This window comes from Iodobacter sp. CM08 (assembly GCF_033446605.1).
In the GTDB taxonomy this organism is placed as follows: domain Bacteria; phylum Pseudomonadota; class Gammaproteobacteria; order Burkholderiales; family Chitinibacteraceae; genus Iodobacter.
This window is the reverse complement of the sequence record NZ_JAWQUO010000021.1, coordinates 1-57671: the sequence shown is the minus strand read 5'-3', so window position 1 is coordinate 57671 and position 57671 is coordinate 1. Positions and strand designations below refer to the sequence as shown.

At 47.5% G+C, this 57671-nt stretch carries 56 protein-coding genes and 1 pseudogene (1 of these 57 running past the window's edge); 27 read left to right on the top strand and 30 right to left on the bottom strand.

Annotated features, from left to right (window positions below):
• On the top strand, positions 1-70 hold the end of the coding sequence (locus tag R6242_RS13465; protein ID WP_318427597.1) for a LysR family transcriptional regulator. The gene continues 818 nt to the left of window position 1, outside the view; only the last 70 of its 888 coding nucleotides appear in the window; its start codon lies off the left edge, out of view; it ends in the stop codon at positions 68-70.
• Between the two features lie 102 nt (positions 71-172).
• Here R6242_RS13465 and murI read toward each other — a convergent pair whose 3' ends face one another.
• From murI to glgB, 15 genes are all read right to left on the bottom strand, one after another.
• On the bottom strand, positions 173-985 hold the full coding sequence (gene murI / locus R6242_RS13460; protein ID WP_318427639.1) for a glutamate racemase: 813 nt from the start codon (positions 983-985) through the stop codon (positions 173-175).
• Positions 986-1232: 247 nt separating this feature from the next.
• Positions 1233-2615: a peptide MFS transporter gene (locus R6242_RS13455; protein WP_293935901.1), complete on the bottom strand. Its 1383-nt coding sequence runs from the start codon at positions 2613-2615 to the stop codon at positions 1233-1235.
• A gap of 619 nt (positions 2616-3234) precedes the next feature.
• The gene (locus tag R6242_RS13450) at positions 3235-3705 is read right to left on the bottom strand and encodes a copper chaperone PCu(A)C (RefSeq protein ID WP_293935902.1); all 471 of its coding nucleotides are present in this window, start codon (positions 3703-3705) and stop codon (positions 3235-3237) included.
• Between the two features lie 198 nt (positions 3706-3903).
• On the bottom strand, positions 3904-5031 hold the full coding sequence (locus R6242_RS13445) for a hypothetical protein (protein ID WP_318427594.1): 1128 nt from the start codon (positions 5029-5031) through the stop codon (positions 3904-3906).
• A complete protein-coding gene (locus R6242_RS13440; protein WP_318427592.1) occupies positions 4979-6121 on the bottom strand; it encodes a methanobactin export MATE transporter MbnM in 1143 nt (380 codons plus the stop codon). The genes R6242_RS13445 and R6242_RS13440 overlap by 53 nt, the downstream gene beginning before the upstream one ends.
• Positions 6118-7056, bottom strand: a complete 939-nt coding sequence (locus R6242_RS13435; protein WP_318427590.1) for an MbnP family copper-binding protein — start codon at positions 7054-7056, stop codon at positions 6118-6120. The genes R6242_RS13440 and R6242_RS13435 overlap by 4 nt, the downstream gene beginning before the upstream one ends.
• Positions 7057-7305: 249 nt before the next feature.
• Complete coding sequence (locus R6242_RS13430) at positions 7306-7692, bottom strand: hypothetical protein (RefSeq protein WP_318427588.1); 387 nt, start codon at positions 7690-7692, stop codon at positions 7306-7308.
• A gap of 211 nt (positions 7693-7903) precedes the next feature.
• Positions 7904-8368 (bottom strand): DUF2846 domain-containing protein, encoded by a 465-nt coding sequence (locus R6242_RS13425; RefSeq protein ID WP_318427586.1) that lies wholly within the window; start codon positions 8366-8368, stop codon positions 7904-7906.
• Between the two features lie 667 nt (positions 8369-9035).
• Positions 9036-9584, bottom strand: a complete 549-nt coding sequence (locus R6242_RS13420) for an NUDIX hydrolase (RefSeq protein WP_318427583.1) — start codon at positions 9582-9584, stop codon at positions 9036-9038.
• A 97-nt stretch (positions 9585-9681) separates the two neighbouring features.
• Complete coding sequence (locus R6242_RS13415) at positions 9682-12129, bottom strand: glycogen/starch/alpha-glucan phosphorylase (RefSeq protein WP_318427581.1); 2448 nt, start codon at positions 12127-12129, stop codon at positions 9682-9684.
• Between the two features lie 223 nt (positions 12130-12352).
• On the bottom strand, positions 12353-13792 hold the full coding sequence (gene glgA / locus R6242_RS13410) for a glycogen synthase GlgA (protein ID WP_318427579.1): 1440 nt from the start codon (positions 13790-13792) through the stop codon (positions 12353-12355).
• 277 nt (positions 13793-14069) lie between these two features.
• A complete protein-coding gene (gene glgC, locus R6242_RS13405; protein WP_293935912.1) occupies positions 14070-15341 on the bottom strand; it encodes a glucose-1-phosphate adenylyltransferase in 1272 nt (423 codons plus the stop codon).
• Between the two features lie 192 nt (positions 15342-15533).
• Positions 15534-17159, bottom strand: a complete 1626-nt coding sequence (locus R6242_RS13400) for an alpha-D-glucose phosphate-specific phosphoglucomutase (RefSeq protein WP_318427576.1) — start codon at positions 17157-17159, stop codon at positions 15534-15536.
• A gap of 142 nt (positions 17160-17301) precedes the next feature.
• Positions 17302-19329: a glycogen debranching protein GlgX gene (gene glgX, locus R6242_RS13395; RefSeq protein WP_318427574.1), complete on the bottom strand. Its 2028-nt coding sequence runs from the start codon at positions 19327-19329 to the stop codon at positions 17302-17304.
• A gap of 511 nt (positions 19330-19840) precedes the next feature.
• Positions 19841-22012 carry a 1,4-alpha-glucan branching protein GlgB gene (glgB, locus tag R6242_RS13390; protein WP_318427572.1) on the bottom strand — a complete coding sequence of 724 codons (2172 nt, stop codon included), beginning with the start codon at positions 22010-22012 and terminating at the stop codon, positions 19841-19843.
• 169 nt (positions 22013-22181) lie between these two features.
• On the opposite strand from glgB, the gene cysE reads away from it, so the two are divergent.
• The 9 genes from cysE (at position 22182) to iscX (ending at position 29269) form a co-directional block, all read left to right on the top strand.
• Positions 22182-22931: a serine O-acetyltransferase gene (gene cysE, locus R6242_RS13385; RefSeq protein ID WP_293935916.1), complete on the top strand. Its 750-nt coding sequence runs from the start codon at positions 22182-22184 to the stop codon at positions 22929-22931.
• Between the two features lie 95 nt (positions 22932-23026).
• Positions 23027-23512 carry a Fe-S cluster assembly transcriptional regulator IscR gene (iscR, locus tag R6242_RS13380; RefSeq protein WP_318427570.1) on the top strand — a complete coding sequence of 162 codons (486 nt, stop codon included), beginning with the start codon at positions 23027-23029 and terminating at the stop codon, positions 23510-23512.
• Positions 23509-24723 (top strand): IscS subfamily cysteine desulfurase, encoded by a 1215-nt coding sequence (locus tag R6242_RS13375; RefSeq protein WP_318427568.1) that lies wholly within the window; start codon positions 23509-23511, stop codon positions 24721-24723. Before iscR ends, R6242_RS13375 begins: the two co-directional genes overlap by 4 nt.
• Before the next feature lie 164 nt (positions 24724-24887).
• On the top strand, positions 24888-25268 hold the full coding sequence (gene iscU / locus R6242_RS13370; protein WP_130107191.1) for a Fe-S cluster assembly scaffold IscU: 381 nt from the start codon (positions 24888-24890) through the stop codon (positions 25266-25268).
• A 148-nt stretch (positions 25269-25416) separates the two neighbouring features.
• The gene (iscA, locus tag R6242_RS13365; protein WP_318427563.1) at positions 25417-25740 is read left to right on the top strand and encodes an iron-sulfur cluster assembly protein IscA; all 324 of its coding nucleotides are present in this window, start codon (positions 25417-25419) and stop codon (positions 25738-25740) included.
• A gap of 198 nt (positions 25741-25938) precedes the next feature.
• A complete protein-coding gene (gene hscB, locus R6242_RS13360) occupies positions 25939-26472 on the top strand; it encodes a Fe-S protein assembly co-chaperone HscB (protein WP_318427561.1) in 534 nt (177 codons plus the stop codon).
• 76 nt (positions 26473-26548) lie between these two features.
• Complete coding sequence (gene hscA, locus R6242_RS13355) at positions 26549-28411, top strand: Fe-S protein assembly chaperone HscA (RefSeq protein WP_318427559.1); 1863 nt, start codon at positions 26549-26551, stop codon at positions 28409-28411.
• A gap of 2 nt (positions 28412-28413) precedes the next feature.
• Positions 28414-28752 (top strand): ISC system 2Fe-2S type ferredoxin, encoded by a 339-nt coding sequence (gene fdx / locus R6242_RS13350; RefSeq protein ID WP_293935923.1) that lies wholly within the window; start codon positions 28414-28416, stop codon positions 28750-28752.
• A gap of 322 nt (positions 28753-29074) precedes the next feature.
• Positions 29075-29269 (top strand): Fe-S cluster assembly protein IscX, encoded by a 195-nt coding sequence (iscX, locus tag R6242_RS13345; protein WP_293935924.1) that lies wholly within the window; start codon positions 29075-29077, stop codon positions 29267-29269.
• On the opposite strand, the gene R6242_RS13340 is transcribed toward iscX, so the two are convergent.
• Positions 29266-30801 (bottom strand): methyl-accepting chemotaxis protein, encoded by a 1536-nt coding sequence (locus tag R6242_RS13340; RefSeq protein WP_318427556.1) that lies wholly within the window; start codon positions 30799-30801, stop codon positions 29266-29268. The two genes, iscX and R6242_RS13340, sit on opposite strands and share 4 nt — an antisense overlap.
• A gap of 191 nt (positions 30802-30992) precedes the next feature.
• On the bottom strand, positions 30993-31448 hold the full coding sequence (locus R6242_RS13335) for a cache domain-containing protein (RefSeq protein WP_318427555.1): 456 nt from the start codon (positions 31446-31448) through the stop codon (positions 30993-30995).
• Between the two features lie 523 nt (positions 31449-31971).
• Between R6242_RS13335 and R6242_RS13330 the strand changes: the two genes are divergently transcribed.
• The 4 genes from R6242_RS13330 (at position 31972) to R6242_RS13315 (ending at position 35344) form a co-directional block, all read left to right on the top strand.
• Complete coding sequence (locus R6242_RS13330) at positions 31972-32943, top strand: HD-GYP domain-containing protein (RefSeq protein ID WP_318427554.1); 972 nt, start codon at positions 31972-31974, stop codon at positions 32941-32943.
• A gap of 71 nt (positions 32944-33014) precedes the next feature.
• On the top strand, positions 33015-34283 hold the full coding sequence (locus tag R6242_RS13325; RefSeq protein WP_318427553.1) for an aspartate carbamoyltransferase: 1269 nt from the start codon (positions 33015-33017) through the stop codon (positions 34281-34283).
• Positions 34284-34363: 80 nt separating this feature from the next.
• A complete protein-coding gene (locus R6242_RS13320; protein WP_318427552.1) occupies positions 34364-34678 on the top strand; it encodes a DUF2322 family protein in 315 nt (104 codons plus the stop codon).
• A gap of 54 nt (positions 34679-34732) precedes the next feature.
• The gene (locus R6242_RS13315) at positions 34733-35344 is read left to right on the top strand and encodes a lytic transglycosylase domain-containing protein (protein ID WP_318427551.1); all 612 of its coding nucleotides are present in this window, start codon (positions 34733-34735) and stop codon (positions 35342-35344) included.
• Here the strand turns inward: R6242_RS13315 and R6242_RS13310 are convergent, their stop codons facing one another.
• Together R6242_RS13310 and xth are read right to left on the bottom strand one after the other, a co-directional pair.
• Positions 35345-36016 carry a Crp/Fnr family transcriptional regulator gene (locus tag R6242_RS13310; protein ID WP_318427550.1) on the bottom strand — a complete coding sequence of 224 codons (672 nt, stop codon included), beginning with the start codon at positions 36014-36016 and terminating at the stop codon, positions 35345-35347.
• Positions 36017-36130: 114 nt separating this feature from the next.
• On the bottom strand, positions 36131-36901 hold the full coding sequence (gene xth / locus R6242_RS13305; RefSeq protein ID WP_318427549.1) for an exodeoxyribonuclease III: 771 nt from the start codon (positions 36899-36901) through the stop codon (positions 36131-36133).
• 421 nt (positions 36902-37322) lie between these two features.
• Between xth and R6242_RS13300 the strand changes: the two genes are divergently transcribed.
• Positions 37323-37586 carry a hypothetical protein gene (locus tag R6242_RS13300; RefSeq protein WP_318427548.1) on the top strand — a complete coding sequence of 88 codons (264 nt, stop codon included), beginning with the start codon at positions 37323-37325 and terminating at the stop codon, positions 37584-37586.
• Positions 37587-37718: 132 nt separating this feature from the next.
• Here the strand turns inward: R6242_RS13300 and R6242_RS13295 are convergent, their stop codons facing one another.
• The 4 genes from R6242_RS13295 to R6242_RS13280 all read right to left on the bottom strand — a co-directional run bounded on the left by R6242_RS13295 (position 37719) and on the right by R6242_RS13280 (position 39792).
• On the bottom strand, positions 37719-38258 hold the full coding sequence (locus R6242_RS13295) for a DUF4337 domain-containing protein (RefSeq protein ID WP_318427547.1): 540 nt from the start codon (positions 38256-38258) through the stop codon (positions 37719-37721).
• Between the two features lie 236 nt (positions 38259-38494).
• Positions 38495-38914 (bottom strand): hypothetical protein, encoded by a 420-nt coding sequence (locus R6242_RS13290; RefSeq protein ID WP_318427546.1) that lies wholly within the window; start codon positions 38912-38914, stop codon positions 38495-38497.
• Positions 38915-39041: 127 nt separating this feature from the next.
• Positions 39042-39497 carry a DUF4124 domain-containing protein gene (locus tag R6242_RS13285; protein WP_318427545.1) on the bottom strand — a complete coding sequence of 152 codons (456 nt, stop codon included), beginning with the start codon at positions 39495-39497 and terminating at the stop codon, positions 39042-39044.
• A gap of 148 nt (positions 39498-39645) precedes the next feature.
• Positions 39646-39792, bottom strand: coding sequence for a hypothetical protein (locus tag R6242_RS13280; protein WP_318427544.1), 147 nt, complete (start codon positions 39790-39792; stop codon positions 39646-39648).
• A gap of 119 nt (positions 39793-39911) precedes the next feature.
• On the opposite strand from R6242_RS13280, the gene R6242_RS13275 reads away from it, so the two are divergent.
• The 6 genes from R6242_RS13275 to R6242_RS13250 all read left to right on the top strand — a co-directional run bounded on the left by R6242_RS13275 (position 39912) and on the right by R6242_RS13250 (position 45661).
• Complete coding sequence (locus R6242_RS13275) at positions 39912-40907, top strand: sugar ABC transporter substrate-binding protein (RefSeq protein WP_318427543.1); 996 nt, start codon at positions 39912-39914, stop codon at positions 40905-40907.
• A gap of 90 nt (positions 40908-40997) precedes the next feature.
• On the top strand, positions 40998-41957 hold the full coding sequence (locus tag R6242_RS13270) for an ABC transporter permease (RefSeq protein WP_318427542.1): 960 nt from the start codon (positions 40998-41000) through the stop codon (positions 41955-41957).
• A complete protein-coding gene (locus tag R6242_RS13265; protein WP_318427541.1) occupies positions 41957-42763 on the top strand; it encodes an ATP-binding cassette domain-containing protein in 807 nt (268 codons plus the stop codon). The genes R6242_RS13270 and R6242_RS13265 overlap by 1 nt, the downstream gene beginning before the upstream one ends.
• 18 nt (positions 42764-42781) lie before the next feature.
• Entirely contained in the window at positions 42782-43237 is a 456-nt protein-coding gene (locus R6242_RS13260; protein ID WP_318427540.1) for an RbsD/FucU family protein, read from the top strand.
• Positions 43218-44453: an ROK family transcriptional regulator gene (locus R6242_RS13255; protein ID WP_318427539.1), complete on the top strand. Its 1236-nt coding sequence runs from the start codon at positions 43218-43220 to the stop codon at positions 44451-44453. The genes R6242_RS13260 and R6242_RS13255 overlap by 20 nt, the downstream gene beginning before the upstream one ends.
• Positions 44454-44740: 287 nt before the next feature.
• A complete protein-coding gene (locus tag R6242_RS13250) occupies positions 44741-45661 on the top strand; it encodes a carbohydrate kinase (protein WP_318427538.1) in 921 nt (306 codons plus the stop codon).
• Here R6242_RS13250 and R6242_RS13245 read toward each other — a convergent pair.
• The 3 genes from R6242_RS13245 to R6242_RS13235 are packed head-to-tail and all read right to left on the bottom strand — an operon-like array spanning position 45658 to position 47145.
• Complete coding sequence (locus R6242_RS13245; RefSeq protein WP_318427537.1) at positions 45658-46260, bottom strand: hypothetical protein; 603 nt, start codon at positions 46258-46260, stop codon at positions 45658-45660. The genes R6242_RS13250 and R6242_RS13245 overlap by 4 nt on opposite strands.
• A gap of 26 nt (positions 46261-46286) precedes the next feature.
• Complete coding sequence (locus R6242_RS13240) at positions 46287-46745, bottom strand: LEA type 2 family protein (protein ID WP_293935943.1); 459 nt, start codon at positions 46743-46745, stop codon at positions 46287-46289.
• The gene (locus R6242_RS13235) at positions 46738-47145 is read right to left on the bottom strand and encodes a thioesterase family protein (protein ID WP_318427536.1); all 408 of its coding nucleotides are present in this window, start codon (positions 47143-47145) and stop codon (positions 46738-46740) included. Before R6242_RS13235 ends, R6242_RS13240 begins: the two co-directional genes overlap by 8 nt.
• A gap of 229 nt (positions 47146-47374) precedes the next feature.
• Here R6242_RS13235 and R6242_RS13230 point away from each other — a divergent pair, with 229 nt between their 5' ends.
• Positions 47375-49702 (top strand): AsmA family protein, encoded by a 2328-nt coding sequence (locus R6242_RS13230; protein ID WP_318427535.1) that lies wholly within the window; start codon positions 47375-47377, stop codon positions 49700-49702.
• Complete coding sequence (gene mutY / locus R6242_RS13225) at positions 49702-50733, top strand: A/G-specific adenine glycosylase (protein WP_318427534.1); 1032 nt, start codon at positions 49702-49704, stop codon at positions 50731-50733. Before R6242_RS13230 ends, mutY begins: the two co-directional genes overlap by 1 nt.
• Before the next feature lie 277 nt (positions 50734-51010).
• On the opposite strand, the gene rarD is transcribed toward mutY, so the two are convergent.
• Positions 51011-51919: an EamA family transporter RarD gene (gene rarD, locus R6242_RS13220; protein ID WP_318427533.1), complete on the bottom strand. Its 909-nt coding sequence runs from the start codon at positions 51917-51919 to the stop codon at positions 51011-51013.
• Positions 51920-52119: 200 nt separating this feature from the next.
• Between rarD and R6242_RS13215 the strand changes: the two genes are divergently transcribed.
• The 3 genes from R6242_RS13215 to R6242_RS13205 all read left to right on the top strand — a co-directional run bounded on the left by R6242_RS13215 (position 52120) and on the right by R6242_RS13205 (position 53979).
• On the top strand, positions 52120-53061 hold the full coding sequence (locus tag R6242_RS13215) for a 5'-nucleotidase (protein WP_318427532.1): 942 nt from the start codon (positions 52120-52122) through the stop codon (positions 53059-53061).
• Between the two features lie 56 nt (positions 53062-53117).
• On the top strand, positions 53118-53456 hold the full coding sequence (locus R6242_RS13210) for a hypothetical protein (protein WP_318427531.1): 339 nt from the start codon (positions 53118-53120) through the stop codon (positions 53454-53456).
• Between the two features lie 136 nt (positions 53457-53592).
• On the top strand, positions 53593-53979 hold the full coding sequence (locus R6242_RS13205) for a VOC family protein (protein WP_318427530.1): 387 nt from the start codon (positions 53593-53595) through the stop codon (positions 53977-53979).
• 807 nt (positions 53980-54786) lie between these two features.
• Here the strand turns inward: R6242_RS13205 and R6242_RS13200 are convergent.
• The 3 genes and pseudogenes from R6242_RS13200 to R6242_RS13190 form a co-directional block, all read right to left on the bottom strand.
• Positions 54787-55512, bottom strand: a pseudogene (locus R6242_RS13200) (transposase).
• A gap of 116 nt (positions 55513-55628) precedes the next feature.
• Positions 55629-56363: a GNAT family protein gene (locus R6242_RS13195; protein WP_318427529.1), complete on the bottom strand. Its 735-nt coding sequence runs from the start codon at positions 56361-56363 to the stop codon at positions 55629-55631.
• A 13-nt stretch (positions 56364-56376) separates the two neighbouring features.
• A complete protein-coding gene (locus R6242_RS13190; RefSeq protein ID WP_318427528.1) occupies positions 56377-56820 on the bottom strand; it encodes a rhodanese-like domain-containing protein in 444 nt (147 codons plus the stop codon).
• Positions 56821-57111: 291 nt separating this feature from the next.
• On the opposite strand from R6242_RS13190, the gene R6242_RS13185 reads away from it, so the two are divergent.
• A complete protein-coding gene (locus R6242_RS13185; RefSeq protein WP_318427527.1) occupies positions 57112-57555 on the top strand; it encodes a winged helix-turn-helix domain-containing protein in 444 nt (147 codons plus the stop codon).
• Positions 57556-57671: the final 116 nt, after the last annotated feature.

Genomic DNA, 57671 nt, shown 5'->3' with positions numbered 1-57671 from the left:
CAAGCGCAGCGACAGCAGCAAGCAGCTCGTAATTGATACCGTCAGGGCGATGGCAGCGGACTGGGCTTAAAAAAGTAAGAATGATTCCCAACAAAAAACACGAAGAAACAAGTTTAAGCGCCCGTGTTTTTTCGTGCTTTTTGTGGATTAACCATTTTTAGCCTAAGCGTGATTACAGATTCACCCGCTCAATCTTATTTAAACTGCGCCCCAAAAAGCGCTCGCCCACGCTTTGGAATTTAACCGGCACGTCGGTCACGTAAAAACGGTATTCCGGCGCCTGGTGGCTTGGGTTGGCCATGCCAGAAGACTGCAATAAATCAGCCGCTTGATCAGCAATGGATAAGGCCGAATCAACTAGTTTCATTCTCCCTCCTACCACGTCTAAAAGCAGCGGCTTAATCAGCGGATAGTGGGTACAGCCCAGAACCAGTGTGTCGATTTTTTCTACAAAGACCGGTTTTAAATATTCCTGCGCCGTAAGTTTAGTCACCGGATGATCTAGCCAGCCCTCTTCTACCAGCGGCACAAACAACGGACAAGCCTGTGAATACACTCGATAGCTCGGTTTAATTTGATGAATGGCACGGGCATAGGCGTTAGAGTTGATGGTGGCTGGCGTGCCAATCACGCCAATTCCTCCCGTCCAACTCACCTCTACAGCACTTTTAGCGCCCGCCTCAATCACGTCCAATACCGGCACATTGGCATTGGCTCGCACCAAATCCGCCGCCACCGCCGCCATGGTATTACAGGCAATGATCAGCATTTTCACCTGCTGATTTTGCAAAAACTGAGCAATTTCTTGAGTAAAGTGGGCAATGGTATCCACCGATTTCACCCCGTAAGGCACACGGGCGGTATCACCAAAATAAATAATATTTTCAAACGGCAGTCTGTCCATCAAGGCGCGCACTACGGTTAAACCGCCAACGCCAGAATCAAACACGCCAATAGGATGGGAAGGAAGAGATGGATTTTGCATGGAATGGTATTTTACGCTGGAGTACCGATCTGGGCGAGCTGGATATTTCGGTAATTCGGGCATATAGCGCATATTTTTAGTGATAAAACCAAAAAACCCTTAAACATAACTTTTTTTGCTTAGCGCATATGGGGCTTCAGCCTCCCTACGATGCTTTGCTCCCAATGAGAGTGCAGAATTGCGCCAATAAAAAATGGCCCGTTTCATTGAAACGGGCCATCACTTAAACATCAGAGCTTAAAAGAATTTAAGCCGTTACGCCTTGATGCATCATTTTTTGCAGTTTCTTGGTCGACAAGAGCAAGAGCGCCGCAGCGGCCATCGCCATCCCTACAAATAGCATAAAGAATTCATAGATGCCGTTAATTTGGTAGCCCATAAAGCTTGGGATAGCTTGGCCCGCTTCTGGATAGAAACCCGCCAAGATACCGGCAAACCAGTTGGCCGCCGCGCTGGCGGTAAACCAAACCGCCATCAAAAGCGATGCAAAGCGGGCTGGAGCGAGCTTATTCACCAAGGACAAACCAATCGGAGAAAGACATAACTCACCCATGGTGTGCAGCCAGTACATCGTCACCAACCACATGATCGATACTTTTACGCCTGGCTCGATATGCTTTACTGCCATCGCAATCACGATATAACCAAAACCTAGGAACAGCAGGCCCCAAGCCATCTTGGTTGGTGAGCTTGGCTCTGCGCCGCGCTTAGAAAGAAAAGTCCATACTGACGCCAATACTGGTGCAAAAATCAGCACAAACACTGGGTTTAAAGACTGGAACCATGAAGTTGGCACGGTAAAGCCCAGCACTTCACGATCAAGCGATTCGGCAGCAAAGAAAGTCAGCGAGACGCCCGCTTGCTCAAATGCAGACCAAAAGAAAATTACGAAAAATGACAATACGCCAATCACGATAATGCGTTCGATATCCACTTGAGTCAGCGGTGTATCGCGGATAGCACGCTCTTCTGCACTGATTTTACCTGGTGCCAAGCCGATCAATTTTCCTGCCGGATCAACCAGATACTTGTCACGAAAGCTAATAAAGATCACTAAGGAAATCAGCATCCCCACGCCAGCAGTCAAGAATCCCCAACGAAAATCTGCAGGGTTACCCGTATCGCCCAAAGCGCCACAAATCAGTGGTGCCATAAACGAGCCTAAGTTAATCCCCATATAAAAAATGGTATAGGCCGTGTCTTTGCGGCTGTCGTTTGGCTCATAAAGCTGGCCAACCATGGTTGAGATATTGGGTTTAAAAAAGCCATTGCCCGCAATAATAAAACCTAAACCACTATAAAACAGCGGGATCGCAATTTTAGCTTCTTGAAACCAAGTACCTGCAAAAAATAGTAAAAATTGACCTAGGGCCATCAATAATCCACCCACCACAATAGAGCGGCGATTACCCCAGAAACGATCGGCTACATAGCCGCCAACCAGCGGAGCCAGATACACCAAGCCCGTATATTGCCCATACAGCGCCGAGGTAAAATGCTTGTCAAAAGACAACGCAGAAATCATAAACAGCGCTAATAAAGCACGGTTACCGTAGTAAGAAAAGCGCTCCCACATTTCAGTGGCGAATAAAAGGTAGAGGCCTTTAGGGTGGCTAGGCTGATTTGCCATCTGGGCATCCTTTGTAAGTATCAAGTGTTGTGTTGCTACTATTAATACCTTACAAACGTAGCGGTGCGTTACTTAAAAATCCCACTTTTACAGAGGTAATTTTCACAACAACGGAACTAACAACGCAAAAATTGAACTAAGGCGACGTAAATAGTATTGTTTTTAAATGTGCAAAATGCCCGCTACACCGCGTAAATACTTACTTTCAGCAGGAATCTATTTTCTATATTAAGCAATTTAGGCCAATGCAGAGTTAAAGTAGCCAGAGCATCGCTCTTTATGCCGTAAGCGTGCTTGATTTAGCGCATATATTGGCATTTTATGCCGATGACAAGCGCATAAAATATTGTGAATTTAGAATAACGGGGAATGGGAGGTGAAAAAATTGCCAACATCATCAGCTTGCTCAAAGCCAAAACAAGCAATCAATTACTTACGAAATAAGAAATGTATCTAGCTTTACGAAAGCCATCTTGCAACACGCAAAGCGCCTCTCACAAAAAGCATAAATGTAGTAAGCACACGACTGGCCGTACCCTAATTAAATATCAGGCGTAACCAGCCGTGCCCCCTAGCCGCAGAGTGAGTTTGAAGCAAAGTAAGGCTTTAAGCGCTGCAATTAATGGAAATGCCCTTCTGCCGCTTTAGCGCCCACTTCACGCTCTTGCACCATTACCGACACCTCAACCGCGCCTGATTTTTTAAACTGTAATTTCAGCGGAAATTTATCCCCCGCCTTTAAGGGTTGTTTTAGGCCAAACATCATGAGGTGATAGCCCATACCCGGCTTCATCTTAATGGTTTCACCCGCCTTCACTTCCAGCTCATTAATCTGGCGCATTTTCATGACGTCCCCTTCCATGCTCATGGTATGCAGCTCAACCCGCTCGGCACGCTCTGTGCTGGCAGTAAGCAGCACATCGGCTTCGCCTTTATTTTCAAGCCCGATATAGGCCGCGCCAACGTCCTTACCAGGCAGTGTTGGCACCGAAAAAGGATGAACCACTCGAATATCACCCGCCTTGTATTCATGGGCAAACGCCGAAACAGACAAAATGGAAGAAGCGAGTAATACGGCGATTTTTTTCATTTTTAGAATTCCTGATTTAATAAAAGTAGAACATGGTTTAAAAAAGTTGCTGCGAAGCAATAAATCAGTCACGTAGGGCGGGTGCAAGCCAATCCTATCAACTTGAGGGCACTGTTGATCGTTAAACCTTAAGCCGATAACCTTTTTCTTCTACAGAAATTGTGTAGATACTTACACCCAACATGAAATACTTAACCATCAATACACCCGCACATTCATCTGCCATTGCAACATCGCCAAATGATTAGATTCACCACTACGCTGGGTTTGGTAAAGCTCTAACGCCAGCAAATGCGCAGGATGCGCTTGCCATGCTAGGCGTAGCCCAGTTTGGTACGGCTGCTCATCACTATTGGCGATGCCGTTTTTACTGGCGATTTGCGCAGCGTTAAAACCCACTAACTGATGGCTGCTCCCCATCCATTCATGGCGCAGCGCCAGCTTGATGGTTTCGGTGATCTTGATCCCACCCTCAAACGCTAAGCTGTTTAGCTCCCCCTGATAAGCAACGCGGCCCAGCGTGCTTTCAAGCTGACCGTCCTGCTGCTGCCAGCTCCACGCTGATTGCAGCCAGTATTGATTCCCCTGCCAGCCAGCCTTTGCGCGCAGCAACGTGGATTTGCCAGCCAAGCAATCTGTGAGCCTACCGCAGCCCACCGCCTGCCCAGCATGACTATGCCCGCTATGCGCGTCTGTGACTAAGGAACGATTTACCTCAGATAAATACGCAGCATGGCCTGCCACAAACCAAGGGCCATCCTGCCATACTAAGCCTGCAGTCCACATCGCACTTTCTGCCCCTGGATAGCCGTGGCCATTAAAAACACCCGCGTGCGCCGTCAGATTGCCCATGGTATAGCGCAGGGCTAAGCCATCTTCGTGCCAGTGATCATCAGCTAATACCGTATAAAGCCATAAATCAGGCAGCGCCCATGGGCTTAATCCGGCATCGGCAAACACGGGGGACTGCCGCCCTAAGGCCAGTTGAGCCGTTGCTACCTGATAACGAATCACCGCATGATCCAGCACCATGCCCTGCTCGTGTTCGTCGTAAGCAGCCACCAATAGCGTATCTACTTCTGGCGTCCAGCGTTGCCGCCATTCCAAGCCTGAGCCGTCATACCACGCGCCGCGCCGATCATCCCTGTTGCTACCCAATACGGGCAGGGTGCTGGGCCATGCCGAATCGCCGCTCAGATAACGGATATCAGCCAGCAGATTAATTTGCGTATCGCCAGCATTTTGATCATGTGGCCCGTCGTGGGCGATGGCGTTATTTGCTGCGGCGAGGATCAGCAAAGCGCTGATCATTAATAAATTTTTCATCGGTGAGTGTCTTTAAAAAGGCGACGATATTGGCTTTGTCTTGCTCGTTTAGCTGAATACGAACAATCAAATCGCTTTTAAACGGATTAAGACGGCCATCCCCGCTATGCGGGCCAGTCTTGATTTCACGCCCACCTGCGGCATAAAAATCCAAGGCTTCTTCCAGCGTAGCGATACTGCCATCGTGCATATAGGGTGCGGTGAGCGCCACATTGCGTAAGCTTGGCGCACGAAACATGCCCATATCACCAGCCACACCGCTCAGCTCAAACAAGCCTCGGTTAGGCTCGGGAAAGCCCCCTTTGCCATCGATATTGTAAAGACCGGTGTTATGAAACAGCGTCTCTGCCGTGTTAGAGCCTGCGTGACGTACCTGATCATTAAAATTAAAGCTGCCGTGGCAGTGAAAGCACTCCGCCTGCTCACCAAAAAACAGATCTTTACCACGCAGCTCGGCAGAAGATAGCGTGGCCCTGCCCTGCAAATACTGATCATATTTAGAAGAAGCAGAAATCAGCCCACGCTGAAAAGTGGCAATGGCTTTAATGATCTGGCTAAAGCCGATCGGCTCACCAGGAAAAACCTCTGCAAAACGCTGCACAGACTCACGATCAGCCTGAAAGCGCGCCAGCACCGTGGCTTTGTTCTGATCGTTGATGCCCATTTCCACCGGATGCTCGGCAAACAAGGGCACTTCCATTTGGCGCTCTAGCGTAACCAACGCAGGATTAGCCCAAGTGTAAGTGCTGTGCCAAGCCACATTAGCCAGATTCTGCGCATTACGCGGCGTGTGTTCACCGGTAGAGCCCGTCGCCACAGCGTGGCCATCCGTAAATGCTTTACCCTGCTCATGACAGGAAGCACAGCTTTGCTGGCCGTTGCCAGACAGCCTTACGTCATAAAACAAGGAGCGACCCAGCTGAAACTTGGCCTCGCTCATTGGGTTGTCGCTAGGCACTTTTGGAGTAGGGAAATAAAACGGCAGCTCCCATGACCAACTCGCACTTTGGCGAGCTGGGTCATCGGTAGAAGTGCCCGGCTGCACGCAGCCGCCGAGCACTAACGCTGCCAGCAGGCAGCGTAAAATCATTTCAGTTCAACCTTAAATACTTTAGAGAAGCTGCCATCGCCCTTAGCTAGGCCCGCATCCTGCTTGCCTGCGGCGGACTCATTCAGATTAAGATCAAGATTATTAAAGATTTGCGCGCATTCAGGATCGGTCGGCCCGCTCATGCACCCCATTGCCCCACCGGCATCTTGGCTCATATCTACCCCTTGCAAGAGGCTGGCTAAATCTAGCACCACCCGCTGCTTGGCCACATCAAAGCTGGCAAAGCGCAGAGGCAAAATATTGGGATTGCTGCAGCTAAATAGATTGGCATTCACCGCATCCGCCTTGCAGCCGGTTGCGCCTAAGTGAAAAAACCAATTCACTATTTTGCCATTCACCGCAGGCACATCCGGATTAAGCTCTAGCTGCACAAAGCGACGCCCCGCCTGCCAGCTCCAACCCAGCGCCATATTATTTAATGGCGAAGGCACGGCCATCGTGTCGCTGTGATTCAGAATCACCTCTTTGCCCGCCGCATCTTTGGCGGTATCAGGCACACCCACTTTAAAACTAAGCCCTACATACTGGCCGCCTGGCGCAGTACCCGTCACCTGCTGGTTTAGCTCTGAGCTACCAACGCAATGACCGGTTTTGTTTTCAAAATCCAGCATCGCCACATTCAGGTATTGCGAGGCATTTTGCGTTAGCGCCAACGGTACTTCCTGCCCTAGGGCATTAATCAGTTTGATATCGTGCACATAAAGACGAGCATCGCGCAGCTTGGCCGGTGTGGCGCGGCTCCCCAACGCTGGCAGTGTGGTATTACATTCCGCCATTTGCCCTCCTGCTTTCAGTGCAAACTGCACGGCAATCGCCTGATCAGGCAAAGGGCTAAGCGGCGTGGCCGTGGCGTTATCACCACTAGAATTGCAGGCAGACAAAATAAGACAAGCAAGAATTGCATATAAACGCATGGTTTTCTCCAAACAGCATAAAAAAGCACGCCAGATAAGCTGGGTGCAAAAAGGCTGAACAGATCCATGAATGACGCGCGAGTATTTAGACAAAAAGACTGAAAAACCTCAGATCTGTAAGCGCAGAGATTGGTGAGAACACAAAGCACACAGACAAGCCTTAGGTTTTCTCCGTGTGCTCTGTGTTCTCATTTGGCTCTGTGTCTACAGAACTTAGCTTTTTAGCAAAACGCGCATATCAAGAATCTGTTAGGAAAAAACAGGAGGGGCGTGGCCAGGGGGAGGGAGGGATAAATTGCGGTGCAGGCGCAATGGTGGCGCTGCTGGCATGCCAAAACTATGCGGCAACATAGCCACCGCCGCTACCATCTCCGGTATATCTAAGGCCGGAGCCTGAGTCTGATCAGCATGAGCGCAAAGCACGCAGGCAGGAGCTGCCTTTGCTAATAACGATTCAGGCTTACTACCTGGAAGTTGGCTGAGCTGATATTCAACAATCGGCGTCATCGTGCCGCAAAAAACGCTGCTTCTTAAAGCAGACTGCGGCAAAGTGGCGTGCAGCAAGGGCATCAGGACGTGCAGCATGATCGCCAAGAAGGCAATACGTAGGCTGAGCTGATAGCGGCGTGCTGTCATAAACCAGAAAGTGCGGAGAAAGATCAGATTATATTGGCATAGGCCACTGGCATCCAAGCAAAATCAGCAACACACACAAAATAACTAGCTAAGCGTAAAAGCACAGGCTTGATCTAACTCCCCAGCCGTCAGCAAAATGGTGGATAGCCAGAGCAGTTCTGCACTTCTACGCATAAGGGTTAAAAATCCCTTATTTGGCGGGTATTGCTGATTATTTTGCTGTGCTGCACTTACCCGATTTTGCCAGACTGAGCTTAGCAACATCATTTTTGCCTTGCTCTTCAGGTACTTGCTCTACACCAGCACCACCTACAAACACACCCATCTTAATATATTGACGAATGAAGTGATTTTTACCTTCTTCAAGCATCACTTCTAAAGTGTTTGGAGAGAATTCAGATTCAGTATCAATCTTATGGGTTTTTCCGCCTTCAACTTCTGTAAAGAAAAACACATCTGGAGCGCTTTCGCCGACACACTTGCCATCCACCCAAATATCTTTCTTGAGGGCTTTACCAACAAAGCTATTACGATAAACATAAACACCAGCCTTGCCTTGGCTTGGTGCATTAAATTCTTTTGCTTTTGCAGAATCAGCTTTAGAAGCCATATCGACAGATGCACAACCGGAAATGAACAGCGTTGCAGCTAGGGTAATAACGGAAAAAATCTTCATTAATGGTAAACCTATTGAGAATGCTAAATTAAGCAAAAGTTTATATACCCACACGATGCTTTTTTGCCAACAGTTAAGATGGTGGTGAGCACTTAGTGATGATAAGAGCCTCGAAAAACCAATATAAAAACAGAGCCATTATGTAGTTGACCTATAACGATATTTTTTAATCCACATCGCAACACAATGACGAAAAATGGTTTCTCTAACCATATCAACAGTATGGGATAAGTGTTAATTAATCTATTTAGTACATCGTTAATTGCCACAATTAACTTAAAAACCATCAGCTAGTAGCAATACAATTAACAAAAATGCCATAAGCATATATGGAAAATAAAGCAATAACAAGTGAAATTTAATTCATTATCAGGTACGAGTTCCATTCGGTTGAATCGAAGATAAGCCGAGAATAACAAGTTTTGATGCTTAAATTTTAAGTAGGGAACAGAATATCATCCTCGAATTTTTATCGATGATCCGACAGCGTAGCGGAGCTCCGAGAATGACACTACTGATTTTCCTAATATCCAATCAAAGGTATTTGAAAATTAATTCGAAGTTATTAATATTTCGAGAAATTTTTATTTATTTTAATAACATTACGTCATAAATATTTAACATAAATCATGTAATTAGCAAAGAATCAATCCCATTTAGAGAACTTCTATCTACTCAGTATTTTCTCCGCCCAAAAGATCCCTGCTACGGTTTTGCCATCGGTGATCGAGCCGTCCAGCACACCAGCAATCAGATCATCTAGGCTCACCGCCACGCATTCCACAAACTCACCTTCATCCAGCTGAGCCTTGCCTGCAGTTAGGTTTTGCGCCAAGTAAAAATGGATTTCTTCATTGGTGTAGCTAATAATCGGGTGATGAACGCCTAGTTTTTGCCACTCTAGTGCGGTGTAGCCGGTTTCCTCCAGCAGCTCACGCTTGCCACAAGCCAGAGCATCTTCACCAGCATCCAGCTTGCCTGCGGGAAACTCCAAATACACGCGGTGCATAGGGTAGCGATACTGCCGCTCCATCAGCAGCCTGCCATCGGGCAAGATGGGGATAATCATCACCGCACCGGGGTGCAGCACATATTCCCGCGTGGCTTCACTCCCGTCAGGCAAGCGCACAATATCGCGATTAATATGTAATAAAGCTCCATCAAATACCCGCTCGCTGCTGATTTTTTCTTCAATTAAGTGCTGATCTTTTTGCATTATTTTCCACTATAAAAATATACTTTCAGTATTAAACACGAGGCAGATGACATTAAACCACTGTGCTTATTTCAGCATGAGCATCATCAACCTTGATCTATAATTTAACACTGCTGCTATGCCATATTTTACGCGCATATTCGCTAATACTGCGATCTGAAGAAAAACGCCCCATCCCAGCCACATTCAGCAAGGCTTTTTTATGCCATTCCAATGGTTTTAAATACAGGGCATCGACTTTCCCTTGCACTTTGACATAATCAGCAAAATCTGCCAGCAATTGATAATGGTCACCCCAATTGACCAATAAATCAAATAACACCCGATACCGCTCCGGCTCATCTGGGCTAAATAATCCTGATGCGATGCTATTTAATACCTCATGCAAAATCGGGTCAGCCTCATAAATCGCCCGTGGGTTATAGGATTCTTGCCGCAGCCGCTGCACCTCCTCGCTATTATTGCCGAAGATAAAGATGTTTTCTGCTCCTACCGCTTGGCCAATTTCAATATTGGCACCATCTAAAGTGCCAATCGTTAATGCCCCATTTAATGCAAACTTCATATTTCCCGTACCCGATGCCTCCGTCCCCGCCGTGGATATTTGCTCAGATAGATCTGCGGCGGGGATAATGATCTCTGCCAAGCTCACGCTATAATTGGGAATAAACACCACTTTAAGCTTATCACCGACCCTAGGGTCATGATTTATCTTTGCTCCGACATCATTAATTAAATGAATTAATAATTTAGCTGTTTTATATGCCGATGCTGCCTTACCTGAAAAAATCACCACCCTGGGTACAATGACCGCATCTGGATTTTTTAAAATAAATTGATAGCGCGCAATCACATGTAATACATTCAACAATTGCCGTTTATATTCATGAATACGTTTTACTTGCACATCAAATAGCGCATCAGGGGAGATCTCCCCACCCAAATGCGTCGCAATATAACGAACCAAACGTTCTTTATTTTGCCGCTTAGCCGCCATAAAACAATTTATAAAACCTTTATCCTCAACTAAAGGTTTTAGCTCGGCTAATTCATCTAAATTTACCCGCCAAGTTTTGCCAATTTTATCGTCTATTAAATCCGCTAACGGCCGATTTGCCTGTGCCAACCAACGCCTAGGCGTAATGCCATTGGTTACATTGGTAAAGCGCTCTGGATAAATACGGGCAAAATCGGCAAAGATGGTTGATTTCATTAATTGTGAGTGCAGGGCTGAAACGCCATTCACTTTATGGCTAGCCACTACAGCAATATAGGCCATTCTAATTTTACGCTCACCCGATTCATCCACCAAAGAAACACGGCTAATCAAGGCATCATCACCCGCAAAACGTTGTTTCACCTCAGCTAAAAACCGCTCATTAATATCAAAAATTATTTTTAAATGCCGGGGCAATAAATGAGAAAACATCTCTACCGGCCATGTTTCTAACGCTTCGCTCATCAGGGTGTGATTGGTATAAGAAAAAATCTTTTGCGTGTATCCCCAAGCAGTATCCCAATCCAGATGAAAATCATCCATTAATAAGCGCATTAATTCTGGAACAGCCAATACTGGATGTGTGTCATTTAAGTGAATGGCTGTTTTATCACTTAATTGATTAAAATATTCGTGGGTGAATAGATAGCGATGCAAAATATCTTGTAAAGAGGCCGAAACAAAAAAATATTCTTGCCGCAGCCGCAGTTCTTTACCGTGCAGCGTTGAATCATCAGGATATAAAACCCGTGATACGTTTTCACTATGGTTTTTTTCTTCTACCGCAGCTAAATAATCACCCTGATTAAATTTAGATAGATTAATCCCGCGTGAGGCTTTAGCCGACCAAAGTCTTAAAGTATTTGTGGCCGTGGTTTGATAGCCTGGAATAATATAATCATAAGCCATCGCCAATACATTTTGCGTATCTAGCCAATGCACGGTAGCGCCTTCAGTTTCTATTCTTCCGCCAAATTGCACCACATATTGAATTTCATCACGGGGGAACTCCCATACATTTAAAGCAGATAGCCACGTATCGGGTGCTTCTATTTGCTGGCCATCAATAATGCGTTGTTTAAACATTCCAAAATCATAGCGAATCCCATAAGCAAAGCCAGGCACGCCCATGGTAGCCATTGAATCTAAAAAACAAGCAGCTAAGCGCCCCAAGCCCCCATTGCCTAAGGCGGCATCAGGTTCGTAATCTAGAATCTCATTTAGATCCACCCCCATTTCATCTAGCGCGGCTTTAACCGGCTCAAATAATTCTAATGCTAATAAGGCATTAGATAGGGCACGGCCAATTAAAAACTCCATCGATAAATAATAAACCCGCTTTAAATCCTGAGAATACTGCGCCCTTGTGGTGCGCATCCAGCGTTCTACCAATCTATCCCGCACCGCCAAAAAAGTGGCATTCAACCAGTCTTTAGGCTGTGCCACGATAGGATCTTTACCAATAAAAAATACCAGCTTATTAGCAATAGCATGCTTTAAAGCCTCGGTATCATTACCAGGGGAATCATATTCAAAAGATACCGTCATCGGGTGCTCCTTTTATTACTATTTAAAGCGCTGTGTAGGCAAATCCCAGCAGATAACCCAAGAATATTAATTAGTGCACAGCTAAACCGTAATGCGCCAGCGTGGCTATTAAATAAGCGCCATAGGGTTCACCTAAAAACTCATTAAGCCTTAGGCGGCGCATGGCTGGAAAAAATATTTCACCTTGCTCGAATTTCAACCAATACTTTTACGATAATTGCCGTCATTTGGTAAGCAACATTTTTTGATATAGATCCGCATACTGCCTCGCTGCAGCGGCCCAGCCATAATCAACCTGCATGGCGGTGCGTCTTACTGTTTTCCAATCTTTAGTACGCTGCCACAGAATAAAAGCACGGCGTAGGCCTTGAGATAGCCCTGCAACGCTAAAGTCATCAAACACAAAGCCCGTAGCGCTTTCGTCGGCCAAGTTTTCTAAGCTGCAATCAACAACCGTATCGGCTAGCCCCCCCACTCTGCGTACTAGCGGCAGTGCACCGTATTTTAAGGCATACAGCTGGGTGAGGCCGCATGGCTCAAAACGGCTGGGCACCAGTAAGACATCAGCAGCGGCCATTAAGCGGTGCGAGCACGCTTCGTCATAACCAATTTGCACCGCAATTTGCTCAGGATTTGCGGCGGCGGCAGCTTTAAAAGCGTCTTCAAGCTGGGTGTCGCCCCCACCCAGCAGCACAAACTGCCCTCCCCGAGACGTGATTTCATCTAAAGCTGCCAGCACCAGATGCAGGCCTTTTTGTTCGGTGAGGCGGCTGACCACGGCAAACAAAGGCTGATCAGTAACTTGCGCAAGCCCCATGCGCAGCTGCACATCCTGCTTACATTTAGCCTTGCCTTGGGTTTTATCTACGCTGTAATGGGCGGCGATCAAAGGATCAGTATGCGGGTGCCACACTTGCTCATCCACACCATTCAAAATGCCACTTAAATCAGCAGAACGGGTGCGTAGCAAGCCGTCTAGGCCGCAGCCCTGCTCATCATGGGTGATTTCTTGCGCGTAGCGTGGTGAAACGGTGCTGATCTGATCGCAAAAATACAGCCCCGCCTTCATAAAAGAAATCTTGCCGTGAAACTCTAGCCCCTCCACTGAGAAATATTCTGGCGGCAGCGCTAGGCTGGCAAAAGCCGCAAGGGGAAACAAGCCTTGATAGGCAAGGTTATGCACAGTAAATACACTTTTAGCTGGCCGGCCCGCCGCCACTAAATACGCCGGAACCAAGCCCGCATGCCAATCGTGCGCATGCACCAGCTCGGCCTGCCAAAAAGGATCTGCGCCACTGGCTAGCTGTGCGGCCACCCAGCCCAATAATGCAAATCGCAGATGATTATCGCTGTAAGGCTGCTGCCCAACATCCAAATAAGGGCTACCTGGCCGATCAAAGCAGTGTGGGGAATCGATCACATAGGCGGCAATACCGGTGGAAGTGTGGCCGAACAAGAGTTTAATTGGCCCTGCCATGCTATTGAGCGTGGCCACTTCGCCCTGAATATCTAAGCCATTCAAAATAGCAGGGAACCCCGGCAAGAGCACACGCACGTCGCACCCCTGCTGCGCCAAAGCCAGCGGCAAAGCCCCAGTGACATCCGCCAAGCCACCCGTTTTTAGCAAAGGAAATAGCTCGGCACAAACGTGTAAAACGCGCATAGATTGCTACCATTGGGTTTGAAAAATTGATCGGCAAAAACACGCCGCAAGATCAAAAAATACGTCATCCACAAAAAACACATCAAGCACGAACTGATAGGATTGGGTATCCCCACCATTTTATTTACATATCGATCAAAATCAATCGCTTATAAAAAACATAACAATGAGTGCAAGCTGAATCAAACCAATCTGTATTTTTGGCTTTTTTCGTGTATTTAGTGTATGAAAACCTTAGCGCGTCACATCCCCTCTGTGCTTCAAGATTTGGGTTAAATCATAACTTCGCCAACATTTCTCTGGTCACCAGCACCACGCCGCCTTCTGAGCAGTAAAAGCGGCGCTCGTCTTCGCTGCGGTCTTCACCTATCACCGTGCCCTCTGGGATTTGGCAGCCGCGATCAATCACGCAGCGGCGCAGGCGGCTAGACCTACCTACCGTTACCGATGGCAAAATCACCGCAGAATCAATGGCGCAAAATGAGTGCAAGCGCACTTTAGAAAACAACACCGAGTTATTTACAAACGAGCCAGAAACAATGCAGCCGCCCGATACCAAGGAATTAAGCGTCATACCGTGGCTGCCATTGATATCTTGCACAAATTTAGCAGGAGAAAGCTGCTCTTGATGCGTCCAAATCGGCCAATCTTTATCGTAAATATCTAAATCAGGCAGCACCGAGGCCAAATCTAAATTGGCCTCCCAATACGCATCCACCGTCCCCACATCGCGCCAATAGGGCGGCGCATTCGTATCACTAGAGACGCAAGAGGCTGAAAACGGATGCGCCAATGCACGGCCCTCCGCCACAATGCGCGGAATAATGTCTTTGCCAAAATCATGGCTGGAGGCATCGTCGGCTAAATCTTCGGCCAACATACGGTTAATATAATCAGCGTTAAAAACGTACACGCCCATTGATGCTAGGGCCTTATCATTTTTATTGGGCATAGCGGGCGGATCGAGTGGTTTTTCAATAAAGGCGGTTATTTTTCTATTTTCATCCACCGCCATTACCCCAAAAGCCGAGGCGGCCGTTTTATCGACTTCAATACAGGCAATAGTACACGCCGCATTATTTTCGACGTGATCGAGTAGCATGCGGGAGTAATCCATTTTATAAATATGATCCCCCGCCAATATCACTACATATTGCGCTTTGTAGCTACGGATAATATCTAGGTTTTGAAATACCGCATCGGCGGTACCGCGATACCAATGTTCCTCGTCCACTCTTTGCTGGGCGGGGAGTAAATCGACAAATTCATTCATTTCATTACGCAAAAACGACCAGCCGCGCTGCAAATGCCTGAGCAAGCTATGCGACTTATATTGCGTAATCACACCGATGCGACGAATCCCTGAATTAAGGCAATTTGATAAGGCAAAATCAATAATTCGATATTTACCTCCAAAATGCACCGCAGGCTTAGCACGGTGATTGGTTAAATCCTTTAAACGCGAGCCACGCCCACCCGCTAAAACCAAAGCCACCGCCTGATTAGGTAGTTGCCGTGCCAACACCAGTTTATCAATCGCTTCCATCATATCGCTCCCTGCATCAGATCATATTAAGCAAAGCTGGCGTGTATTTCCGGAAAATAATGAAAGAGCGAGCTATTTAATGCAAAAAAATAGCGGCTGCCATTCTATGCATCCGCCATTTAAAATAAAAAATATGCAGCTCTATTTAAGCTTTTTATTTTCTACCCATAAAAATATATTTAAACCAACTCACCCTTAAGTCACCACGGTTGGCGCAACCATCCCAGTAAATTCTTCAATCTGAGCCAATTCTCGGGATATTTTAATTAAATCAGCTAAAGCGGCCTGTGTTTCCACGCCATGTTGGGCGATATCTGGCTGATATTTTTCTAGATAAACCCGCAGCGTAGCGCCTGCCGTGCCGGTGCCGGATAGGCGATAAATGATTCTATCGCCACTGGCAAAAATAATCCGTACACCCTGCTTAGCGCTATGCGAGCCGTCAACCGGATCATCGTAGGTAAAATCATCGGCCAGTTGAATGTCTTGCCCACCCAGCGCTTGCCCAGCCAACTCTGGCAAACGTGAGCGTAATACGGCCATTAACTGCTCGGCGGCATCACTGGCAATCTCTTCAAAATCGTGGCGGGAATATATATGCCGGCCAAAGCGCGCCCAATGCGCGCTAATGATTTCTTCTACCGATTTACCGGTTACAGCCAGCAAGTTCAGCCAAAATAGCACCGCCCAAACGCCATCTTTTTCGCGCACATGATCGGAGCCAGTGCCGTAGCTTTCTTCACCGCAAAGCGTTACCTTGCCCGCATCCAGCAGATTGCCAAAAAACTTCCAGCCGGTTGGGGTTTCATAGCAGGCAATGCCTAGGGCTTTGGCTACCACATCCACCGCTGCAGATGTAGGCATCGATCTGGCCACACCGGCTAGGCCTTTGCAATAGCCTGGCACCAGCGTAGCGTTAGCCGCCAATACCGCCAAGCTATCCGATGGCGTAACCACAAAGTTGCGGCCCAGCACCATATTGCGATCGGCATCGCCATCGCTGGCCGCGCCAAAAGCAGGCGCATCGCTGGCGGCCATGGCGGCAATTAAATCGGTGGCATGGGCAGGATTTGGGTCGGGATGATGGCCACCAAAGTCTTCTAGCGGCACGCCATTCACCACAGTGCCGCGCGGCGCGCCAAGTAGGCCTTCGATAATCTCTACGGCATAAGGGCCGGCCACGGCAGACATGGCATCAAACTGCATGCGATTACCCGCAGCAAACCATGCGCGAATCGCGTCAAAATCAAATAAGTTTTGCATCAGCAGCGCGTAATCGGCCACCGGATCAATCAGCTCAACCGCCATACTTTCCAGCGTAAAATGGCCAAGCTGGTCTAAATCTAGATCGCCTATGGCGCTGATCAAATACTGATTAAGGCTGGTGGTGCGCTGGTAAATGGCTTCAGTGATTTTTTCTGCGGCGGGGCCGCCGTTATCGGTATTGTATTTAATGCCAAAATCGCCATCTGGCCCGCCAGGGTTATGCGAGGCCGATAAGATTACCCCGCCAGTGGCGGCGTATTTGCGAATCACACAGCTGACAGCGGGGGTAGATAAAATCCCGCCACGGCCAACAATCACTTTGGCCACGCCATTGGCCGCAGCCATTTTTAAAATCAGCTGCACTGCCACCCGATTATAAAAACGCCCGTCACCGCCTAAAACCAGCGTTCCCCCTTTAAGCTCCGGTACCACATCAAAAATAGCCTGCACAAAGTTTTCTAAATAATGCTGCTGCTGAAATACGGTGACTTTCTTGCGTAAGCCCGAAGTACCCGGGCGCTGACCAGCAATAGGCTGGCTTGGGATGATGGTCATTAAGGCTACCTGATGGATGTTTTTTTATGAGTAAAGAGATGGCTACGGTGTTTTATAAAATGGCTGCGCCCGCGTCATATGGCATCTTGCGCATCCGTGTGGGCACAGGTGCCCACCCTACATGAATTACACATTTTTCAAATCAACTGCTTTCTAAAATCGTCACACTTCTTGCTGCCACGCGGCAATCGTGAGGATTGATTTCTGATTCGGCATCCCCCGTGCTGGCAAGTCTCAGGCTCCACATCCCTGCGGGCAAGCGAAAATGCACTTGGTGAGCAGATGCATTAAGCATGATGAGCAAACGCCCCCCCAACTGGACCATCATCGCCCGCCCGCCTGCATCCTGCCAGTCGTGTGAATGCAGCGGTGCGCCAGAGGGATTGAGCCACTCCACATCGGCCCTGCCCCATTCATCATGAATGCCCGTCCACCAGCGGCCAGAAATCAGCACCGCACAGGATTTACGAATCGCAATCAGCTCGCCCACGTAATCCGCAAGGCCAGGCTCGGCGGCCTCCCAATTCAGCCAATTAATTTCATTATCTTGGCAATAGGCATTGTTATTGCCCTGCTGAGTATGCCCCAGCTCATCTCCGGCCAAAAACATCGGCGTACCTTGCGCCAGCAAAACGGTTGCTAGCATAGCTTTCATACAGCGTAATCGCAAGATATTAACCCCAGCATCACGGCTAGGCCCTTCTTCGCCGCAATTCCAGCTGAGGTTATGGTTATGCCCATCCCGATTGTGTTCTTTATTCGCCTGATTATGCTTATGATTATACGAAACCATGTCACGCAGATTAAAACCATCGTGTGCACAAATAAAATTCACCACCGAAACCGGCCGCCGCCCCTGCCGATGGAATGAATCGCTGGATGCCGCAAAGCGCTGGGCAAATAGTGCTCGGTGTACGCCATCATGCAGCCAGAATTTACGCATCACATCGCGAAACTGATCCGACCACTCTACCCAGCCATTGGGAAAATGCCCCAGTTGATAGCCACCATTACCAATATCCCAAGGCTCGGCAATCAGTTTTACACCGGATAATAGTGGGTCTTGCTGAATGGCAATAAAGAACGGCGCTTGGGCGCTAAAATGATGATCGACCCTCCCTAGAATGGGGGCTAAATCAAATCTAAAACCATCCACATGACATTGGCTTACCCAATAGCGCAGGCTATCCATCACCATTTGCAATACGCGAGGGTGGCTTAAATTAAGTACATTGCCGCAGCCTGTCCAATTTTCATATTGATCTAATTGGCCGGTTCTTAATACATAGTAATTAGCGTTATCTATGCCACGCCAAGATAAAGTGGGGCCCATATCGCTGGATTCGGCGGTGTGGTTAAATACCACATCGAGTAAGACTTCAATGCCAACACTGTGGAGTGACTTAACCATATCTCTGAATTCAGATAATGGCGTCGTGCCTTCCCGCCCCGACCAATAATGTGTTTCCGGTGCAAAAAATCCTAGGCTGTTATAGCCCCAGTAATTACTTAATCCTTGCCTTAATAAATGTGATTCATCAATAAAAAAATGCACCGGCAATAATTCAATCGCCGTAATACCTATTTTTTTTAGGTGAGCCAATACCGCAGGATGAGCCAGCCCTGCATAGCTACCCCGAATATCCTCTGGCACATCAGGGTGCAGCATGGTCATGCCGCGCACATGCGCCTCGTAAACCACCGTTTCTACCCAAGGAATACGCGGCGCTTTTTCACTACCCCAGTCATAAGGCTCGGCAACCACCTTGGCTTTTAGCGCAATCGCCGCGTTATCGATTGGGTCTGGCAAACTAGGTTGGTCTTCTTGATAACCAAAGCTGCGCGGATCATTAGCAAACTCACCCACAATGGCACGGGCGTATGGGTCTAGCAATACTTTATGGGGATTAAAACGGTGGCCCTGCTGCGGAGCGTAAGGCCCATGCACGCGGTAGCCATACACTAGCCCCGTTGGTGCATCCGGCAGATAGCCGTGCCAGATGCTGTTGCTGCATTCGCTTAGCTCAAAACGCGCCGCCTCATTAATGCCCGAGGCATCAAACAGGCACAACTCAACACGCGTGGCATGCTCTGAAAACAAAGCAAAATTAACACCATCACCATCAAAGGTTGCCCCCAGCGGATACGGCGTTCCTTCTTCCAGCTTCATAGCGTGTGACCCCTGTTTAATCTTGCAATTTTCTAATTAGCAGCAGCGCTTTATTAAGTAGAACTCAAAATCTTGAACCACAGAGAACACAGAGCAAACGGGGCAACACGACGTTTTTCATCTACATGAAAAAGTTTTATAAACACATAAGTACTGAATCATTCGTTTTCAATACAGCCTAAAATCAGCATCGTCATTCCCGCGCAGGCGGGAATCCAGCTACGCTGCTGGATCCCCGACAAAAACATTCGGGGATGACGCTTGTTGAATCTGTTTAAAAATCATGAAAACTTGTTAAGTAGATAGGCAAAAGTTTTCTTGCATCGTTGTCTTGCCTTGTCGTACTAACTGTACTGCCTGCGGCTTCGACGCCTTGCCATAAAACTTTTGCACAAGTACTTATTCGCTACTTACTCGGCTAAAAAATTAAAGCCTTCTCTGTGAAACTCTGTGCTCTTCGTGTTCTCTGTGGTTCAAGGTATGGCACTCTTAATGAATTAACTATTTATTTTTATTCACCCAGCCACTTTAAATATAGGGTTGCTAATGGCGGAATGGTAATAGATATGGATTGGGGATATTGATGGCTGACAATGGTATCTGTTTGACATTCGCCATTCCCCACATTGCTGCCCTGATAATAAGTTGAATCGGTATTGATGATTTCAATATAGCGCCCCGCCAGCGGAACGCCTGTACGATATGCGTGGCGCACTTCTGGGGTGAAATTACTGATGACCAATACAAAATCATTTGAGTCCGCTGCATGGCGGGTAAAAACAAACACCGAATTCAGCGCGTCATCGCCAACAATCCACTTAAAGCCACTCGGGCTAGCATCCATTTCATATAAAGCAGGCTGGCTCTGATAGTTATGATTTAAATCGCGCACCAACGCTTGCACCCCGCGATGCCAAGCAGATTCTAATAAATGCCAGTCCAAACTATGCTGATGCGACCATTCCCTTATTTGCGCCCATTCTGAGCCCATAAATAATAATTTTTTGCCAGGATGAGCCCACATAAAGGCGTAATAGGCGCGCAAGCTAGCAAACTGCTGCCAAGTATCCCCATGCATTCGGCTCAGTATCGAGCCCTTACCGTGCACCACTTCATCATGCGATAGCGGCAATACAAACTGCTCGTCAAAGGCATACATCAGGCTAAAGGTCATCTGATTATGGTGATGCTGACGATAAATCGGGTCGAGATGCATATAGCCAAGGCTATCGTGCATCCAGCCCATATTCCATTTGTAGTTAAAGCCTAATCCGCCTTGCTTGGCCGCCCGTGTCACGCCAGGAAAAGAGGTAGATTCCTCGGCAAATGTCACGGCATGCGGGCATTCACTGGCCAGAACCTCGCTCATTTCTCGCAAAAACGCGATCGCCTGAAGGTTTTCTCTGCCACCAAACTCATTAGGCAGCCACTGCCCCGCTGGGCGTGAATAATCGCGGTAAAGCATGGAGGCCACCGCATCTACCCGCAGCCCATCCACCCCAAAGCGCTCTATCCAATAGAGGGCATTGCCGATTAAATAGTTTTTAACTTCATTGCGCCCATAGTTATAAATCAGCGTTTTCCAATCATGATGAAAGCCTTCACGCGGATCGCTGTGCTCAAACAAGGGCGTGCCATCAAATAGCGCTAAACCAAAGCTATCACTCGGAAAATGCCCTGGCACCCAATCAAGCAGCACCCCCAGATCCATAGCATGCGCGGCCTGCACAAAATAGCTAAAGTCTGCCGCCGTGCCAAAACGTGCCGTCGGCGCATAAAGACCCAGCGGCTGATAGCCCCATGAACCATCAAAAGGAAACTCGCTAATCGGCAGCAGCTCTAGATGGGTAAAGCCCAGCTCTTTTACATAGGGCAGCAGCTGCGCGGCCAACTCATGCCAGTTTAAGCAGCGTTGATCCTCTTCTGGTACACAGCGCCAAGAAGCCAAATGCACTTCATAAATAGCGATAGGTGCGTTATTCGCGGCCTCGCGGCCCTTAAATTCCGCCACTTTGCTAGGGCAACCGGCCACCACAGACGCCGTACCGGGGCGCAGCTCAGCGGCAAAGGCGTAAGGATCGGCTTTTAGATTACGCCCACCATCCATGCTCAGAATTTCAAATTTATAACAAGCGCCCAGTGGCACAGCAGGCAAAAAAATCTCCCATACCCCGCACTCTTGACGTAGACGCATGCCGTGGCGGCGGCCATCCCAGCCGTTAAAATCGCCCACCACGGCCACCCGCTGGGCATTCGGCGCCCAAACGGCAAAAGCCACGCCATCAATACCGTCGATTTGCTGCGGATGCGCGCCCAGCTTTTCAAACGGACGATGATGCGTGCCCTCCGCCAGCAGCCATACATCCATTTCGCCCAAGATAGGCGCAAAACGATAGGGATCATCCAGCAGCACCTCCTGCTCGCCCCAACTCACGGCCAGCTGGTAAGTAAATGGCTTTTTGCGCCGAGGGATGGTTCCGGCAAACAAGCCGCGGGCATCAATCATGGTTAAGGCCGCTAGGCGGCGGCCCGAAGCCTGCTCTATCACTACACAAGCGGTGGCATCGGGCAAAAAAGCCCTCACACTGAGTGCGCCATCTGCGTGCATTCCTAGCACCGCAAAAGAATCGCCATAGCAAGCGGTGCAAATGGCTTCAATTATCCCGATATCTGGCAAGTTCATGGGGGCCTGCTTATTTAAATACAACGTATTTATAAAATACTTTCATTAAAAATAAGCCACTGCTTGCGGTTTCGCTGTTTTTTGTCAAGCTTAGCCACGGATGTAAGCATTCCCCTTCTGCCGCAAAGTCGAGTAAAATACTCAACTTTGCTAACTTAGCTGCCCTCCTATGCTTGCTCGTCTGCGTGAAAATATCGCTGTGGTCTTCGACCGCGACCCTGCCGCCCGAAACATCTGGGAAGTGGTCTGCTGTTACCCGGGTTTTCATGCACTCTCCCTGCATTTGGTAGCCAATGGCCTGTGGCGGCGTGATTGCAAGCTACTTGCTCGCATGGTTTCGCACTTTTCGCGTTTTATTACCGGCATCGAAATCCACCCTGGCGCAACCATAGGCCGCCGTGTATTTATCGATCATGGCATGGGCATTGTGATTGGTGAAACAGCGGAGATTGGCGACGATTGCACGCTTTACCACGGCGTAACGCTGGGCGGCACGTCTTGGAATAAAGGCAAGCGCCACCCTACTTTAGAGCGCGGAGTGATTGTTGGGGCTGGGGCAAAAATACTCGGCCCGATAACCGTGCATGAAGGCGGCAAGGTCGGCTCTAATGCGGTGCTGGTTAAAGACGTGCCTGCCAACGCCACCGCGGTAGGCATCCCCGCCAGAATCATTGAGGAAGTGGATAAAACCCGCAAGGCCAAGGCTGAGCAAATGGGCTTTTCTGCCTATGGCATTTCTGCCGACATGAACGATCCTATCGTCAAAGCCATTCACGGCATGCTCGATCACTCTGTAACCACAGATAAGCGCATCGAAGCTATTCTTGCCAAGCTTGAACAGCTGGGTATGAACTGCGATCTAGAGCGCGCCAGTGGCGATCAGTTTGACCCTAATTATTTAAACCGGATTGTGGATTAGGCTTTCTGCAGAGGGCGCGTGTCGTGCCCCTACCTCATAATACTTGACTAAATCACTCTGGTATTTTACGATTGGGCTGTAATGAGAGGAAAATCATGCGACTGACCACTAAAGGCCGTTTTGCTGTAACGGCAATGCTAGACCTTGCACTGCGAGAATCCGCAGGGCCAGTAACGCTATCGGGCATTAGCGATCGCCAGCATATTTCGCTGTCTTATTTAGAACAGCTATTTGGCAAGCTACGCCGTCGTGAGCTGGTAGACAGCGTGCGTGGGCCAGGCGGCGGCTATTGCTTAGCCAAAAACGCCAGCCTGATTACGGTGGCAGATATTATCTTAGCGGTGGACGAGCCACTAGACGCCACCCAATGTGGCGGCAAAGAAAATTGCCATGATGAGGGTCGATGTATGACGCACGACCTCTGGGCAAGCCTCAACAGCACGATCTTTGACTACTTGGCTTCCATTACTTTGGCGCAATTAATAGACAAACATCAGGCCAAGCAAAAACGCTGCAACGACAGCATTTTACTCAGCAGCATCAAGCCTTCTCGTATTGAATCTGGAGTCACCGCAAAATGAGCGCAAACAAACCTATCTATCTTGACTACTCTGCCACCACACCGGTTGATCCACGCGTTGCGGCCAAGATGATTCCCTGTTTAACCGAGCACTTCGGCAACCCAGCTTCACGCTCACACGCCTTTGGCTGGGAAGCAGAAGCTGCGGTAGAAGAAGCGCGTGAACAAGTTGCCGCGCTGGTGAATTGCGATCCAAAAGAAATCGTCTGGACTTCCGGTGCAACCGAATCAAACAACTTAGCCCTAAAAGGTGCAGCGCACTTTTATAAAGCAAAAGGCCAGCACTTAATTACCGTAAAAACTGAACACAAAGCCATTCTGGACACCATGCGCGAGCTGGAACGCGAAGGCTTTGAAGTCACTTATCTAGATGTAAAAGACGACGGCTTACTGGATTTAGACGTACTGAAAGCAGCGATTCGCCCAGATACCATTCTGATCTCAGTGATGTTTGTTAATAACGAAATCGGCGTGATTCAAGACATCCCTGTCATTGGCGAATTGTGCCGCGAAAAAGGCATTATTTTCCATGTAGATGCTGCGCAAGCTACCGGCAAAGTAGCGATTGATTTGGCCGTGCTTAAAGTTGATTTAATGAGCTTTTCTGCGCATAAAACTTACGGCCCTAAGGGCATCGGGGCGCTGTATGTACGCCGCAAACCACGGATTCGCTTAGAAGCACAGATGCACGGCGGTGGCCATGAAAGAGGGTTTCGCTCTGGCACGCTAGCGACCCACCAGATCGTGGGTATGGGTGAAGCGTTCCGCATTGCCAAAGAAGACATGGGCATCGAGCTGGAACGCATGCGTATGCTGCGTGATCGCCTGTGGGCAGGTTTATCTGATATCGAAGAAGTCCACCTTAACGGCGATATGGAGCAACGCGTTCCGCATAATCTGAACGTTAGCTTTAACTACGTTGAAGGTGAATCACTGGTGATGGCATTAAAAGAGCTGGCTGTATCTAGTGGCTCTGCGTGTACATCGGCTTCTTTAGAGCCGTCTTATGTATTACGCGCCCTTGGCCGCTCGGATGAGCTGGCTCACTCGTCGATCCGCTTTACCATCGGCCGCTTTAATACCGTGGAAGAGATCGACTTTGCGATTACTTTAATTCGCAGCAAAATCGGCAAACTGCGTGAGCTGTCGCCGCTTTGGGATATGTATAAAGAAGGCATCGATATCTCCACCATCGAATGGGCAGCTCACTAATTTAGCGACGGCTCCCAGCCCTATGCTGCGTTGCAAAGCCGCTCGTTTACAAAAGTAAACATCGTGGCTTCGCGCCTTGCCTAGGACTGCGATCCATCGCTAAAAAGCGATACGAGCAAGTTTAAAAGTACTCCGAGTAACAACCGAATGAAGAGGCACACAAAATGGCATACAGCGAACAAGTTCTAGACCACTATGAAAACCCACGCAATGTTGGCGCGTTTGAAAAAGGCGACGATAGCGTAGGCACTGGCATGGTTGGTGCTCCGGCCTGTGGCGACGTAATGAAGCTGCAGATCAAGGTGGGTGCAGACGGCATTATTGAAGACGCTAAGTTTAAGACTTACGGCTGTGGCTCGGCGATTGCGTCATCTTCCTTGGTTACCGAATGGGTAAAAGGCAAGACGCTAGAGCAAGCTTTAAGCATTAAAAACACGCACATTGCTGAAGAGCTGGCTCTGCCACCAGTAAAAATTCACTGCTCCATCTTGGCAGAAGATGCGATTAAAGCGGCAGTAGCAGATTACAAGACTAAGCACGGTTAAATTGATCAAGACTGGGCTTAGCCCCATCTTATCAACTTAAAAATGAAAACAATTGTAGGGTGGGCAAAGGCGGGATATCTTGCCCACGCGGATGTACTGGGCAAATAAAATGCCCCTCCCCCACCCTAAGAATGCAAGGAGACAAAAAATGGCTCTTACATTAAGCGAAAGTGCAGCAACCCATATTTCTAACTTTCTGGCAAAACGCGGCAAGGGTCTTGGCGTGCGTCTGGCGGTGAAGACTTCGGGCTGTTCCGGCATGGCGTATAAGCTTGAATTTGTCGACGTTACTAACGAGACCGACCTAGCATTTGAAAGCTTTGGGGTAAAAATCTTCACCGACAGCAAATCCTTGGCCTACTTAGATGGCACCGAGCTGGATTTCACTAAAGAAGGCCTGAATGAGGGGTTTAAGTTTAATAACCCAAATGTGAAAAACGAATGTGGCTGTGGTGAAAGCTTTAACGTTTAACCACGACTTAAGCAATACAAAAAACCCAAACCTTGCACCACAGAGGATACAGAGAACACAGAGTTACACGGAGTACAGCACAGCCCCATAGACAACAAGTCTAAAATTTGGCCTTCTCCGTGAAACTCTTTTTCCTCCTTTTGCTCCGTGTTTTAAAGATTTGGGTTTTAAAGCCCCTCTCCCCCCGCTAGAAACGCCATGAACTTCGACTTTACGCAAAACCACTTCACCCTTTTCAATCTGCCTGCCCAGTTTGCGCTCGATCAGCGCACGCTTGACGGCAATTATCGCGCCCTCTTAGCCCAGTACCATCCTGACCGCTTTGCCAGCGAAAGTGATGCGGTGCGCCGCATGAGTTTGCAAATTGCCACGCAAGTAAATGAAGCGTATCAGACCTTAAAATCACCGATTGCGCGTGGCCGCTATTTATTAAAGCTGGCAGGGGTAGATACTCAAGAAGAAAGCAATACCGCCATGCCCATCGATTTTTTAATGAATCAGATGGAGTGGCGCGAAGCTATTTCTGAAGCAAAATCCACACAAAATATTGATCGCCTCGAAAGCATAGGCCGCGAGCTAGCACTTGAAACCAGCGCGCTGGAGCAACATCTAGCCAGCTTACTTGATGAAACCCATGATTTAAGCGCGGCCACCGTGGCCGTGCGCAAATTACGCTTTATGGAAAAACTAGAGCAGGAAATTGGCGACGCGATAGAAACATTGCTGTTTTGATCCGGCATAGGTACGGCATGCCGTGCCCCTACTTTGTTATAAAAAGCATCGCCCAACGCTCTCTTACGGATAAAACATGGCCTTACTACAAATTTCTGAGCCTGGACTATTTGCCGAGCCACATCAACACCGCCTTGCCGTCGGCATTGATCTTGGCACGACCAACTCCTTAGTGGCTTCGGTCAAAAGCGGCAGCGCAGCCTGTTTGCCTGATGAACAAGGCCGCACGCTGTTGGCCTCAGTGGTGAACTATGGCAAGGATGGCGTCATTCGCGTTGGCAGCAGCGCCATTGCCCGCCAAAACGATGATCCAAGCAACACCATCAGCTCAGTCAAGCGTTTTATGGGCCGCGGCATCAATGATATTGCGGATTTAGCGACGCCTTACCGTTTTGTTGACGAGCCTGGCATGCTCAAAATATCCACCCGTGCGGGAATAAAAAGCCCAGTTGAAGTTTCGGCCGATATTCTGCGTGCACTCAAAACCCGAGCGGAGCAAAGCTTAGGCGGCGATTTAGTCGGAGCCGTGATTACCGTACCCGCCTATTTTGATGATGCACAGCGCCAAGCCACCAAAGACGCCGCACGCATCGCGGGCCTCAATGTGCTGCGTTTACTGAACGAGCCCACCGCAGCTGCCATTGCCTATGGCCTTGATAATGGCAGCGAGGGCACTTACGTTATTTACGACTTAGGTGGGGGCACCTTTGATGTGTCGATCCTAGAGCTGACCCGTGGCTTATTTGAAGTACGTGCAACCTCTGGCGATTCAAAGCTGGGCGGCGATGATTTCGATCATCGTATTTACTGTTGGATTTTAGAACAGGCAGAGCTTTCCGCACTAAACGCCCACGATGCCCGCGTACTGCTCACGCGCGCGCGCGAAGCCAAAGAAGCCCTGTCTGATCACCCAAGCACCCGTATTACTGCGGTGCTCAGCGAAGGCGTGGTGGTTGATGTGGAGCTTAGCGTTGAAACCTTTCATGAAATCACCTGCACTCTGGTTAGCAATACCATCACACCGGTACGCAAAGCCTTACGTGATGCCAAGCTGCAAGTGAGCGACATCAAGGGTGTAGTCATGGTGGGCGGCGCCACTCGCATGCCGCAAATCCGCCATGCCGTAGCCAATTTTTTTAAGCAAGAACCCCTTACCAACCTAGACCCCGATAAAGTAGTCGCCATTGGCGCGGCCATCCAAGCCAATGTATTGGCGGGCAATAAAGGGGACGATGAGTGGCTGCTATTGGATGTGATTCCGCTCTCGCTGGGCCTAGAAACCATGGGTAATCTGGTTGAAAAAATCATCCCAAGAAATAGCACCATCCCTACTGCCCGCGCTCAGGAATTCACCACCTTTAAAGATGGCCAAACAGCGATGGCGATTCATGTATTGCAAGGTGAGCGTGAGTTAGTCAGCGATTGCCGCAGCCTAGCGCGTTTTGAATTACGCGGCATCCCCCCCATGGTGGCAGGTGCGGCGCGGATTCGCGTCAGCTTTCAAGTAGATGCCGATGGTTTATTATCGGTTTCTGCCAAAGAGCTCTCATCCGGTGTAGAAGCCAGCATTATGGTGAAGCCGTCTTACGGCCTATCTGACGATGAAATCAGCAACATGCTGAGCGATTCCATGAAAAATGCCAACGCTGATGTGCAGGCACGTAAGCTCGCTGAAGCGCTAGTTGATGCCAGCTCAATTGTAAACGCCACCCAAGCCGCACTAGCCAGTGACGCTCATTTGCTCAACGCCCAAGAGCTCAGCCACATTGAAAATAGCTTAGCCACGCTACAATCGAGCATGCAAGCCACGGATGCCAACGCCATTCATGCCGCTACTGAAAAACTGAATGAAATCACCGGTGATTTTGCAGCAAAGCGGATGGATGCAGCAGTAAAACGCGGGCTAGCTGGCCAGAATATTGCAGACTTTAAGGATTAATCATGGTTCAAATTGTTGTTCTACCTCACCCCCAGCTCTGCCCTGAAGGCGCCGTGCTTGAAGCCGAAGCAGGTATCTCGATTTGTGATGTACTGCTACAAAACGATATCGAAATCGAACACGCTTGCGAAAAATCCTGTGCCTGCACCACCTGCCATGTGATTATCCGCGAAGGTTTTAACTCCTTAGCGCCATCGGACGAGCTAGAAGACGATATGCTGGATAAGGCATGGGGCTTAGAATCTGAATCGCGCCTTTCTTGCCAATCCATTGTTGAAGACACTGATTTAGTGGTAGAGATTCCCAAATACACGGTTAATCATGCACGTGAGCATCATTAATCATTGATGCTACGCACAAGGGTTTTTTAGTCCACGAAAAACACAAAAAACACGAACAGATACCGCATGCGCATTACTTTTTGAGTGATTTGGATACTGGTGCTGAATATCTAATAGTGATTAAGCAACGCATCATGCTAAAAAGCAGAGGGAGATTATCCTCTTTTGATCCGTTTTTCTTTCGTGCATTTAGTGTTTTTCGTGGACAAGCAAGTTTTTGATCTTACTGCGTAACGTCCGTTAATAAAAAACCAAACTGCGCCAAATAAACACCTATTATTTTATTTCAGCCGATGTTTAATACAGATTAAGGTACCGAAAAATGAAATGGACAGACTCGCGTGAAATTGCTATCGCTTTAGCCGATAAATACCCAGACCAAAACCCAGAAAACATACGCTTTACTGATTTAATGCAATGGGTACTAGAGCTGGAAGATTTTAATGACGATGCCAAGCATTGTGGTGAAAAGATATTAGAAGCCATCCAACTAATGTGGATCGATGAAGCAGACTAACGAACTGAAAAGCGCCCAATTGCTTTTAACAAAGGCTCGGTGCTTTGTTTTAGATTTTTAGCAAATTCAGATGTAGACAGCGTACTTTGCTGAGTAAACTGCGTTTGCTCAGCAAAGACACTCATATTATCCGCAATATTACTGACCGCCGACATTTGCTGGCTCATAGCCTGATTTAGTTTAATTAAATTCGATTGAAAATGCTCCGCTTCATTATTAATTTGTTTAATAACCTGATCTATCGCCCCATTTTTTTCGCTCTGGTCAGCAAGTGATTCCCCATCGGCTATGGTGCTTAAATCATCATAAATCAATCTGCTAATATCCAGGGTAGCATCTGCAGTCTGCTCTGCTAGTTTTCTAATTTCCGCCGCTACAATAGCAAACCCCTTGCCCTTTTCCCCTGCTCTAGCAGCCTCAATTGCAGCATTCAGTGCCAGCATATTTGTTTGCGCCGCAATTTTTTCAATCAGTTTTACAATTTGCTTAATTGCAATTGAGCGATCCAACTGCTTACCTGCTGTATTTAGAACATCTAAAGTTCTTTGATGCGTTTCATTAAAAATACGCTCTGTATCTTCACCAATCCGGCATACCAAACCTGCGGTATTAGTCAACTCGCGCAAGGTGGCCGTATTAGTATCCATCATATTTGATTGCTGCTTTGCATGAGATAAAGTGTTATCACAGCTTTGATGAATTTGCTGCACGGAGCTACCTACTAAGCTAGCCTGCTCTTGAATAGCTTGAATTAAATGAATTAAGCTTAAGCGCATATATTCAAAGGATTCTTCTGCTGCACCAATCTCATCCTCGCTTTGTTTGCTCAGTGGTTGATGTAAGTCACCTTGAGCGCAATAACGGATATTTTGCGAAAACTGAATAATCATGCGAGAAATATTACCACCCAAGCGCCATGCTATTACGGAGGAAAGGCATAATGAAATTATTGAGAAAAGGATAAAGCCTTGGCTAAACTTCTCTAAATCGGCTAAGTTATTGACTTGCTCTTCTTTTACCCTATCACGTTGTAATTTAAGCTGCTGGCTTAACAAATAATTAAATGCAGAGAAACTCGTATCTGCCGATAAAACCAACATCACAGATAAATTATCATCGGCACCTAACATATCCATCGCATTACCTATCATTACCCGATATTTTTTAAGACCCTCTTGTAATTGCACCACACTATTTACGCTTACGCCTTTGAATTTTAACAAACCAATTTCGTTATATAACGCATCAGTTCTAATCAATAATGTATCCGCAATGCGTTTATTTTTTTCTGGATCTCTGTTTATTTTCATATTAGCCAAAAGTTGATAAACATCCCCTCTTAGCATATACACCTCACTTTCAATTCTATTGAGTCCATCAGCATACTCAAAGTCTTTTTGATATAAATCACCAATAGAAACCACCTGTTTATTCACCCAATAATAAGCCACCAGTGCCATACATAGTATTAAACATGTAGATAGCAAGGCGGGCAGCATTATTTTATATCTGATAGATATTTTGCTAAGCACTTAGCCCCCTTTCATACATTTAATGATTAATAAATTTTTATGCATAACTAAATTTAATATTAAAAAAATAACAACTTGACACTTATTTTATAAACCCTGATATTCTTTACAATATTATTTTTTTCTTCGCTTAGCACAAAATCACCTCTATTTACTCTGGAAAAACCTTAGCATTAACTTTGTCAGTAATTTCAATTTTCATGATAGACACCAGCACAAATAATTAACTCTTGATAGTTTGTGCAAAATGTATCTTTATTCAGTACTTGCTTTGTTAGTGGATCGGTAAATTTATAGCTATGCCAAAATTCGTTTTTTTCACCTGATAATTTGACTCTTTCTTTCATATATTCCTTGCCTGAAACATCAACAATACTTATAAAATTTTTCCCTACCATTTTTTCAGTCTGCCCATGGGCATAGCAATTCCCCTTGCGATCATAAGCAACAACATAAATATCTCTGTCTATGAACTCAGTACTGGGTGCAGTAAACGCTTTAAAGCTTTTTTCCCTGCCATTTTTCTGTAAATAATTAATCGATTTTTTTACTAAATTTTCTGCATCCGTCTTACTGCCTCGACCTTCAGCAAAACAAATAGGCAAGATAAACAGCCCCATTAGCATCAACAAACATAGCATTCTCATTATTATTTTCCTTTACCCCAGCAAATACTTACAAGTAGACTATTTGTTGTAACAAATCCAATAAAATAACAACGCCAATCCCAAGCTATTAATTTATAGCGAATGTGTAGCGTTTAATCCACCGCAAAGAGGGGTGAACGTTGTTTTGATCTCATCACGCCAGCGTGCTGTATATTCAAATTTCATTAGATCGCAATGTTTAGAGATGTTTTACTTGGTAAAATGCCAACAGTAGCTAAGGATATAATCAAGTCTCCAGCCATTTTGTAAACAAAAGTAGCCCTATTAATGCTTTTCCTTCATATAAGATCCGCAAAAATTGCTTAAGCAATCCTATTAAAATTTTTGTAAGTTTATACTTGGCATATTTAAATCCTTAAATTCAACATCCGCACTGACAGCGTGTTTTTCTAATCAAGAGGTGCTTGGTCTATTTTTTGGCTAAAAATGAATGAATTATCACCACACCACGTCGCCTTGCCGTTTATTCAGCTAAAATGACAGAGATAACACGGAGCTTTGCATGGCCTCATCCCCTCAACCCAGTGGCTCTAAGAATTCTCGACCCGCATCAGCCCCACGATTCATCTTTGAATCGCGTGCTGCGCTTGATCGAATTTTAAGTAAATCAGATACTTACACTGGGGTGTTCCCTAGCCATATCAGTAGCATCGTTGGCCATCTTAGCCATGCCTGCGATATTAATCGTAATGTGGTGATTGGCATGATTATGCTGCGCCAAGATGGCACTTACGCTATTCGGCATGCCATTAATGTGGCCTGCGTGGTGGAGCTGGCCTTGCGTGATTTAGGCCGATCAGCAGTAGAGCGCAAACCCGTTGTTGCTGCCGCCCTCACCATGAATATTGGCATGTACGCCATTCAAGAAAAGCTATCCAGCCAATCTGGGCCCCTCTCCGATGAACAACGCCATCTGATGCAAGTTCATCCGATTGAAGGCCGAGATCTATTACGCAAATTAGGCGTAACCGATCCGCTTTGGCTTGATTATGTTCTGCAGCACCATGAGATCCCTGATGGCAGCGGCTATCCACAGCGCCTATCTGGTGATGATATTCACTTTGAGGCGCGCTTAATTGGGATTGCCGATCGCTATTGCGCCATGCTGACCCGCAATGCTTGGCGGCGCGGGCAATTGTCTGACTTAGCCCTGCTGACATCCTTAACCGGCTCGCAAAATAGTATTGATGTCAAACTGGGCCGTCTGTTTACCCAAACCATGGGGCTTTATCCTCCTGGTGCGGTTGTGCAATTATTAAATGGCGAAATTGGCATCGTCAAACGCCCTGGCCGTGGTGAACAAACCCCAGTCGTTGCGGCATTATTCAATAAGCAGTGGCAGCCACTCATAAATATCGTTGAACGGGATAGCGACGATATTGATTTCAGCATTATTTCCGTGATCGAAAGCCAGCGCGTTGCGGGCCTAGTGCCTATGGAAGACGTATGGGGTGGTGACGCTGCTGGCGCTTAGTATACGCAAAGTGTATGCATTACATAGAAATAACCTGTAGACTACACGCACTGTGTAGACAAGGTGGTGATATGCAAAGCGCGCAACAAAATACACTTCGTGATGCCATGCGCATCCTCAACCTAACTCGTGATGCTTTAACAGAACGATTAGGCGTCAGCCGACGAGCCTTAGATAGCTGGCTATTACCCGATCATTCCAATGAACACCGCAGCATGCCCACCATTGTTGAGCGTTTTTTAGCAGAAATTCTAAGCCAAACCCCTAAAAACCTCACAACACAAAATATCGACTCTGCCTCTGCCCATTGGGCTCCCCACCTATTATCCGTCGAGCAATTTAGCCGCGAATCGGTTGAAGAGCTATTTCGGATTGCCGATATGATGCAGCCCGTTGCCCGCAGACAAAAAACCTGCCGCGTACTAGAAGGTGCGGTGCTGGCCAATCTGTTTTTTGAAGCCAGTACCCGCACTCGGATTAGCTTTGGCGCGGCGTTTTGCCGGCTAGGTGGCTCGGTGTGTGATACCACCGGCTTTACCTTTTCCTCCATGGCCAAGGGCGAATCAATCTACGACACCAGCCGTGTAGTCAGTGGCTACGCCGATGTGATTGTGGTGCGTCACCCTGAGCAGGGCGCGGTGGCCGAGTTTGCCCTCGCCAGCAATATCCCCATCATTAACGGTGGCGATGGGCCGGGTGAGCATCCAACCCAAGCACTGCTGGATCTTTACACCATGGAGCGCGAATTCTCCCGCCTAGATAAATTAATCGATGGCAGCCATATTGCCTTGGTCGGCGATTTAAAACATGGCCGTGCGGCGCACTCCTTAGCTAAGTTACTGGGTTTATATCGTGGACTCAAAATCACGCTACTTGCCCCAAGCGACCTAGAAATGCCAGCGAGTATCATGGATGCCGCCAGCCGCAATGGCAATATTGTGCAGTGCACCGATAATCTAGCCACTGGGCTGGCTGATGCCGACGTGATTTATGCTACTCGCGTGCAAAAAGAGCGTATGCAAGGCGAGGTAATGGAAGGTTATGGTGAGAACTTTCAAATTAACTTGCAAGCGGTTAATCGCTTCTGCAAGCCAGATGTGATTGTGATGCACCCTTTACCGAGAGATAGCCGCAGCGGTGCCAATGATCTCTCTACCGATTTAAATCAAGACCCACGCCTCGCCATTTTTCGCCAAACCGATAACGGCGTGCCGATCCGTATGGCGATCTTTGCTAAACTGCTGGGCGTAGAGCAGCAAATTGCGCATAGCCTGCGCGATATTAGCTGGATCCACCCACAAAAGCTGGGCCCCAATGACGCGTCTTTTGATGAATTATAAGCGAGCACATCACCTTCCCTAGCAGCCTGTTGGGCTGAGCATCAGGCCACCAAATTACTAGCCAACACCAAGGATTTACTATGCTTTTTACCGATGTATTAGCCAGCTTACCTACTATTGAGCATTTATCAGCACTAGAGCTGCTTGATGGCGAACATATAGTGGCGCGTATTGAAAACAAGCCAGGCCAAGCAGGCAGCGTTCGGGTTTATCATGCCTTATACCAAGAGTTTGGTGCCATCAATGCAGTGGCGGCAGCCAAGGGTGTTCGGCTTTATGCAGAGCACAGCGCAGATGCAATTGCGTTTCCAAATAAGCATCCAAATATTGATCGCCTACTGGCCTTAGCCGCAGCTGGCCAGCCATTAGCCGTTAGATTGATTGCGGCTGGTTGACCAATACCCACATAGAAGCTACATTCCAAGCTAATCTCAATATAAATAAAGCCTATGTTTAAGCATTACTTTCTATTAATTAGCTTGGTTTGTTGTGGCCTTGCCCATGCTGGTGCCCAAAAAGAAGAGCAACTTTCTTCTGCAGTACAAACCTCAATGCAAAGATCGATCAATGATGGGCAATCCGCCAGATTGGTTTTTGCCAATCCCAATGATGGCGAAGCTTGGCTTGCGGCGATGTCGGCCCGTTTAGCAAAACGAATCCCTGATGAATTTATCCGCCGCACCCTACTCACCGCCATTCATTACGAAGCCAGCCGCGCAGGCTTAGATCCGCAATTAGTTTTGGGCCTTATTCATGTAGAAAGTGGCTTTAATCGCTATGCTTTCTCTGTGGTTGGAGCGCGTGGGTTAATGCAGGTTATGCCATTTTGGCAAAGATCGATTGGCAGCAGCGGGCACAATTTATTCGATATGAATACTAATTTGCGCTATGGCTGTACGATTTTGCGCCACTATTTAAATATAGAAAACGGTGATTACTTTAGGGCACTCGGCCGTTACAACGGCAGCTTAGGCCGTGCCGAATACCCTAATCTTGTTTATGGCGCATGGAAAAACTATTACGCTTATGCAGGTGGAGACACCAAGCTGGCAGAAAAATAACTATCCTGGCAATTTATCCGCTTGCAATAAGCGAATAAATCCAAGCTCCATCTGAATCCAGCTGCGCTCTCCCCAAACACTGAGCTGTTTATTCACGCTTTCACGGCTAGAGCCAACCATATTGGCTAATTCTTGTTGGGTGAGTTTTAAATCAATAGTAACGCCATCCGCATCTTTAATTCCATGCTGGTTAGCTAGCTGCCTAAGCATTTTTCCTAGACGCTGAGGCAAATTTAAAAACAGCGTATCTTGCAATAAATCATCGACATAACGTAAACGCAGGCATAAAACCGCCAGCATTTGTCGCATCACCTTGGGGTGGCGATCTAAATATTGCATCACATTTTCTCGCCGCAACACCAGCAACTCACAAGCCTCCAGAGTTTCAACACTAGCCGTACGGGGGCCCCCATCCAACATCGCAATCTCGCCAAACATTTCCCCTGCTTCCAAGATGCAAATTGTGGCTTCTTTACCTTCCGCGCTGCTTCTAACTACTTTTAAACGCCCATGCAAAATGGCGTACATTTCATCGCCTAAAGAGCCCTGAACCACAACCAATTGCTTGGCCCGCAAGCTACGCCATTCAGTTTGGCTCGCAAGATCCGCTAATTCTGCATTACTTAAATCACAAAACAGGCTACTGCCTGATAATAATTTGGCTTTATCCATATGGCACTCTTTAAATTTGATACTAGCAAGCTGCCAGATATAACAAAAAACATACTTAATATGACCTAATCCAACGGCTATCGCAGTGGCTTAGTCCCTAGAACCTTAGAACGCTTAAATCGACAAGCTAGCAATCACTGGCGTATGGTCTGATGGGCGTTCATTTTTCCTTGGTTCTTTATCAATCACGCACGCGCTGCATAAAGGGACTAATTCTTTAGTCAATAAAATATGATCAATGCGCATGCCGGCATTTTTTCTAAACCCAAAGCCACGATAATCCCACCAAGAAAATGATTTTTCTGGCTGATCAAATAGGCGATAAGAATCTGTTAATCCCAAATCTAATAAGGCCTGAAATGCCGCTCGCTCAGGCTCTGAGACCAAAACCTGCCCTTCCCATTTTTTAGGATCATGCACATCAATATCATGCGGTGCGATATTATAATCCCCCAACAGCGCCAGCTTAGGATGCACCGCCAATTCTGTTTTTAACCAAGCAGTTAAAGCCGCCAGCCAAGATAATTTATATGGGTATTTATCTGAATCTAATGACTGCCCATTTGGAATATAAGCACAAACCAAACGCACCCCCTGCATCGTGGCCGCAATTAATCTCACCTGATGATCAATAAAGTTGGGGATATTAATAACCACATCACTTAAAGCTTCACGAGCAATAATCGCCACACCGTTATAGGTTTTTTGCCCTGCAAATACCACATGAAACCCTGCCGCTTCAATTTCCGCCCGCGGAAACACCACGTCTTCCATTTTAGTTTCTTGCAAGCAAAGCGCCGTGACCTCCGGATTAGCCGCCAACCACTCCAACACCTGTGGCAAACGTACTTTCAAACTATTTACATTCCAGGTCACAATTTTCATCACGGCGTGTATTCCATTTATTAAGGTTTATATTTCTCTGCAAGCAATACAGAATCATCTTATCTGTATATTTTTACATGAATTAGCTGCGGCATGGCACTTTAAAGAGTGTAAAAATGGGGAAAACAAGTTCATAAAAAACATATGCACAAACTAATCGCTACTTTATTGGAAAAAATAACCAAGCCCTGCACTTTACATGGAGCAATTCACTTCGAAGTATACAGCCTCAGCGCTTGGCATTTTGACATGGTGTAGCAGCACTCATACCTATGTAATTTATGCTGCATATACACGAAAATAAGAAATTGCTAATAAAGAGTCGCAGCAAGCAATTTTATCTAGCCCCCCAATTAAGCGTAATATTTGCCAATTAAATGTTTATTAAACATTGATGCACTGTTTAAACAAGAAAATCGCCATGCTTACACTCCCCTCTATATGGAATATATTAATATCCAGCATAGTATTTTTTATTGCTGTTTGGTATCTGCGGCGCTATTTAGATGAGCAAGGCCTGCCTCAGGGAGTAACGCGCAGCCTGCTGGTATTTATGCTGGCATCTTTAGCCTCTTGTGGCGCAGGCACCGTTGTAGACAAAATAGAAGGGAACAAAACAACCCAGACTACGCCAACAGAACTTAAAAAACTTTTAAATGCCGCTAAGCAAGGCGATCATGAATAGTCTGTCAGCGGTTAAGTAAGCGAATTTACACCTTCATTTTGTGCCATAAATACTCTTACCAAGTACCCCATTAAATGAATGGGGTACTACTTGCCACACCCTGTTCAATTAAGCGCAGCAAGCAGCGCTTAATTACATAAATAGAAAAAATCCATCTGCAAAATAAACCGCACCGATAAGCCCCATTGGCCATGCTGCATACCAAACTGGTTTACGTTTAAATAACCCAGCAATCGAGCTAAGCAAAATAGCAATTTGCAAAAAAATCACTGCTAAGCCAAAAGGTTTGGAATGGCGCTGGGCTTGATCTCGCTCATTTTCTAGCTGTCTGGCTTTTTGCTGTATTTGTGTTTTTTCTTGCTCATACTTCGCCACTTTACTACCGTAATCTTGCAAAGCTTGCTCAAAATGCTGTTTAAGCTCCGGTGATGAATTGGCAGGTAAGGCCCATAAATCTAAAGCCAATTTTTCTTTTTGTAATTGATACAAATTAGCTTTAACACTCTTTGCCTGAAAAAAAGCCCATTGATCTGAGGCTTGAGTTTGGCTAATAATGCTGCGGGTTGAGTAACCACCACCTTTAAAAGTAGATAATGTAGCGCATACAGCCAGAGTAACCGTGCTAAGTGCTAAATAATTAAGCCAAGGATCTTTTTTTTCTTCGGACATCATTTAATTCTTTAATGTGAAATAAGCAAGGACTTTGGGTCTTAAAATAGTAGCCCAATATTTTATTTAAATTAATCCAGTGGTATTTTATTTTAAATATGCACACTCCTCTACTGCAGCACGCAATGGTTTTAAGCCGTTTTCCTTAGCGGCTAAAGCAAATAAAACACCCCATGCGATTATCTCGAATGGGGTGTAAATAGCCAAAGACATCGGCTTTACATTATTACTCTGGCATTTTACGCGGCAGAGGCAGCAGATGCATGCTTTTTAGCGGGAGCCTTATGCACTGCAGATGCAGACGAAGCGGCTGAGGCATGTTTTTTAGCTTGTGCTTTTTGTACTGTAGAAGCAGCAGATGCTGGCTTTTTCATTGAAGCCTTATACACTGCAGATGCAGACGAAGCGGCTGAGGCGTGTTTTTTAGCCTGTGCTTTTTGTACTGTAGAGGCCGCAGATGCCGCTGAAGTGTGCTTTTTAGCATGTATTTTATGTACCGAAGATGCAGCAGAAGCTTTCTTATCTGCATGCTTGGTAGCCGTTGTTTTAACAGAATGAGTTTGTACTTTAACGGGTGTTGATGCTACTTCTGCCGCCATACCGAAAGCAGTAGTTGCAACAAATACAGTAGCGGCAAGAGTTGTCAGCAGTTTGTTCATGATCTGGATTCCTGAATTTCGCTCGGTGTTGAGCGGGTAAATTCAGTATCTACTCTCTCGCTTTAGAGTTCGATATAACGTTAGTAGCGATGTGTAACAGACTGTTTAAAATCCATCATCAAGCCTGCTATTTAATCGCAGGCATATTTTTCTTTTCTACCACCGGAAAACCCGCCTTATTTAAGCTCGCACTCCAAATCAATTTATCCCAAGGGCTAAGCACCTGCTTCCCCATCAATAACACCGGCGTGCGCACTGAAAGGCTGCCTACTAGATTGATAAATTCAATCATTTGCTGCTCAGATCGATTTGGATTTTTTAACTCATAGCTGATATTGCGGCTATCTAGCAAGGCCACCGCGTCCGCACATGGCTGGCCACATTCTGGCGTTACAAACAAAACCATGGCGGCTTGCACTTGACTCGCGTTATTACTTGGCACGCGAATCGGCCTTTCCCGCACATTTTGCCCTACAGCAGGCTGATCAGAATAATAAACATGGCCATCTGCATCACGCCATTGATAAACCTTAGCCGCAAAGCTAGGGGAACTGAGCAACAAAGCCAATAAAAAATATTTCATACTTAAACTCTTAGCAATCTACCTATTACAGATCAAGCATTATAGACCGCCGCTGTTTATTACTCTTATTTCAATATAAGAAAATACTTAAACAACATTTTTCTTTAAGCCCGTTTACAAACAGCACCACTTCATCAGCAGCTACCGTTCATCTGCAAACCACCTTATTCAGCCCAAGCAATAACTCCCACCACAAAAGCAGCTTATCCCATGCAAAGCCGCAGCCCGCCTTAACATCTAGATCAATTTCGCAAGTAAAAACCCATACAAACGATTGTTTAATAAGGGTTTTCATATAAATAAACCCTATTGATTTATTAAATAATTACGCATAGCATGGATTAAATCAAATGGATTGATTTATAACACATCAGTGCTTTGATGCCTTTAGGCTAAACCCCTTGGAGAAAAGACATGTTGCAGACCCGTATCTCGATCGCCCTTGCCTCACTGACTTTGGCCCTACCCGTGTTTGCTAGCGAACCTGTGATTGGCTTGGTTACCAAAACTGAAACCAATCCATTTTTTGTAAAAATGAAAGAAGGTGCAGCCGCCGAGGCTAAAGCCAAAGGCGCAAAACTGCTTTCGGCAGCAGGTAAAGCCGATGGCGATAACGCAGGCCAAGTCACCGCCATTGAGAACATGATTGCGGCAGGGGCAAAAACGATTTTGATTGCTCCAAATGATTCCAAAGCCATTGTGCCAACCATTAAAAAAGCCCGTGAAAAAGGCATTTTGATAATCGCCTTAGATAGCCCAACAGAACCAACTGACGCAACGGATGCCTTATTTGCCACCGATAACTTTAAGGCGGGCATCTTAATCGGCGAATACGCCAAAGCTACTTTTGCAGGCAAGCCAGCCAAAATTGCCACCTTAGATCTCTTTCCTGGCCACCCCGTAGGTGCGCAGCGCCATAATGGTTTTTTGCAAGGATTTGGCTTGCAATCTTTTGATGCAAAAAACAATGAATTAGCTAAACCAAGCAATGTGGTCTGTATGGCCGATAGTTTTGGCGATCAAGCCAAAGGCCAAACGGCGATGGAAAACTGCCTACAAAAAAATCCTGATATCAATTTGGTTTACACCATCAACGAGCCAGCGGCAGCGGGTGCTTTTAATGCACTAAAAAAAGCCGGTAAGGAGAAAAGCGTGCTGATTGTTTCTGTGGATGGCGGCTGCCAAGGAATTAAAGACTTAAAGAATGGGAAAATCGCGGCCACCTCGCAGCAATACCCTTTAAAAATGGCGGCAATGGGCGTAGCTGCAGGCATTGAATACGCCAAGACCGGCAAAAAACCTTCCGGCTATACCGATACAGGCGTAATGCTGATTACCGCCAAGCCCGTGGCTGGCATTGAAAGCAAAGACAGCAAAACCGGTATGGATCTGTGCTGGGGCAATAAATAATTTTCCCTTAATCAGCCTAAGCGTTATCGATCTTCTCTTTAACGCTTGGCTCTGGCCTATCCAATCAACAAAAACAGCAAGGAGCGTTGTATGCCGAGTTGGAAAGAACACATCCCTTCAATCGGCACCCTAGGGCCCTTTTTTGCGCTCTTAATCGCCTGTATTTTTTTCTCTTTCCAAAGCGAGCAGTTTTTAACTGGGGCAAATTTTTCCTTAATTTTGCAGCAGATTATGGTGGTTGGGCTGATTGCTATCGGACAAACCTTAATTATTCTTACCGCAGGGATCGATCTATCTTGCGGTATGGTCATGGCGCTGGGCGGCGTAGTTATGACCAAAGTAGCGCATGATTTTGGCCTGCACCCAAGCTTAGCCATTGGTCTTGGCTTAGCAGTAACTGCTGGCTTTGGCCTCATTAATGGCTTACTGGTAACGCGGATTAAACTGCCGCCGTTTATTGTGACGCTAGGCACGATGAATATTGCGTTTGCAATTACCCAGCTTTATTCCGGCTCGCAAACCATTACCGATCTCCCCGCCAGCATGACTTTTCTTGGTAACACTTTTAATTTGGGCCAAACCCAAGTGGCCTACGGTACGGTACTGATGCTGATTTGCTATGCATTAAGCTGGATCTGGCTGCGTGAAACTGCGGCAGGTCGGCACATTTATGCCGTTGGCAACAATCCTGAAGCCACTCGCCTCACTGGCATCCCCACCCACAGAGTCATTCTAATGGTGTATGTGCTGGCGGGGCTTTGCTACGGCGTGGCATCGCTATTATCAGTGGCGCGTACCGGTGTGGGCGACCCGAATGCGGGGCAGACTGAAAACCTAGATGCCATTACCGCCGTGGTACTGGGTGGCACTAGCTTATTTGGTGGCCGTGGTGTGGTGCTTGGTTCCTTAATTGGCGCAATGATTGTGGGTGTGTTTCGTAATGGCCTTACCTTGATGGGGGTTTCATCGGTTTATCAAATTCTGATTACCGGTATTTTGGTGATTCTTGCCGTTGCTACCGATCAACTATCCAGAAAAGGGGAACGCTAATGAGCCCGCATCCAGAACAAAATACCCGCCCTTTGGTGATTCAGGCCAAAGGCTTAGTAAAACGCTATGGCCAAGTCACCGCCTTAGATGGTGCTGATTTCGAGCTGCGTGCAGGGGAAATTTTGGCTGTGATTGGGGATAATGGCGCGGGTAAATCCTCCTTAATTAAGGCTTTATCCGGCGCAATTACCCCCGATAGCGGCGATATTCTGCTAGATGGGCAAAGCGTTTGCTTTAAAAGCCCAATCGAAGCCCGCCGTGCAGGCATCGAAACCGTTTACCAAGACCTCGCCGTAGCCCCTGCCATGACCATTGCAGAAAACTTATTTATGGGCAGAGAAATCCGCCGTGCTGGTTTGTTGGGCAGCCTTGGGTTTTTAGATAAAAAGCGCATGTTAAATGACAGCATCGCCTATATGCAGGAGCTAAAAATTGGCATCCGCTCCATGACTCAGGCGGTTGAAACATTATCAGGCGGCCAGCGTCAAGGGGTGGCGGTGGCACGCGCTGCCGCCTTTGCCCGCCATGTGGTTATCATGGATGAGCCTACCGCAGCCCTTGGGGTTAAAGAAGGCAATATGGTGCTAGAGCTGATCCGCAATGTACGTAACCGAGGCTTACCCGTCGTACTGATCAGCCACAATATGCCGCATGTGTTTGAGATAGCTGATCGCATCCACGTTGCCCGCTTAGGGCGCAGAGCCGCCGTGCTCAACCCTAAGGCCATCACCATGAGTGACGCCGTAGCGGTGATGACTGGTGCTATGAAGCCCGAGGATATTCCCGCAGAGTGGTTAGCCCAATAGCAGCACAGGAGAAACAGCATGCTAAAAGGAATAGACCCACTACTCACGCCTGAATTACTTAAGGTGTTAGCCGAGATGGGGCATGGCAATGAAATTGTCATCGCCGATGCCAACTTTACCGCCGCCTCGTTGGCTGCGGGCAAGCCCTTGATTTATCTTGCTGGCGTGGGCGTTGCCCGTGCAGTAAACGCAATTATCAGCCTATTGCCCTTAGATCAAGACGTAAGCCAGCCCATTGCCTATATGCAAGTGAGCCACCAAGCCACAGGCTGGTGCAGCGCATTACAAAAGCAAGTCATCAGCGAGCTAAACGATGCAGGCCATGCACTAGCTGGGCAATACGAGGCACTAGAGCGATTTGCTTTCTATGAGCGCGTCAAGCAAGCTTACGCCATTGTGTTAACTGCCGAATTACAGCCTTACAGCAACTTCATCTTAAAAAAAGGAGTGATTGGTGAGCCTCTCGCCGGATAACAGCAGCGCCTCTACAAACAAACTCAAACCCAGAGGCTCTTCACAAGGGGGAATGCGCCAGTACAACGAGCGCGTTGTATTGCAAGCCATTCGCTTGAATGGCCAGATCTCTGGGGCAGAAATCGCCAGATTAACCCACTTAACGGCGCAAGCTATTTCTCTGATCACCAAGCGTTTAATCGATGACGAGCTGCTAATCAAAGAAACCCCGCAGCGCGGTAAAGTGGGCCAGCCATCGGTGCCGCTTGCGCTCAACCCCAATGGGGCGTTTGCAATTGGGGTAAAAGTGGGGCGACGCAGCTTAGATATTTTGCTGGTGGATTTTAGCGGCGCGGTGCGCGAGCGCTGGAACTTAAGCTATGACTTTGCCGATCCTAGCCAAATCTTGGGCCATATCAGCGAGTGCCTAACCAAAATCAAACACACGCTAGGCGCAAAGCTATGGGAGCGCATACAGGGCATAGGCATTGCTGCACCACTACATATGGGCGGCTGGCAACAACTACTCGGCCTTGATGCCGAGGTGGTGGCACGCTGGGAGCGCTTTCAACTCAAAGAAGAAATTGCCACGCTAACCGGCTTACCGGTGCAAACGCTTAAAGACACCACCGCCGCCTGTGTGGCCGAATTAGTAGCAGGGCGTGGCCGCGATATGCGTAACTTTGTTTACGTTTTTGTAGATACCTTTATTGGCGGCGGCCTAGTGCTAGATAGCCATTTACATCTGGGTAAGCATGGTAATGCCGGTGCATTAGGCTCTTTGCCACTGGGGCTAAACGGTAGCGGAAAACACAGCCCGCAGTTATTGAATGTGGCATCGTTATTTAAACTAGAAAGCCGGTTTATTGCCGCAGGCTTAGATGGCCGCGCCACTAGCGATGAGCGGGCCGTTAGCCCAGAATACTGGCCACATACCGAAGCATGGATTGCAGAAACAGCCCCACCTATTGCCTTTGCCATGCTCAATAGCACTTGCCTGCTCGATTTAGAAGGCGTGATTGTTGACGGCTGCTTTTGTAGCGCAGTAAAAGAAGCACTGATCGCTGCCGTTGAAGCGGCTATGCAAGATTTCAACTGGGAAGGTATTGTTGCACCGCAAGTATTCGCGGGCACGATAGGCTCGGACGCCAGAGCACTAGGCGGAGCTTTGCTGCCGCTCTACGCCAACTTCGCCCCCGACCGAGATCTATTTTTAAAACTAGACGATGCCCTGTAAGGCCACGACTTAAGCTATTTAACTGATATTACACACCAAGACTATTTGTCCACGAAAAACACTAAATACACAAAAAAACGGATCAAACAGCAGTAATCTCCCGCTGCTTTTATCATGATGCGTAGATGAGTTACTTCATAACGATTTGATATTAAATATATTTATCTAAATCAATCAAAAATCAATAGTCATGCTGCATCTGTTCATACTTTTTGTGTTTTTAGTGGGCTGCATATTGTTTGACCTTACTGCGTAACATCATCCATTTAAAACTCACAAAGAGCATCATGAATCAGCCCAACTCCTCCCCCCTGCCCCGCTTTATTGCTGCTGGGGAAGCCCTCACCGATATGATTAAAACCGAAGGCAACCATTGGCAAAGTAAAGTTGGCGGCTCTACTTGGAATGTCAGCCGTGTACTCGCCAGCTTAGGCGTAGCCAGTGCTTTTGCTGGGGCTATCAGTAAGGATTGTTTTGGCCAAGATTTATACCAAGCATCTAGCGAAGCGGGCTTAGATTTGCGCTTTTTACAGCAGCTAGATAAATCCCCCTTGCTGGCGATTGTGCCTGCCGCTCACCCACCACAATATTTTTTTATTGGAGACAACTCAGCAGATTTATATTTTGCCCCAGAAGCCCTACCGGCTGGTTGGCAAAGCGCGGTAAGTTGGGCGCATTTTGGTGGCATCAGCTTAGCCCGCCAGCCGCTAGGCAAACGCTTACTCGCCTTAGCGGTGGAGCTTAAGCAGCTTGGCGTTAAAATCAGCTACGACCCCAATTTTAGAGTTTTGATGGATCAAGACTACGACGCCACATTCAAAGCCATGAGCCAGCTAGCCGATGTGATCAAGGTATCTGATGAAGACTTAATAGGCTTATTTCGTAGCAATGACATCGATAACGCATTAAAAACGCTCATCAGTTGGAACCCACAAGCCAGCATTCTGTATACCCGTGGCGCAGACGGAGCATCTTTAATCACGCCCGACACCATCGTAATCAGCGCGGCAATTGAGGTGAGTGTGGCCGATACAGTAGGAGCAGGGGATGCCTCAATCGGCGGGCTAATCTATAGCATGATAACTTGGCCAGAGCGCGAAGCAGGCGAGCATTTACGCTTTGCCATCGCCAGCGGAGCAGCGGCCTGCATGCACCACGGCGCCAGCCCGCCTAGCCTAGAAAGCATACAAGGGCTGTATTTGGATTAATGTCCGCTTGGCTTAGCAGCAGGTTCGGCGGTTGCTTCGGCAGCTTTGCCGGGCGCACTGCGATTTTGCTTAACGCACTCCTTCCACGCCGCACTGCCCTTGCCACCGCCTGCGGGTAGAACACAATCACCACCACCAAACTTCACATAGCCACCACCTGCGGGTTTGATATCCTCGCCTGCAGATTCACCATGTGCGGCAGCAGGTGCGGCGGCGGCGCCGTGCTCTGCGGCGCCTGTGGCTTTTGCTCCGCCACGCCGCTCTAAGTCTTCTACTTTGACTTCTAATTCTTCTACTTCAATTTTCTTTTCTTTAACTTCTTTTTTAAGCTCCGTGATTCTTTCCTCAAGATCTTTACGCGTCTCGATGGTTTCTTCAAAAGAAACCTTCAGACGGGCAATTTGCTCAATATATTGGGCTCTTTCAAAATTACGCTTGGTCATCCCAATCGCAATCCCAATAATCAGCACCAGCAAAAATCCAAAAAAACCGCCACCAATCATCAGTTTTAGACGGTTTTTTTGCATAAAGGAGGGGCTAGGCTCACCACTTGTTGCGTGCTCATCATGTGAGGCAGCAGGTGCAGCATGATCACTCATCGCTCTCTTTCCAATTTAATCAGGGTTTAGGGTAACGTCACTTCCCCTTGCCGTTCAAAGCTTACGCCATCTGGGCGTAAAGGTAGGAACAGTTTACCTTTAATACGATAGGCGATTGGCTTGCCACTTGCTTGCAGAGCATTAAATTGTTGGATAAAAGTCGTTAAAGAGGTACTCACACGTAGTTTTATCACGGCCGATCCCAAGCGCGGCAACGTGGTTGCCTCATTAGAAACCCCATTCGCAAACGGCTTATCATTCACCTCCAAATTGATATTTAGCCCATTTAATGGAATATCAATATTATTAGGATTATTGACCCGTAAATTAAGAATAAATTGCTGCTCAAGCAGGCCTATTTCTGCCACGCTGATTCCAGCCAAACTTACCGTTGGCTTTTCTAAATCTGTAGGCAAGCTACCGCAAGCGGCCAATCCAAGTAACAGTCCCAAACAGGCAATCCGGCTTATGCATTTTTCAAACATGCATCATCCCTTGTAAACGCTCCGCCAATTCGCCATCTAGTGGCAAAGCGCCAGGGGTTTTAGCGCTTATCACCGCAAAAGTAACATCCGCTTCAGCCACTAATTTATCGTTATCTAAGCGCAAGATACGCTGATTAATAATGCCTTCTTTCTCACCAAGATGCGTTAAGCGGGTTTCAATTTTTAGCACATCGCCCATTGTGGCGGGGCGTTTATAGCGGATATCAACGCGGCTAATGACTAAGGCTAAACGCTCATTGGTAAACCATTCTAAACCACCGCTTTCATCCACCAATGCCCAACGCGCTTCTTCCAAAAACTCTAAATAACGAGCGTTATTCACATGGCCATATAAATCTAAATGATAACCGCGAACCTTAATTTCTGTAGTCTGAGCCATATATTTTTCCCTAGTGTGAAAATTATTATCAATTCAAAGCCTAAATACATAGGCAAGATCACCACAAAGCAAAGCCACTGATTTAACGTCATAAATGCCGCTTTAAAGCCAATAAGCGACAAGATCTAGGGCAAAAATGCCGCCTTAATCTGCTTTCTGCCGTGCTTTTTAATGTAATAAGATCAATCTTAACTTTGAAATTAATCCAAGTCTTCGGGATAATCCCGCTATGCACCGTCCTCACATAGATTGGCGACACTCTCGCCCTTTCCGAATTTGCCTGCTTTTGCTCGTCATGCTTGTGACGCTGCTTGGCACGCTACCCTATTTTATTTCTTTTGATCTGATCAAAAGTGAGCTTTCCAGCATGCTGGAAAAAGACACTCAACGCCAACTCACCATACGGGGTGATGCGCGTTTTGTCTTGCTGCCACAACCGGCGCTACTGCTAGATGATGTCACCCTTACCGAGCCAAGCCAAAAAGATATTTTCGCTCACGCGGATCGTGTGCGCGTTGAGCTGAGCCTGTGGCCATTACTGTTTGGTAAAGGGAAAATTAAAGCGCTAGATTTTGAAAAGCCTGAGCTGAATGTAACTCGCCGCGAAGACGGCACGTATAATTTTGAAGACTTACTCACACCTAAATCGCAAACCAAAGAGCTGAGTTTCTCGCTCGATACCGTGCATTTTAACGAGGCGGCATTTAAGCTTTCTGACGAGTTTTTGGGTGAAAGTATTCGCCTCTCCCGCCTTAATCTCACCATGAAAAACCTATCCGACCCCAAGGCAGGGCGTTTGGATATGGATGGCATACTGCTAATTGGCGATGGAGATAGACCGGTGCAATGGCAAGGCACTTTAAGTGCCACGGCAGCCATGCGCTATCACGAGGCCGATCATCGCTTACTGGTGGCTGATTTACTGCTAGAGCTAGAGCAAAAAGGCGGCAGCTCGCCTGAGCTGCGCTTGCAAGATGTAAAAGTAAGTACCGTAGGTAATCTAATCTACGGCTGGCAACCTTTGCGCTTTAATGGCGGGGAGCTAAAGCTCACCGCCTCTGGCCAACGTGCAGGCCAGCACTGGAAGGGCGAGCTGGATGTGCCAGAGATTTTATTCTCTAAAGAGGCGATTAGCCTAAACCGCCTTAAGCTGAATGTGGATATGCAAAGCCCAAGCGGCCAGCTTAGCGCTAAAGCCACCATCCCCACTTTATCTGGTATGCAGCAAGGCCTGCTGCGCACCGATTTAGCCCGCTTTGAAGTCAAACTCAATAGCCCAGAACAAAACCTAGCGCTATCTTTTGCCAGCCCGCTAGAGCTACTGAAAGGCAGCATTGCTAGATTGCCCGCCTATAGCTTAAGCGGTAGCTACACTAACCGTAACCTACCACGTGGTGCAATTGGCCTAGATCTAAAAGGCGTAGGCACGCTTAATTTGCAGGCAGAAACACTTAGCCTCTCCAGCCAAGGCCAGCTAGATAAATCCCCCATTAAAGCCACGGTCGATGTGAGCGACTTTGTTCACCCCCACTACGCCGTTGATGTGGATTTACACAAACTCGATTTATCACCCTATTTGCCCGTAGTGGCCGCTGGGGCAAAAACAGTTAACCCAGATAAGCCTTTTGATTTTTGGTGGCTGAATAATTTAGATGCCAGCGGCAAGCTAAAAATTGGCGAGCTGGCGTTACAAAAACTGCATATCAATGATATCTCACTGCAATTTGCGGCCAAAAACCGTAAATTAAATCTAGACCCACTCGCAGCTACGCTTTATGAAGGCCAGCTAAGTGGCAGCTTAGAAGTGGATGCCAATAAGAAAAACGCTTCTTTCCGTGTGCAGCAAAAGCTTGCCAATATGAATATCAACGCGCTGCTGGCCGATGTATTTGATACCAGCCGCTTTGAAGGCCGTGGCCACGTTGATCTAGATGTTTCAGCCGTCGGTAATCAGCTCAGTGATTTACGCCGCACCGCAGGGGGCAATGTGCGCTTACTGCTCAACCAAGGCGCCATACGCGGCATTGATCTTGAAGCCTTACTACGCACCACCAGCCGCCAAATCAGCCTAATGAATGGCGAGCCCAGCCCACCCGCTAACTTAAACGCAAAAACCAGTTTTAGTGAGCTACGCTCCACCCTTACGTTAAAGCACGGCATTGCCAGCAATAGCGACCTAGACCTTACAGCAGGCATTCTAAAACTAAATGGTGGCGGCACTTTAGACCTTAACAGTAACGCCATTGATTACAATATGTACGCCAGCGCCAACCCTAAAGTGCCAGAGCTTAAAGGCTTAGCGGGTTTAAAACTGCCGATCCAATTATCCGGAGCACTCAATGCCCCTGAATACCATGTCGACTACGCCAGCCTAAAAGAGCAAATTTTAATCAAACAAAAAGCCGCTGCAGAACAGCAAAAAAGCGCAGCAGAAGCCGCGGCCAAACAAAAGAAACAGCTTGCAGCACAGGCTGTTGCTGATAAAAAAGCAGCCGATATCGCCGCCAAAGCCGCCGCCACAAAGAAACTAGCCAAACCCACTAAGAAAACCCACTAATGAGCGATTTTTCCCAGCGTTTAATCGCTTGGCAGGCCGTACACGGCCGCCACAATCTACCTTGGCAAGTCAGCGATCCTTACAAGGTATGGCTGTCTGAAATCATGCTGCAGCAAACGCAGGTGATCACGGTTATTCCCTATTACCAGCAGTTTTTAGAGCGCTTTCCTGACGTGGCAAGCCTTGCCAGCGCCAGTGGTGATGATGTTTTAGCCAGATGGAGCGGGCTGGGCTACTACAGCCGCGCACGCAATCTACACAAAGCCGCGAAAATGGTGATGGAGCGCTTTGGCGGAGCATTTCCGCGCACGCCCGAGCTTCTAGCCGAGCTACCTGGCGTTGGCCCATCCACCGCCGCCGCCATTGCCGCGTTTAGCTTTGGCGCGCACGCGGCTATTCTGGATGGCAATGTAAAACGCGTGCTAGCCCGCTGGGCAGGTATTAGCGGCTATCCGGGCACTAAAATAGTTGAAAGAGAATTGTGGCAACTGGCGGCAACGCTGCTGCCAGAGCAAGGCATAGAGCGCTATACGCAAAGCCTGATGGATATGGGCGCAACCATCTGCACGCCTAAAAAACCAGCCTGTATCACCTGCCCCGTGTTTGATGATTGCATCGCCCGCCAGCAAGGCCGTCAAGCCGAGCTGCCAACGCCCAAACCAAAAAAAGTTTCGCCAGAGCGGCAAACAGTACTGATGATGATTACAAGGGATGGCAAGCTTTTGCTAGAGCGCCGCCCGCCCACAGGCATCTGGGGCGGCTTATGGAGCCTGCCAGAAACCACCTCCACGCTAGAGGCAAGCAAAGCCTGTAGCCAACGCTTTGGGCTGGATGTTGAGTTCGACAGCGCCGCAGAAGACTTTGTGCATGTTTTTACTCATTTTCGCCTCACCATCACCCCACTGCCTGGTAGCGTGATCGGCCAAACCGCCCTCACCCACGAAGACCACCTTGGCTGGTTCAGCCAAGCAGAAGCCCTAGAACTTGGTCTGCCTTCGCCAGTAAGAAAGCTAGTAATGAAGGGGAGATAGGCAAGCATCGTAGGGTGGGTGCAAGCCCATTTACGCTAAAAATAATAATATGAATCAGTTGGTTAAATCTTAAACCACAGAGAACAGAGAGACCCACAGAGTTTCACAGAGGAAGTAAAGCTTTAAGCCTTTCTCTGTGGTTCAAGGTTTAGCGCTATTTTCTGCACTTTAAGGCTCTATGTAACTTTAATTGGCGCACATGGAGTGCAACCCACCGTTTATGCATATTTAAGACCTAAATTTGGCAGGCTTCACCCGCCCAAAGAATAATACAACATCACACCGCTTGATCAGCCAAGCGGCTAGCCTTCCAATAGCTCATCAAACCCGCAGCAGAATAAATAATCAACGCAGCCCAAATCAAAGCAAAACCAATCATGCGATCCGTGCCAAACGGCTCTTGATACAGCCACACCCCCAGTAATAATTGCAAACTAGGGCCGATATATTGGATGACACCCACCGTCGCCAGCTTCAGCGTTCTAGCCCCAGAAGCAAACATCAACAGCGGTAAAGCCGTCACCACGCCTGCGCCCATCAATAAAGCATCAGTGCTCCAACTGATATTCCCCAGCGCACCCTGCCCTTGAAACTGAAACCAAAGCAAGGCTGATAGTGCAAATGGGGCCATTAAGAACGTCTCTAAGGCGAGCCCCTCCAAAGAAGGCAGACTGGCTCTTTTACGCAGCAGCCCATACACGCCAAAACTCAAGCCCAAACAGAGCGCAATCCACGGCAAAGTACCTGCAGCAATGGTAATCCACAGCACACCTAAGGCGGCTAGCCCAACAGCAAAGCTTTGCGAGCGGCTAAGCTGCTCGCCCAAAAACAAGCGCCCCAACAACACATTAATAAGCGGATTAATAAAATATCCTAGGCTGGCATCCACCACACGGTTTTCGTTCACCGCCCAGATATACAACAGCCAATTAAGCGACAGCAGTAAGGATGACAGCGCAAACACGCCCAAAACGCGAGGATTTTTAATACTCGGTAACAACCAGCTCCAATTCTTTTGCAGCATTAAAATCACCGCCACAAACACACCAGACCAAACAATCCGATGCGAAATAATCTGCAGCGCATCAATCCCATGCAAAGCCTTCCAATAAAGCGGAAACAGGCCCCAAATAATAAAGGCCAGCACAGTAAACAAAACCCCGCGCGAAGTATTCGGTGTAGACATAAAAAAACCAAAGAAAGTAGCCAGAAAAGCAGCAAAGAACCACTTTAAAGGATACGGCACAGCAGGCTCAAGCAATATCTCGCTACAAACTGTAGGAGGTGGGTGGGGGTTGGAATATTGGCGATGCTGATGTAATCGTTATAGGCATGATAAGATTACGGTAAGCAAAAACTGCGGCCTTCCCTAGAGACCATCACAATATGCCTTACAATTTAGAAAACCGCTTGGTTGTCGGCGTGGCATCCAGCGCCGTGTTTGATCTTCATGAATCTGACGAGGTATTTCGCCGTGATGGCGAAGCGCAGTATCGAAAGTACCAAGAAGAACACTTGAGTGATCCGCTGGATAAGGGAATTGCCTTTTCGTTTATCCGCCGCCTACTCAGCCTAAATGATCTAGGTGAAGACCCCATCAACGACCCGCTGGTTGAAGTGATTCTGCTTTCCAGAAATGACCCCGACACCGGCATGCGGGTGATGAAATCTATCGCCCACCATGGGCTAGGCATCACCAGAGCCATCTTTATGCAAGGGAAGGCTCCGCACGAATACATCCCTGCTTTGAATATCTCGCTATTTTTATCTGCCAATGCCGACGACGTACGCGCGGCCATTGCCGCAGGTTTGCCAGCGGGCAGAGTGCTAGATTCTGCCATCGTAGATGATCCAAATGACTCTGGCCTACGCATTGCATTCGACTTTGACGGCGTACTGGCTGACGACGAATCAGAATCCGTCATGCACAGCACCAATAATCTAGAAATGTTCCATGCCAATGAAGTTAAAAAGAACAATCAACCACTTGGCCCCGGCCCATTGAAAGCGTTTTTCATGCGGGTTGCCAGCATTCAATCCTGTGAAGAGGCCAAGCGTAAAGCTGATCCTTCTTACAAAAACAGGCTCAGAGTTTCGCTGGTCACCGCCAGAAATGCCCCATCGCATGAGCGTGCATTGAATACCCTGAAAAGCTGGGGCGTGATGCCCAACGATGCTTTTTTCCTCGGTGGCATCGACAAAATGAAAGTACTGGCCGTGATGAAGCCACATCTATTTTTCGACGACCAATCGGGGCATCTCGCAGGCGCGGCAACCGTAGCCCCATCGGTGCATATTCCTTTTGGCATCAAAAACTTAGCACCCTAAGGCGGGCTCAATCATGCGCCGCTTACTATTATTAGACCTTAGATTTAGTTCAAATTATGAAAAACATAAGCCTAAGTGAAAGACTCGCCTCAGCATTTATTGGCGCCATATTTGGTGCGGTCATTGGCTTTATTATGGCTTGGTTATTAGGTGTGTACTCACAAACTTTAGGTCCAGGCCAAGTGCATGTTTCTATTGCAAAGTGGATTGGCGCAAGTGCCTGCATTTTTGCGCTGATTGGTTTACTCATCGGCCAGCATATCGCAACAATGATTGGCAATGCTTTGACTGCCTTATTAGAGTTTGAAACGATTGGCGACAATGGATTTCCATCATGGTGGAAATTGATTATCCTGCTTGTGGTTATTGGTGGCGGCTGGCTGTGGTTAAAATAATAAACCAGCCCAATCTATCTTTCAGTGCCGTACCTAGCTGCGGTTAAAATACCACAAAAGAACGATCGTTCTACATTGTTTTCCTAAAGTCATTTACCATGCCTAAGTAAACTCTATCGCCAAAAACTCAGGAGCCATGATGAGTACTTATATCACTTTAGGTAGTAACGATTCAGAAAAATCCAATGTATTTTACGATGCGGTGCTGGCCACGATTGACTGGAAATCACACCTCGATTTTCCTGGCTGGCGTGCTTATTCCGAGCAGGGAAAAGGCGAAAATTTCACCCTCTGGATTGCTCAGCCTTTTAACCAGCAAGCCGCCACAGCGGGCAATGGAACCATGGTGGGCTTTAGCGCAAGCACCCATGCAGAGGTCGATGCCTTCTATGCTGCGGCAATGGCCAATGGCGGGAGTGATGACGGCGCACCCGGCCTTCGCCCTCACTATGGGCCACATTGGTACGCGGCTTATATGAGAGATCCAACGGGCAATAAAATAGCCATCGTGTGCAATCAATAATCATTGCCTCCTAAATGGCGGTTTAGCCACAAAGGTAAGCCGTCATTCAATCATGAGCTGCTAACTTTCAAACCAATGGCCTGGCTTATTTTACCTGGTGCAGATATTTGGCTTGAACCTCGAGCTAAAAACATTTTACTTTATGTAAAAGATCTCCTGATTATGTCTCTTTCTCAACGAGGGGTATAATTATTTTGATACGCGTGAAAAAAAGTGAGAAGCACGATTATTTGATGTGATTTTATGCAAAAACTTCATACCCACTTCCGTTTCGTTGAAAGGATTGAACGAGAGGGATAATCAGGTTATAAAATATAAAGATGTTATGAAAACACTAACCAGCATCGATACAGGGTCTTCGTGAAAAAAAACAAAAACAAAAAGCCGGCAAATAAACTAACAATTATAGAAAGACGGCGAAAAAGATTAATCTTCAATGGATTATTTAGTTTATTTATTTTACTAATGTCCGTATGGATTATATATGCCTATTTTTACATGGAAATGCATTTTAGATGTTTTTTTGCAGCCCGAACAAACAATTATTAAAAGATGTTGAAATTATTTTCCTCACGTTATTATCAATAGCAATTAATGTATTTCTTGTTTTTTGTTTTTTTAAAAAATATCTTGATACGTTTAAATGTGATAAATAGCCAGCCCAAGGTTTCTTATGGAAGTGCTGATTAAATCGCTATACCCGATTTTTTTTATCGGTAAATCATTATAGAGACTGGCTTCTCAATAAAGCAGGAATGACGAAACCTGAATAAATCACAAATTTATTATCGACTTACCTTTTCCTGATTATATCTCTTGCTCAATTGAGGCTTGAAATACCCCTCTTGGACAAGGTTTAGCCTGCATAACGGCTTTGAGTAATCGAGGAGTCAGAGCGCACAGGTCTGCTCGACGATTGAAACGGTATTGCACCTCAGCCAAATAACGAGCCGCATATTTTGAAAATTTGAATGCATGATGCGTTCCCGATAGAGTGGCTTTCAGATTGCCAATCAACACATTGAGCCATTTAAACGCATCAATTTCAGTGCCCGCCTTCCCCTTCGGCGCAATCACCACGCGGCGTTGAAAGCCGAGCTGCTGCACGACCCTGCTCGTAACGCTACTTGCCCAAGGCATCAAGGCAGCGAAAGAGAAGCCATCAACAGGATCAAAACTCACTCAGTTAGGCTGGCCGTTACGCATTTTCACGGCAGCGACAAAGGCTGTTTTGTTCTCTGAGCCCCGCCCAGATTTGCCACCTGGATACTCACCACCGAGATAGGCTTCATCAACCCGAATATCGCCGCTTAAAGGTTGGCTGCTTTCACGTTAGCGCATTGTTTGATGCATTATGATTCCCACAGCCAGCGTGGTTTGATGTTTGCAAGCATGTTGGCACACGGGACAGCGAAACCCTTGTGGCCAACGCGCTTGGAACAATGCCGCTTCACATTGGGCTTGAGTGCTGTACTGCGGCAAAAAATCAATCAGCGACAACCCCTTTTGCATCTGAATTGGGTTGATTGCCATGACGACCACTCCAAAAAAAGAACGTTTGTTCACCTTATGCCTTTTAGGTGGTTTGAGCAAAATACATAATCAGGAAAACTTAAGTAACACCAATAGACTCGCTGCTTGTCACGTATTTATAACTCCCCCTCATCCAGCCGACTCAACAAAGGCCTAGTTAAGCTAGACAAAGCCCTTCGCTGCTGGCCGCCAGCATCAAAATTATCCTCGGCCAGCCAGCAATAAAGTACATCCCGTAATGCGGGCCATTCGCTATCAATCACCGAAAACCAAGCCGTATCCCGATTACGGCCCCTGTTAACCGCAGCTTGGCGAAACACGCCTTCAAAGCTAAAGCCCAAGCGCTGGGCGGCGCGGCGGGAGGGGGCATTGAGCGCATTGCATTTCCATTCATAACGGCGATAGCCCAGCGCAAACACGTTTTCCATCATCAGCAGCATCGCCGCCGTGGCCAGCCGTGTGCCTTGCAAGGCCGGTGAGAAATGCAGCCAGCCCACTTCGATAGATCCGGCGGCAGGATCAATGCGCAAATAAGACGCCAGCCCCAAGGCAGCCCCACTGGCCGCGTCAAGAATGGCGTAAAACTGCGGATCATCCTGCCCAGCCACCCGCCGTAGCCACGTATCAAAGGCCTGAAAATCATCAAAAGGGCCCGATGTCAGATACGTCCACATCCGGCCATCGTCTTGGCTAAATGCTTGCCACAGGCTTGCTCCATGCTTCTCAAACTGTAGTGGTTCCACCCGGCAGCCCCAGCCACTGAACACGGTTTTAGGGGGAGAAACAGGCATTTTCCAATCCAGCAATGGCAGACCGATAGGTTGATAAAAATCGTTTAATTCGTAATTCATGCTCATTCCTTTACTAACAATCACATTCGATTTGTGGCCCAGCTAGCTTGCCTGCCTCCTTACCCAGCGCAAGTGGCAAGCCATCTCGTTGCCAAAAATCGAGGCCACCGATCAGCTCTTTTACGGTAAAGCCCAGCTTTGCTAGCTTATAGCTTCCCCATGTAGAGCCATTGCAGCCAATACCATCGCAGTAGCAAACATACACCTTGCTGCGATCTAGCCGCGCCACACTGGCCTCGTCCATTTCAGCATGAGGAAAAGAAATCGCGCCTGGAATATGCCCCGCCTGATAAGCCGCCGCTTGGCGTGTATCCAGCGCAATAATATCGGGGTGAGCAGCGTATAAATCACTGGCTAAATCGGCGGCATCAGTGTGGTAGCGGAGTTTTTCCGCAAGGTAGGTGGCGGATTCTGCGGGGCTGGCAAGGCCACTGCTTTTAACGCTAGATGCTGTCATTTTGCTACTCCTGTTTCATAAATACTTACCTGATTATCCCTCTTGCTCAAAAAAAGCCATATATGACATGTAGGTCAACATTCTGTAGGGGCGCTGCTTGCTGCGCCCTGTTCAGCAAGGGCGCAGCAAGCAGCGCCCCTACGAGTTCACTCTATTAATATTGATATGCTCAGACAAACGACAAAAAATGAGCAAGAGACATAATCAGGAATACTTATGGTGGGCCCTTGCTTGCTAATACACATAATCTAAGCGTAAATTGGCCTGCTGCCTCCTACCAATTTAAGCCTTATGAGCAAACCACTTTCCGCCCCTCTCTGGCCCACGCTATTTGCTGCTTGTGCCAGCACCAACATCGGTATTCAAGCCCAGCTCACGCAAACACTCAGAAAAGCCTTGCTGGCTGGACGTTTACCCCTAGGTAGCCGCTTGCCTGCCAGCCGAGTTTTAGCTAAAGATTTAGCGATATCGCGCAGCAGTGTTGAGGCGGCTTATGCCCAGCTAGAGGCGGAAGGCTATTTACAAAGGCGAATTGGCGCGGGGAGTTTTGTGGCTTTTACACCGCTGTCTTTGCCATCAAAACAGCCAAGCCAACGCCCAGCCCAACTCTCTCGCCGTGGGCAGAGCATTGTGGATGCGGGGGGCTGCCAAGATAGCAAACCCACACAGGCTTTTAATGCGGGTCAGCCTGATCTAGCCGCCTTTCCCCACGTCCTGTGGCAAAAGCTGACCTGATTATGTCTCTTGCTCAATTGAGGCTTGAAATACCCCTCTTGGACAAGGTTTAGCCTGCATCACGGCTTTGAGTAATCGAGGAATCAGAGCGCACAGGTCTGCTCGACGATTGAAAC

Excerpts from the sequence above, each read along its gene's own strand:
- R6242_RS13320 (WP_318427552.1), top strand. The coding sequence starts at position 34,364 with ATGCTTTTTACCGATGTATTAGCCAGCTTACCTACTATTGAGCATTTA.
- R6242_RS13335 (WP_318427555.1), bottom strand. The coding sequence starts at position 31,448 with ATGAGAATGCTATGTTTGTTGATGCTAATGGGGCTGTTTATCTTGCCT.
- R6242_RS13190 (WP_318427528.1), bottom strand. The coding sequence starts at position 56,820 with ATGACAGCATCTAGCGTTAAAAGCAGTGGCCTTGCCAGCCCCGCAGAA.
- R6242_RS13415 (WP_318427581.1), bottom strand. The coding sequence starts at position 12,129 with ATGACGGTATCTTTTGAATATGATTCCCCTGGTAATGATACCGAGGCT.
- R6242_RS13330 (WP_318427554.1), top strand. The coding sequence starts at position 31,972 with ATGGCCTCATCCCCTCAACCCAGTGGCTCTAAGAATTCTCGACCCGCA.
- R6242_RS13300 (WP_318427548.1), top strand. The coding sequence starts at position 37,323 with ATGCTTACACTCCCCTCTATATGGAATATATTAATATCCAGCATAGTA.
- R6242_RS13260 (WP_318427540.1), top strand. The coding sequence starts at position 42,782 with ATGCTAAAAGGAATAGACCCACTACTCACGCCTGAATTACTTAAGGTG.
- R6242_RS13275 (WP_318427543.1), top strand. The coding sequence starts at position 39,912 with ATGTTGCAGACCCGTATCTCGATCGCCCTTGCCTCACTGACTTTGGCC.
- R6242_RS13230 (WP_318427535.1), top strand. The coding sequence starts at position 47,375 with ATGCACCGTCCTCACATAGATTGGCGACACTCTCGCCCTTTCCGAATT.
- iscU (WP_130107191.1), top strand. The coding sequence starts at position 24,888 with ATGGCATACAGCGAACAAGTTCTAGACCACTATGAAAACCCACGCAAT.
- glgA (WP_318427579.1), bottom strand. The coding sequence starts at position 13,792 with ATGCGCGTTTTACACGTTTGTGCCGAGCTATTTCCTTTGCTAAAAACG.
- R6242_RS13210 (WP_318427531.1), top strand. The coding sequence starts at position 53,118 with ATGAAAAACATAAGCCTAAGTGAAAGACTCGCCTCAGCATTTATTGGC.
- R6242_RS13185 (WP_318427527.1), top strand. The coding sequence starts at position 57,112 with ATGAGCAAACCACTTTCCGCCCCTCTCTGGCCCACGCTATTTGCTGCT.
- R6242_RS13325 (WP_318427553.1), top strand. The coding sequence starts at position 33,015 with ATGCAAAGCGCGCAACAAAATACACTTCGTGATGCCATGCGCATCCTC.
- R6242_RS13195 (WP_318427529.1), bottom strand. The coding sequence starts at position 56,363 with ATGAATTACGAATTAAACGATTTTTATCAACCTATCGGTCTGCCATTG.
- iscR (WP_318427570.1), top strand. The coding sequence starts at position 23,027 with ATGCGACTGACCACTAAAGGCCGTTTTGCTGTAACGGCAATGCTAGAC.
- R6242_RS13295 (WP_318427547.1), bottom strand. The coding sequence starts at position 38,258 with ATGATGTCCGAAGAAAAAAAAGATCCTTGGCTTAATTATTTAGCACTT.
- R6242_RS13455 (WP_293935901.1), bottom strand. The coding sequence starts at position 2,615 with ATGGCAAATCAGCCTAGCCACCCTAAAGGCCTCTACCTTTTATTCGCC.
- R6242_RS13205 (WP_318427530.1), top strand. The coding sequence starts at position 53,593 with ATGATGAGTACTTATATCACTTTAGGTAGTAACGATTCAGAAAAATCC.
- R6242_RS13375 (WP_318427568.1), top strand. The coding sequence starts at position 23,509 with ATGAGCGCAAACAAACCTATCTATCTTGACTACTCTGCCACCACACCG.
- mutY (WP_318427534.1), top strand. The coding sequence starts at position 49,702 with ATGAGCGATTTTTCCCAGCGTTTAATCGCTTGGCAGGCCGTACACGGC.
- cysE (WP_293935916.1), top strand. The coding sequence starts at position 22,182 with ATGCTTGCTCGTCTGCGTGAAAATATCGCTGTGGTCTTCGACCGCGAC.
- glgC (WP_293935912.1), bottom strand. The coding sequence starts at position 15,341 with ATGATGGAAGCGATTGATAAACTGGTGTTGGCACGGCAACTACCTAAT.
- xth (WP_318427549.1), bottom strand. The coding sequence starts at position 36,901 with ATGAAAATTGTGACCTGGAATGTAAATAGTTTGAAAGTACGTTTGCCA.
- rarD (WP_318427533.1), bottom strand. The coding sequence starts at position 51,919 with ATGTCTACACCGAATACTTCGCGCGGGGTTTTGTTTACTGTGCTGGCC.
- R6242_RS13270 (WP_318427542.1), top strand. The coding sequence starts at position 40,998 with ATGCCGAGTTGGAAAGAACACATCCCTTCAATCGGCACCCTAGGGCCC.
- glgB (WP_318427572.1), bottom strand. The coding sequence starts at position 22,012 with ATGAACTTGCCAGATATCGGGATAATTGAAGCCATTTGCACCGCTTGC.
- R6242_RS13445 (WP_318427594.1), bottom strand. The coding sequence starts at position 5,031 with ATGAAAAATTTATTAATGATCAGCGCTTTGCTGATCCTCGCCGCAGCA.
- iscA (WP_318427563.1), top strand. The coding sequence starts at position 25,417 with ATGGCTCTTACATTAAGCGAAAGTGCAGCAACCCATATTTCTAACTTT.
- R6242_RS13215 (WP_318427532.1), top strand. The coding sequence starts at position 52,120 with ATGCCTTACAATTTAGAAAACCGCTTGGTTGTCGGCGTGGCATCCAGC.
- hscB (WP_318427561.1), top strand. The coding sequence starts at position 25,939 with ATGAACTTCGACTTTACGCAAAACCACTTCACCCTTTTCAATCTGCCT.
- R6242_RS13425 (WP_318427586.1), bottom strand. The coding sequence starts at position 8,368 with ATGAAGATTTTTTCCGTTATTACCCTAGCTGCAACGCTGTTCATTTCC.
- R6242_RS13430 (WP_318427588.1), bottom strand. The coding sequence starts at position 7,692 with ATGACAGCACGCCGCTATCAGCTCAGCCTACGTATTGCCTTCTTGGCG.
- R6242_RS13435 (WP_318427590.1), bottom strand. The coding sequence starts at position 7,056 with ATGCGTTTATATGCAATTCTTGCTTGTCTTATTTTGTCTGCCTGCAAT.
- R6242_RS13310 (WP_318427550.1), bottom strand. The coding sequence starts at position 36,016 with ATGGATAAAGCCAAATTATTATCAGGCAGTAGCCTGTTTTGTGATTTA.
- fdx (WP_293935923.1), top strand. The coding sequence starts at position 28,414 with ATGGTTCAAATTGTTGTTCTACCTCACCCCCAGCTCTGCCCTGAAGGC.
- R6242_RS13315 (WP_318427551.1), top strand. The coding sequence starts at position 34,733 with ATGTTTAAGCATTACTTTCTATTAATTAGCTTGGTTTGTTGTGGCCTT.
- R6242_RS13450 (WP_293935902.1), bottom strand. The coding sequence starts at position 3,705 with ATGAAAAAAATCGCCGTATTACTCGCTTCTTCCATTTTGTCTGTTTCG.
- hscA (WP_318427559.1), top strand. The coding sequence starts at position 26,549 with ATGGCCTTACTACAAATTTCTGAGCCTGGACTATTTGCCGAGCCACAT.
- R6242_RS13240 (WP_293935943.1), bottom strand. The coding sequence starts at position 46,745 with ATGTTTGAAAAATGCATAAGCCGGATTGCCTGTTTGGGACTGTTACTT.
- murI (WP_318427639.1), bottom strand. The coding sequence starts at position 985 with ATGCAAAATCCATCTCTTCCTTCCCATCCTATTGGCGTGTTTGATTCT.
- R6242_RS13235 (WP_318427536.1), bottom strand. The coding sequence starts at position 47,145 with ATGGCTCAGACTACAGAAATTAAGGTTCGCGGTTATCATTTAGATTTA.
- glgX (WP_318427574.1), bottom strand. The coding sequence starts at position 19,329 with ATGAAGCTGGAAGAAGGAACGCCGTATCCGCTGGGGGCAACCTTTGAT.
- R6242_RS13440 (WP_318427592.1), bottom strand. The coding sequence starts at position 6,121 with ATGATTTTACGCTGCCTGCTGGCAGCGTTAGTGCTCGGCGGCTGCGTG.
- R6242_RS13285 (WP_318427545.1), bottom strand. The coding sequence starts at position 39,497 with ATGAAATATTTTTTATTGGCTTTGTTGCTCAGTTCCCCTAGCTTTGCG.
- R6242_RS13245 (WP_318427537.1), bottom strand. The coding sequence starts at position 46,260 with ATGAGTGATCATGCTGCACCTGCTGCCTCACATGATGAGCACGCAACA.
- R6242_RS13265 (WP_318427541.1), top strand. The coding sequence starts at position 41,957 with ATGAGCCCGCATCCAGAACAAAATACCCGCCCTTTGGTGATTCAGGCC.
- R6242_RS13280 (WP_318427544.1), bottom strand. The coding sequence starts at position 39,792 with ATGAAAACCCTTATTAAACAATCGTTTGTATGGGTTTTTACTTGCGAA.
- iscX (WP_293935924.1), top strand. The coding sequence starts at position 29,075 with ATGAAATGGACAGACTCGCGTGAAATTGCTATCGCTTTAGCCGATAAA.
- R6242_RS13290 (WP_318427546.1), bottom strand. The coding sequence starts at position 38,914 with ATGAACAAACTGCTGACAACTCTTGCCGCTACTGTATTTGTTGCAACT.
- R6242_RS13400 (WP_318427576.1), bottom strand. The coding sequence starts at position 17,159 with ATGACCATCATCCCAAGCCAGCCTATTGCTGGTCAGCGCCCGGGTACT.
- R6242_RS13420 (WP_318427583.1), bottom strand. The coding sequence starts at position 9,584 with ATGCAAAAAGATCAGCACTTAATTGAAGAAAAAATCAGCAGCGAGCGG.
- R6242_RS13250 (WP_318427538.1), top strand. The coding sequence starts at position 44,741 with ATGAATCAGCCCAACTCCTCCCCCCTGCCCCGCTTTATTGCTGCTGGG.